The following is a 54,504-nucleotide window of genomic DNA, read 5'->3' on the forward strand; positions in this document are numbered from 1 at the left end:
AAGCCCAGTAATGGGTGAAGGGAACTGGCACTAACCGGCCGAAAACTTACAACAACCAACAAACACCAAATGTTTGATGGGTTTCAGTAAGACGCACAACAAGCCTCGCAACCACAATTCATAAACACCCACACACTTGTGTACGGAGTGCGATACCGCACCCCACCACCAAAACACAAAGGTTTACACCCAGAAACGGGTGAATAAAGTTACGGCGGTCCATAGCGGCAGGGAAACGCCCGGTCCCATCCCGAACCCGGAAGCTAAGCCTGCCAGCGCCGATGATACTACCCTCTCGGGTGGAAAAGTAGGACACCGCCGAACACAAATTAAGAATCGCCCCCCACGTTTCACGTGGGGGGCGATTCGCTTTTAATCACCAATTCTCGATATCGAATTCAGTCGATATTCGAGCGATTACTCGCTGCGTCGGCGCTCACATAATTATGTCGGCCGTGGCTGCTGCCAGTATCCTTTGCGGGAAGGGCGGGTAGAAAGGCACACGTGGTCGGAGACAGACAAGGCGACGCAGAGCGGCGCCCGCGGCGTGCATCCAACGACCGCACATCGAGCAACAATTCGGGTCCTCGGCGGCACTACGACCAGCGGGGGCGGGATCAGCGCTCCGGCGCGCCCCGGACTTCCGGACCGGGTCGGGCGCGGGCGGCGCAGCCGACGGCTGATGGTGAACCCAGGACCGACGGCCCACGACTGCCCGCCGATGTCGAGGCCAAAGAACTGGCACCCGATGTCCGTCGGGAACTGGTCACCCTGGACAAGACGACCGCGGATTTCGTCGCCCGCCACCTCGTGATGGCCGGCAAGCTACTCGACGAGGATCCCGATACGGCCTTGGCTCACGCCCGTGCCGCCCGTAACCGGGCCGGCCGGATCGCGGTGGTGCGTGAGGCGGTCGGCATCGCGGCATATCACAGCGGAGACTGGGCCCAGGCGCTCGCCGAGTTGCGTGCGGCCCGGCGGATGGGCAGCAAATCTGCCCTGCTGGCGATGATCGCGGATTGCGAGCGCGGTGTCGGACGGCCCGAGCGGGCACTGGAACTCGCTCGCAGTGACGAGGCCGCCGCACTCACCGGCGAGGATGCCGACGAACTGCGCATCGTCACGGCCGGCGCCCGGTCCGACCTCGGGCAGTTCGAGCAGGCTTTGGCAATCCTGTCTTCTCCGCCGCTGGATCCGACCAATGTGGGACCGACTGCGGCCCGACTGTTTTACGTATACGCCGACACCCTGCTGTCGCTCGGTCGCAACGACGAGGCACTTCAGTGGTTCGTCCATGCCGAGCAGGCCGACATCGAAGGAATCACCGACGCGGAAGACCGGATCACGGAGCTGTCCTGACGTGACCACGCTTGCACGGCAACATGATTGCCTGCTGCTCGACCTCGATGGCACAGTGTTTCGCGGCCATTCGCCCACTGAGGGTGCGCTGGAGAGTTTGGCCGGTCTGGATGCGCGGCTGCTGTATGTCACCAACAATGCGTCACGAGCGCCTGAACAGGTCGCCGCGCATCTGCGGGAACTCGGCTTCGCCGCTGACTCCGATGATGTGGTCACCAGTGCTGAAAGCGCGGCGCACCTGCTGGCTGCCCGTTTGCCGGCGGGCTCGACGGTTCTCGTCGTCGGTACCGATGCCCTTGTCGATCAGGTCAGCAAGGTCGGCCTGCGGCCGGTTCGGACGTTCGACGAGGGCCCGGTCGCTGTGGTGCAGGGGCACTCGCCTACTACCGCATGGCCGGATCTGGCCGAGGCGGCATTGGCTATTCGGGCCGGCGCGTTGTGGGTGGCGGCGAACGTGGACCTGACGTTGCCGTCCGAACGAGGGCTGTTGCCGGGCAACGGCTCGATGGTGGCGGCACTGCGCGTGGCGACCGGTCAGGATCCGTTGGTGGCCGGGAAGCCCCAACCGACCCTGATGAACGACGCCTTGAGTCGTGGGACGTTCGCGGCGCCGCTGGTGGTGGGTGATCGGCTCGACACTGATATCGCCGGTGCCGTCGCGGCCGGGTTGCCGAGTCTCATGGTGCTCACCGGCGTCAGCACTGCGCATGAGGCGGTCCATGCCGTGCCCGCGGAGCGCCCGGGCTACCTGGCCGCCGATCTGCGGGGCCTGCACGCCGCCGCCGACGCACTGCGCATCGGGCCTGACGCGGCCTGGCGGATCGACGTCGACACCGACACGGTCACGGTGCACGCCGCCGATCAGGAACCTGCCGACGACCTGTCGGTGGTGCGGGCCACGGCTCACGCAGTGTGGGGCTCGGATCTGGACCCGGCTGCCGTCACAGTGGTCGCCGGCGACGACACAGCGCGCCAGGCGCTGCAACGTTGGTCGTTGCTGTCGGTGCCGGTCGATCAGCGCGCCATCGACTAGCGTGAGTATCGCTATGAGTACCGATCCCGACGAACTGCGTGCCCAGGTCGCTGCGGTGCTGGCCGGCGTGCCGGATCCCGCGGTGGATCCGTCCGCACTCGAGGCCATGGACATCGATGTGGTGGCGGCCCGGCTCGAGGAGGCTCACGATCTGCTCGTGCAGGCCCTCGAATCCGTCGACAGGGGGCAACCGGGCGGACCGCAGGCGACCGGAAGGTGAGCGTCGGTGGCGCGGCGCGCTCGCGTTGATGCCGAGCTGGTGCGGCGCGGTCTGGCCCGGTCCCGCCAGCAGGCGGCCGAGATGATCGAGGCCGGACGCGTCCGGATCGACGGTATGCCTGCGGCCAAACCGGCCACTGCGGTCGCCCCGGACACCAACATCACCGTGATCGCCACTGCGGAACGGAGCTGGGTCTCGCGCGGCGCACACAAGCTGATCGGTGCGCTCGACGCGTTCGACGTCGCCGTCGACGGCCGGCGTTGCCTCGATGCCGGGGCCTCGACCGGGGGCTTTACCGAGGTCCTGCTCGACCGCGGTGCCGCCGAGGTGGTGGCCGCCGATGTGGGCTACGGACAATTGGCCTGGCCGCTGCGGTCCGATGAGCGGGTGCACGTGCTGGAGCGCACGAATGTGCGGGAGTTGACTCCCGAGGCGATCGGCGGGCCGGTTCAGCTGGTCGTCGCCGACTTGTCGTTCATCTCGCTGGCCACTGTCCTCCCGGCGCTGACGGCCTGCGCGGGCGCCGACGCCGATATCGTTCCGATGGTGAAACCGCAGTTCGAGGTCGGTAAGGATCGGGTGGGCGCCGGCGGTGTGGTATCCGATCCAGAGCTGCGCATCGATGCCGTGTGCACGGTCGCCCGCAGGGCGGCGGCGTTGCAGTGGCATGCTGTCGATGTGACGGCTAGCCCGCTCCCGGGGCCATCGGGCAATGTCGAGTATTTCCTGCACCTGCGTGCCCAGACCGAGCGTCCGCTGGCCGGTGAGGCGCTCGAACATGCAGTTCGGCAGGCGGTCGAGGAGGGACCGCAATGACGTCTGAACGCACGATCCTGCTGGTGGTGCACACCGGCCGCGACGAGGCGACCGAAGTCGCCCGCCGGGTGGAAAAGGTGCTCGGCGACAACGGCATTGGTTTGAAGGTGCTCTCGGCGGAGGCCGTGGACCGCGGACCACTGCACCTCGCGCCCGATGACATGCGCGCGCTCGGGGTCGACATCGAGGTGGTCGACGCCGAGGAACGCGCAGCCGAAGGTTGCGAGCTGGTGTTGGTCCTCGGCGGCGACGGTACGTTCCTGCGCGCAGCCGAGCTCGCGCGCAATGTCGAGATCCCGGTGCTGGGAGTCAATCTCGGCCGGATCGGGTTCCTGGCCGAAGCTGAAGCGGAGGCCATCGACCACGTGCTCGAGCGCGTGATCGAGCGCGATTACCGCATCGAGGAACGCATGACGCTCGATATCGCGGTGCGGGTGGGCACCGATGTGGTGAACCGCGGGTGGGCGCTGAACGAGGCCAGCCTGGAGAAGGGGCCCCGGCTCGGGGTGCTCGGAGTGGTGTTGGAGGTGGACGGTCGCCCGGTTTCGTCGTTCGGCTGCGACGGAGTGCTGGTGGCGACCCCGACAGGATCCACCGCTTACGCATTCTCGGCAGGCGGGCCGGTGCTGTGGCCGGACCTGGAGGCGATTCTGGTGGTACCCAACAATGCTCACGCACTGTTCGCCCGTCCGATGGTGACGAGTCCGTTGGCCAGCATCGCGATCGAGATCGAGGCGAGCGGCAACGATGCGCTGGTGTTCTGTGACGGTCGCCGCGAAATGATCGTGCCTGCCGGTGGCCGCTTGGAGGTGACGCGCTGCGGCACTCCGCTGAAGTGGGTGCGGCTGGACTCGGCGCCGTTCACCGATCGCCTGGTGCGCAAGTTCCGGTTGCCGGTCACTGGATGGCGGGGGCAGTAGATACCTGTGCTGTCGGAGATTCGTATCGAGTCGTTGGGCGCGATCAGCGCCGCCACCGCGGAGTTCGACCGCGGGTTGACCGTGCTGACCGGGGAGACCGGTACCGGCAAGACGATGGTGGTGACGAGCCTGCACCTGCTCGGTGGGGCACGGGCTGACGCGACCAGGGTGCGTTCGGGATCTGACCGCGCGGTGGTGGAAGGCCGTTTCAGCACAATCGAACTCGGCGAGGATGTCTCCGGTCGGGTCGAGGAGATCCTGGACTCCTCGGGCGCTGAGCGTGATGACGACGGCAGCGTGATCGCGGCCCGGTCGGTCAGCCGGGCCGGGCCATCCCGGGCGTATCTGGGTGGGCGCAGTGTGCCGGCGAAATCCTTGAGCAGCTTCACCGCTCAGGTGCTGACGTTGCACGGTCAGAACGACCAGTTGCGGTTGATGCGGCCCGATGAGCAACGGGCGGCACTCGACCGGTTCGCGGAGGTGGACAAGCCTCTGACCCGCTATCGACGTATCCGCGACGAGTGGCTGGCGGCGCGTCGTGACCTCACCGACCGTCGGCGGCGGGCCCGGGAACTGGCCCAGGAAGCCGACCGGCTCAGCTTCGGTATCCACGAGATCGACGCGGTCGCACCCCAACCCGGCGAGGACGAGGCGATCATCGCCGACATCCGGCGATTGTCGGAACTCGATGCGCTGCGAGAAGCCGCGCACTCCGCTCGCTTCGCGTTGGCCGGTGAGCTCGACGAGCCCACGCCGGAGTCGACCTCGGCCGCCGACGGGGTGGGCCGCGCGCAGGCGGCGCTGGAGTCCACCGATGACTCGGCGTTGCAGGCACTGGCCGTCCGCTTGGCGGAGGCGATGGCAGTGATCGGCGACGTCTCCGGCGAGCTCGGTGACTATCTGTCCGAATTGCCCAGTGATGCCAGCACTTTGGAGACCAAACTGGCGCGGCAGGCAGAGCTGCGCACGCTCACCCGTAAGTACGCTGCCGATGTCGACGGGGTCCTGGAGTGGTCACGCGACGCCGTCGAGCGGTTGGCGCAGCTCGATGTGTCCGAGGAGAGCCTGGCTGCGCTGGACAGCAAGGTTGCCGAGCTCGAGGGTCAACTGGTCGCGGCGGCAGGCGAACTCACCAAAGCCCGTTCCAAGGCGGCCAAGGGGCTGGCCAAGGCGGTGACCGCGGAACTGGCCGGGCTGGCCATGGCCAACGCAGTGTTCACCATCGGGGTGGCGCCGATGCCGGCCCGGGCCGACGACTCTGCGCCGTTGACCATGCCCGACGGCGAGATGCTGCATGCCGGCCACGACGGCGTGGACGCGGTCGAGTTCGGGTTCACCGCACACCGTGGCGCAGATGTGCTGCCGCTGGCCAAGAGTGCCTCCGGCGGTGAGCTGTCCCGCGTGATGCTGGCTCTCGAGGTCGTCCTTTCGGCGTCGACGGCGGGCACCACGATGGTGTTCGACGAGGTCGACGCCGGGGTCGGTGGCCGTGCCGCAGTGCAGATCGGCCGCCGGCTGGCCCGGCTGGCGCGTACCCACCAGGTCATCGTGGTGACCCACCTGCCTCAGGTCGCGGCTTTCGCCGATGCACACCTCCTGGTTGACAGTGGTAACGGTCGGGCCAAGTCCAGCGGTGTGCGCCGCATCGACGACGATGACCGGGTCGCCGAATTGGCCCGGATGCTGGCCGGACTGGGGGAGTCCGACAGCGGGCGGGCCCATGCCAGGGAACTGCTCGAGGCTGCGCAGCAGGAGCGCAGCGCACCCTAGTCCTGATCGACGATCGGGCCAGGATTGGCCGGCGACAGCTCAGCCGAGCTCCACCGCAGGGGACTGACGTGTGTCAGCTCCACCACCTCGTCGATCGTGAAGTCGACCGCGCACTGTGCGCCGGCATCGGGATCGGCTTCATCCCAGTTGATTTCGGCGGTTCCGGTGAGCTGGAGCGTGGATCCGGAGAACCAGTCGATCACCAATATCCCGCACAGCGGGTTCGCGTCGATGTTGCCCAGTGTCATGAACATCGAGTTCCCGCGGTAGTCCGGCCAACGTAGACGGTGGGGCGAGAGCACCTGTAGGAATCCGGGATTGCCGCCGCGGTGTGACGCGTCGGCATTGCCCGCGGCATCCGCCGACCCGATGAAGAAGGCGTCGGCGTGGGTGATGACCGCTTGCTGTGAGGAGGTCAGTGCCCGCCCACGGTGCACGTCGGGCAGTCTCGTCGAGGACCGCACCTCGACGACGTCCCGGCGCGAAATGTACTTCGGGCAGTTCGAATACACCTGATCGGCGTGGATCCGCAGTCCCGTGCCGGTGGGCTCGGCGGAGCCGTTGACTCGCATCCGCCGCCGGGTCTGCGGTTCGATGGCGATCATCCCGATCTGCCGTCCGCCGCGCAGCACATCGCGGATCGGATCGCCCGGCGCGGGCAGCGCTTCGACCAGGACCGTGCGCGGATCGTCGGAGTGGACGAAGCCGGGCGGACCAGCGATCAAGCTGGTCCACACCCGGCCACCGTCGTCGGCCGCGGCGATCACGATCATCGGCTGTTCGGCGAGGAACGCAGCGGCGGTCGCAGGAACTTCGGTGCGGATCATGCGGCCGACGCGGGTGGCGATCGCCTCCTGTCCCATCCGGCGTTGCACCGCCAACTCACCCGAGTGATACATGTTCACCGTCTCGGCTCAGAAGAATCCGCAGGTGGGCGCCGCACCACTGGGTGCGGGAGCGCTCTGCGCCCCGTTGGGTGCGTACACCTCAAGCCGGGTTCCGTCGGGGTCGGTGAAGAAGATGCCGCCGGAAGACGTTCCCTCGCCGTGCGCGACGACGCCGTCGTGCGCGAACTCGGTGCCCAGCGCCTTCAGTGCCGCCTCGACGGTCCGCACTTCGTCGATGCTGGCTGCCTCGAACGAAAGATGGTGCAGGCCTGGTGTTTCCGTGGAGAACCGACCGTTGCTTTGCTGCCAGAGGGTCAGCCGCAGTGTCCCGCCGGTGCCGAGGAAGGCGTACCGGTGCTCGCCCTCGCTGTTGACGGCGAGCGGCTCGAAACCCAACGCGTGTCGGTAGAACGCGACGGAGCGGTCCAAGTCGGTGACGTTGATGCCGACGTGTCCGGCGGCGAGCTGTGGCGGGGTGGTTCCGGGCATGCAGTCCTCCTGGGTAACTAGTGAAAAGACTTACGTAGGTTAGGACTGGAGAAGCCCCGCCGTCAACCATCTAATTTTATTTCGATGGTTAGTTCGGCGGGTGACTCCTGCTGTCGTGGGCGCGTGGTTACCCTCAGGTATGCGTGATCCGCGCCCGCATGTCGGCGAACCCCTTGCGCTGGATCTGCTGAACACCCGATGGATGTCAGCGGATGGGCCGCAGGACCTCCTCGCGGACGTCGACGGGCTCCGTACCTGGTTGCTGGCCAATGGGCTGGACGACCGTTGCGAGGCTGACGAGAAGTCGCGGGTCGCCTTGATTGCGGCCCGGGAGGCGATCCTGCGGGCAGTGCAGGCGGGTTCCGTCGACGAGATCAATGACGTGCTGGAACGGGGCCGGATCCGCCGCACGCTCACGGCGTCGGGCCCCGCCGAGACGGCCGAGGTGCTGCAACCGGAGTGGCTGGCCGGCTGGCTGGCCGCGGCGGACCTGCTGCGGTTGCTGGGTGAGGCCCCCGACCGGATCAAGCAGTGTGCACACCCGCACTGCATTCTCTGGTTCCACGACAGCTCCAAGAACGGCGCACGACGATGGCACTCGATGGCCACGTGCGGGAACCGCGCGAAGGCGGCGCGGCACTATGCGGCGAAGCGGGATTGAGACCGGAGTGCTGTTACTGATGTGACAAAAGCCAACTTGTGGGGCTGGTGTTACGGCGCGCCTCCGCCCCCTGGCCGGCGAAGCCCGACAGAATCGGCGCATGAAGATGTCCACGCTGCTCACTCGCAATGCCAGTACGCGTCCGGGAGTGACCGGCACTGCCCGTGTGGACCGCGACATCGATCGGCTGCTGCGCCGCGTCGGCCCTGGCGACATCGTCGTCCTCGACGCTCAGGATCTGGACCGGATCACCGCCGATGCGCTTGTCGAGGCCCAGATCGCCGGTGTCGTCAACGCCTCGCCGTCCATCTCGGGGCGTTACCCCAACCTCGGGCCGGAGGTGCTCGTCGCCAACGGTGTGGTGCTGATCGACGAGGCGGGGTCGGACGTCTTCAAGAAGATCAAGGACGGGGCGCGGATCCGCCTGAACAACGGCGGCGTCTACTCGGGTGACCGACGGATCGCGGTGGGCACCGAGCGCAACGATCAAGAGATCCACGAGCTCATGCACGACGCCAAGAGCGGTCTCGTGGCGCATCTGGAAGCCTTCGCGGGCAACACCATCGAGTTCATCCGCAGTGAGAGTCCGCTGCTCATCGACGGCATCGGGATCCCGAACATCGACGTCGATCTGCACCGCCGCCACGTGGTGATCGTCGCCGAGGAGCCCGACGCGGCCGAAGACCTCAAGGCGCTCAAGCCCTTCATCAAGGAGTACCAGCCGGTGCTGGTCGGTGTCGGGGCCGGAGCGGACGTGCTGCGCAAGGCCGGCTACCGCCCGGCGCTGATCGTCGGCGACCCGGACAAGATGAGTGTCGAGGTGCTGCGCTGCGGCGCCCAGGTGGTGCTGCCCGCCGACGCCGACGGCCACGCCGCCGGGCTGGAACGCATCCAGGACCTCGGCGTCGGCGCGATGACCTTCCCCGCCGCCGGATCGGCGGCCGACCTCGCGCTGCTGCTGTGCGACCACCACGGTGCGTCGCTCATCGTCACCGCCGGTCACACCGCATCGATCGAGGAGTTCTTCGACCGCTCGCGCCAGCGCAGCAACCCGTCGACGTTCCTGACCCGGCTGAAGGTCGGGGAGAAGCTCGTCGACGCCAAGGCGGTGGCGACCCTCTACCGCAGCCGGGTGTCCGGCGGGGCTATCGCGCTTCTGGTGCTGGCGATGCTGGTGGCCGTGGTGGTCGCTCTGTGGGTGTCGCGCGCCGACGGGGCCGTGCTCGACTGGGTCGTCGACTACTGGAACCGCTTCACCCTCTGGGTGCAGGGTCTGGTCAGCTAGCGGGGCGGTGAGTTGTGATCACGCTACGCGCACACGCCATTTCGCTGGCGGCAGTTTTCCTGGCGTTGGCAATCGGCGTGGCCCTGGGTTCGGGGCTGCTGTCCAACACGGTGCTGTCGGGCCTTCGTGACGACAAGAAGGACCTGCAGCACCAGATCGAGGCTCTCAATGACGGCAAGAATGCGCTGAACGAAAAGCTCAATGCCGCAGGAGAATTCGATGCGCAGATGGCACCCCGAATCGTGCGTGACGCGTTGAAGGACAAGTCGGTGGTGGTGTTCCGTACGCCGGACGCCGCCGACGGTGATGTCGACGCGGTGTCGCGGTTCGTCCGCGACGCCGGCGGCACGGTCACCGGGAAAATCTCACTCACGAGCGAGTTCGTCGAAGCGAACTCGGCCGACAAACTGCTATCGGTGGTCAATTCACCGATCGTGCCGGCCGGCAAGCAGTTGAGCACCGCGGCGGTGGACCAGGGGTCCCAGGCCGGCGACCTGTTGGGCATCACACTGCTGATCGACCGGAACCCGGCCGCGGCGCCCGTCGATGACATGCAGCGCCAGACCGTGCTCACTGCGCTGCGCGACACCGGGTTCCTGACCTATGACGATCCACACATCGGCGCGGCCAATACCGCGCTGATCGTGACCGGAGGAGGGTTGGGGGAGGACGGCGGCAACCGCGGCGCAACCATGGCACGCTTCGCCGCCGGGTTGGCCCCGCACGGCACCGGAACGGTGCTCGCCGGCCGCTCAGGATCGGCATCTGGAACCGGTCCGGTGGCTGTGACCAGGTCCGACGCCGGCCTGGCTGCCACCGTCAGCACCGTGGACGACGCTGATTCCAGTGCCGGTCAGATCACGGCCGTCCTCGCATTGAGCGACCTCGCGGGCGGGGGGAAGCCGGGCCGGTACGGCACCGGGCAGGGCGCGACGTCGGTGACCGTCCCGCAGTAGGCGCGCCCCGGGCGCCGATTTGCCGAGGCGCATCCGGCGCGTCAGCGACGGCTTGTCGGCGTCGGTGTTAAGGTGAGATTCCGTGGGTCGGCAGGCCACAGCAGTTTCTCGATTCCCTGCCAGTCGTCACGGAGGATGCTTTTGCCCGCCTTACGCAAGCACCCGCACACCGCCACCAAACACCTCTTCGTCACCGGTGGTGTGGCGTCATCGCTCGGTAAGGGGTTGACCGCATCGAGCCTCGGTCAGCTGCTGACCGCGCGAGGGTTGCAGGTCACCATGCAGAAGCTCGACCCCTATCTGAACGTCGATCCGGGCACCATGAACCCGTTCCAACACGGTGAGGTGTTCGTCACCGAGGACGGCGCCGAGACCGACCTCGACGTCGGCCATTACGAGCGGTTCCTGGATCGCAACCTTTCCCAGTCGGCCAACGTGACCACCGGTCAGGTGTACTCCACGGTGATCGCCAAGGAACGGCGCGGCGAGTACCTGGGCGACACCGTCCAGGTGATTCCCCACATCACCGACGAGATCAAGAGCCGGATCCTGGCCATGGCCGAGCCCGATTCGTCCGGACAGCGCCCCGACGTGGTGATCACCGAAATCGGCGGCACGGTGGGCGATATCGAGTCGTTGCCGTTCCTGGAGGCCGCCCGCCAGGTGCGCCATGAGGTCGGCAGGGACAACTGCTTCTTCCTCCACGTGTCGCTGGTGCCCTATCTCGCCCCGTCCGGCGAGCTCAAGACCAAGCCGACGCAGCACTCCGTGGCCGCGTTGCGCAGCATCGGTATCACCCCCGATGCCCTGATCCTGCGGTGTGACCGCGACGTCCCCGAACCGCTCAAGAACAAGATCGCGCTCATGTGCGACGTCGACATCGACGGGGTGATCTCCACTCCGGACGCGCCGTCCATCTACGACATCCCCAAGGTGCTGCACCGCGAGGAACTCGACGCGTACGTGGTGCGCCGGCTCAACCTGCCGTTCCGCGATGTGGACTGGTCGGAGTGGGACGACCTGCTGCGGCGGGTGCACGAGCCGCAGGAGACGGTTCGGATCGCCTTGGTGGGCAAGTACATCGACCTGTCCGATGCTTACCTGTCGGTGGCCGAGGCGCTGCGCGCCGGCGGCTTCAAACACCGCGCCAAGGTGGAGATCCGGTGGGTGGCCTCCGATGACTGCGAGACCGACCTCGGCGCGGCGTCCGCGCTGTCCGATGTCGACGGGGTGCTCATCCCGGGCGGTTTCGGCATCCGCGGCATCGAGGGCAAGCTCGGGGCCATCGGGTTCGCCCGCAAGCGCGGCCTGCCGGTGCTGGGACTGTGTCTGGGGCTGCAGTGCATCGTGATCGAGGCGGCGCGGTCGGTCGGTATCACCGGTGCCAACTCCGCCGAGTTCGATCCGAAGACGGCGGACCCGGTGATCTCTACGATGGCCGATCAGGAGGACGCCGTCGCCGGCGAGGCAGACCTGGGCGGCACCATGCGGCTCGGTGCCTATCCCGCCGTTTTGGAAGCGGGATCAATTGTGGCGCAGGCTTATCAGGCCACTGAGGTATCAGAACGGCATCGGCACCGCTACGAGGTCAACAACGCCTACCGGGACCGCATCGCCGAGAGCGGGCTGCGGTTCAGCGGCACCTCGCCCGACGGGCACCTGGTGGAGTTCGTGGAATACGACTCGAAGATCCATCCGTTCCTGGTCGGGACGCAGGCCCACCCCGAGCTCAAGAGCCGGCCGACCCGGCCACACCCGCTGTTCGCGGCATTCATCGGCGCGGCGCTGGATTACAAGGCGGCGGAGCGGTTGCCCGGCATGGACCTTCCCGAACATTTCGCCGAGGACGTCGAGGACGGCGCGAGTCCGGTGGACGAAGCCGCTTCTCTTGGCTGAACACGACTTCGAGACGCTGGCCAGCGAAACCGTCTACGTCGGAAACATTTTCGCGCTGCGCGCGGACGAGGTCAGCATGCCCGGCGGCGGGTCGGCCCGGCGTGAGGTCGTCGAGCACTACGGTGCGGTCGCGGTCGTGGCCCTGGACGAGGACGGCAACGTGGTACTGGTGTACCAGTACCGTCACCCGCTGGGACGTCGGCTCTGGGAACTACCCGCGGGCCTCCTCGACCTCGGTGGGGAGCCTCCCGAGGTGACCGCCGCGCGCGAACTCGAAGAAGAGGTCGGGCTGGCCGCCGCGCACTGGCGGGTGCTGGTGGATCTCGATTCGACGCCGGGGTTCTCCGACGAGAGTGTGCGGATCTATCTGGCCACCGGATTGACCGACGTCGCGCGTCCCGAGGCCGAACACGAGGAAGCCGACATGGTGGTGGAGCGGGTGCCTCTGGCAGAAGCCGTGCGGTGGGTGTTCTCCGGCGACATCGTGAACGGCATCGCGGTGGCAGGCATCCTGGCCGCACACGCGATGCCCGACGCGGAGGCGTTACGGCCGGTCGACGCGGTGTGGACCGACCGGCCGACAGCGTTCAGGCGGCGCAAAGGTCTGTTATGACCACACCGTCGCCCCTCCGATCGGCCCTCGACGACCAGCTGCAGGGCTACCTCGATCACCTGACGATCGAGCGGGGCGTGGCGGCCAACACCTTGAGCTCCTACCGGCGCGACCTGCGTCGCTATGCCGAACACCTGACCCAGCGGGGAATCGCGGATCTTGCGGACGTGGCCGAGGCCGACGTCAGCGACTTCCTGATCGCGCTGCGTCGGGGAGATCCGGAGTCGGGAGTGACCGCGCTGTCGGCGGTTTCGGCTGCGCGGGCAGTGGTCGCGGTTCGCGGACTGCACCGGTTCGCCACGGCCGAAGGCATCACCGCACTCGATGTCGCCCGCGGGGTCAAACCGCCCACGCCGAGTCGTCGGCTGCCCAAGAGCCTCGGCCTCGACGAGGTACTCGCGCTGCTCGAGGCTGCCGGCGGCGAGAGCGAGGCCGACGGACCGCTGACGCTGCGAAACCGGGCGCTGCTGGAACTGCTGTACTCCACCGGCGCCCGCATCTCCGAGGCCGTCGGACTCGACATCGACGACATCGACACGCACGCGCGTTCGGTGCTGTTGCGCGGCAAGGGTGGTAAGCAGCGGCTCGTGCCCATCGGACGCCCGGCTGTCACCGCGCTCGACGCGTACCTGGTGCGGGGGCGTCCGGACCTGGCCCGTCGGGGCCGGGGCACCCCCGGAATCTTCCTCAACGCACGAGGCGGCCGGCTGTCCCGTCAGAGTGCCTGGCAGGTCTTGCAGGATGCCGCGGCGCGCGCCGGCATCGCGTCGGCGGTCTCACCGCACACCCTGCGGCACTCGTTCGCGACGCACTTGCTCGACGGCGGCGCCGACGTACGCGTGGTCCAGGAACTGCTGGGCCACGCCTCGGTGACCACCACGCAGATCTACACGATGGTGACGGTGCATACGCTGCGCGAGGTCTGGGCGGGAGCGCACCCGCGGGCACGCTAGCGGTGAACCGTTCGCCGCCCTCCGATGGAATTGCCGATCAGGGTTACGCGGTGAGTCCGGTGAGCGCAAGGCCGATGTCCCAGAGTCGCGTGGCATTGTCAGGATCGAGAGCATACGGGGCGACACCACCGCTGAAATCGTTCGGGCGCTGCGTAACGATCGGTGATTCGTTGCAGTCCTCGAAGTAGCGACCTCCGATTCCGTCCAGCAGCGGTGACGCCGCCAGTAACACGGATGTCGCAGCTCCCTGCTCGATGGTCTTGCGGCGATCCACCGGCGTTTGCAAACCGCCGGTGTGTTTCTGAAGACCGGTGGCGATCGCGCCAGGATTGAGCGCATTGCCGACGATCAACTCGTGCTGCCAGCGCTGGGTCAACGCCACGGTGAGGAGCACGTCGGCTGTCTTGGACTGTCCGTACGCCGTCCACGGGTCATAGGGTCGGAAGCGGTAATCGAGATCGTCGAACACCACCGGCGACAACAGGTGTCCGCTGGAACTGACCGAGACCACCCGGGCACCACCGGCGGCTTTGAGTGCGGGGTAGAGCCCGATGGTGAGGGCGAAGTGGCCGAGGTAGTTGGTGGCGAACTGCATTTCCCGGCCCTCCTTGGTGCGCGCCAATTCGGGTAGCGCCATGATGCCGGCGTTGTTGACCAACATGTGCACCGGCTCGCCGCTGAATCGGGCCGCGAAGTCTCGCACGCACTCGAGGTCGGCGACATCGAGCAGTGCCGGTGTGACAGCGTCGTTTCCAGTGGAAGCGGTGATCTCGGCCGCTGCCCGGCGGCCGGCGTCGAGCCGGCGAACACCCAACACGACGGCCGCGCCTGCGGAGGCCAGTGCGCGTGCGGTCTCCAGCCCGATGCCGGAACCGGCACCGGTGACCACGGCGCGTCGCCCACGGAGGTCGACATCGGAGAGGATGTCGTCAGCGGTGGAGGTGAACCCGAATGGGGTTGACAGGAGTGTCACTGAATCACCTTGTCGTACAACGATTAAGACGCGGACTGCATTGCGGATACCACGTCTTCGGTCCAGACCACCCCGTGGGCGAGGAAGGCGTAGTTGACCAGAGCGGCCTGATACCCGTCACCCCACTCGGGGTGACGCGGACCTGCGATGGCATCGCGGACGACGTACACTTCGAAGCCCTGCTCGAGGAGATCACGCAGGTGCGATTCCACGCACATGTTCGCGAGCATCCCGCCGAGTAGGACTCTGTTGATCCGCCGTTTGCGCAATTGCAGAACAAGGTCGTTGGTTTGTGACCCGAATACCTTGTGCGGGCTGACCACCACTGTGTCCGGGTGGTTGATGTACGGCTTGAACTCCTCGAGCCAGTCCGCTCCCGAGCCCGAGAAGCCGTCCAGATTCAACGGACCCGGCCGGTCGAAGGTGCCGGTGCGAAGTTCGTCGGCCTCCAGTGCGCCGTTGAACTTCCAGTGGTGGTCAGTGGGATAGAAGTAATGCGGCGAGATGAACATCCCGAACGAGGCGGCCTGCGCGGCCTTGAAGATCGCGAGCATGTGCGCAACGGTGTCGTTCTCCGTGACGCTGGCGCCGGTCGCCGCCCAGTTGATCCCGGTGGGGCTCAGGACGTCGTTCTGCGGATCGATGAACACCACGGCGGTATCGCTCGGGTTCCAATGCATCAGAGGTGCCTCGCTTCTTGGCGACGTGCGGGTGGGGGACCTGGTCTGGTCGATGATTCTGTCATCGGCCGGCTACACGTTGGGCTGCACGACCACTTTTCCTGTGGCGGATCCCTTCTCGACGGCGGCGTGGGCATCGTTGACCTTGTCGAGGGTGAAAGTCGTCGAGTTCATCCGGGGGATCAGCCGGCCACTGTCGGCCAGTGCGGCGGCTTGGGACACGATGTGGCCGTGGTGTTCCCGGCCGCGACCGGTCAGCAGCGGCATCAAGGTGAATACGCCCGAGTAGGTGGCCCCGCGAAAGGACAGCGGTGCCAAGCTGTGTGTGCCCCATCCCAGGGCGCTGACGACGTGGCCGGTGTAGCGCTTGACTGCAGCGAACGAGGCGTCGAGGGTGTCTCCGCCGACGTTGTCGACGATGATGTCGAAGCCCTCGCCGCCGGTGTACTCATCGACGTAATCGTCGACGGTGCGCGTCGTGTAGTCGATGGGTGTCGCACCAACCTTGCGGATCGCCTCCTGGCTCGATGCACCTCCGGTGGCGAAGACCTGCGCGCCGCGGGACAGGGCGATTTGCACCGCGAGGAACCCGACCCCGCCCGCGCCACCATGGATGAGCACCTGCTGGCCGGCCGCAACGCCGGCGCGATCGACCAAACCTTCCCAGGAGGTGATGAAGCCCAACGGTAGGGCCGCGGCCTGGTTCATGGACAGCGCCTTGGGTTTGTGAGCGATCAGCCGGGTGTCGACCGCAGCCAGTTCGGCCAGCGAGCCGGCCACGCCACCGACCCCGCCGGTCATGCCGAAAACTTCGTCCCCGACACGGAATTGGTCGACCTGTGCCCCAACCGCCTCCACCACCCCGGCCATGTCGATGCCGAGAATTGCCGGCGGTGTCATCTTTGCGTGAGCGGCCTCGCCTCGGCGGATCTTGATGTCGAGCGGGTTCACACCGCTTGCCATGATGCGAACCAGAACTTCGCGGGGGCCGGGAATCGGAAGGGGGACCTCGCGGATCTGTAGCGGTGTGCCGTAAGCGGTCAGGACTGCAGCGCGCATGTGGTCTCCTCGGAATCAGCTGTCATCTTGGCCCCGGCGGTGGACGCGCCGCGGTTGATTCGGTCGATCAGCCGGTGCAGCCGCACCGCGTCACCGAATGACGGGGCACCGGTGGTGCCTTCGGCGAGATCGCGAGCGAAGGCGGTGTAGAGCGCCGCCACATTGCGGGCGGGGCCATGCAGTCCGGTGTCCGATACGTCGTCCGGCACGATCATCGTTTCGATGTGGGCGTCTGACCCGCGCCCGCCGGCGAGCACGAGCTCCGTCGCCTGCACGTTGCCATTGGGGGCAGGGCTGGTGACCAGCAGATCGCCGTCGGTTCCGTTGATCTCCCACCGGAGGTCGCCCGCCCGAGACAGACCGCCTCGATAAAAGAGGGAGGCCACAGCTCCGTTGTCCAGCGCGCCGGTCACCGCGACCTGGTCAGGCGTGGTGGATCGGATGGGCGGGCCGCCCAGCACGGTGATCTCCCGGTGGCCGATACCCAGAGTTGCGGTGACCGAGTCGACGTCGCCGAGAACGAAGGTCAGCGCGTCGAGGGCGTGACCGCCCGATACCGACAGTGGTGTGGCACCGTTGCGGCGGTCGTAGGCATAGACGTGCGCCGGATCGGTCGTCGGACCCCAGGCCTGGCCTGAGCCAACGAGGTTCGTCGCCAGCACCCTGCCGACGTAGCCCTGCCGAACCAGCTTGCGGAGATGCGCGATCACCGGGTCGAACCGAGCCTGCAGGCCGACCACGGTCGCAACGCCGGCGGCATCCGCCTTCGCCGAGAGGCCCTCGGCCTGTGCGAGATCGACGCCCAGCGGCCACTCGCTGAAGACCATCTTCCCGGCGGCGAGTGCCTGCGCCACGAGGTCGTGATGGTCGGGTACTTTCACGGCGACGACGACGAGATCGACACCGGGGTGGGCGATCAGCTGCCGCGGATCGTGAGAGGCATCGACATCCCATTCCGCAGCGGCGCTCCGAGCCGATTCGAGGCGGCTGGTCGCGACGGCGCGAAGCTCGTACTGCGGCAAGGCCCGCAACGCCGGAACATGTGTTGCCGCAGCCCATCCGTTGCCCGGGCTGGCGCCGATGATGCCGACTCCGATGGGTTTCATCTGGGGGTACTCCTAGTTCTCGTCGAAGGTGAGGACGAGGCGGCCACGGACGCCGCCCTGTTCGAGGGCCCGGTGGGCTTCGGCGGCATCGGCTGCGGGAAAGGTCTGTGCCACCCGCAGGGTCACCTTGCCCTGTTCGGCCAGCACTCGCAGGCTGTCGAGCTTGTCGGTCGCGTGGGTGTAGTCGGGCACCCACACGTCGCGGACCGTGATGCCTCGTTCGGGATGGAGCGCCGAGGTGCCGCGCTCACCGGGACGACGGACGATGGCGATCTGACCGCCGTCGCGCAGCGCCGGCAGTACCTCGTCGCCCTGCAATGCGGCGTCGACAACCGCGTCGACACCGTCAGGGTGCAGTCGCCGGATTCGTTCTCCCACATCATTTCCGCGGGGAACGACCTCGTCGGCGCCGAGATCGGACACGAGTTGCTCGTCGGAGGGCCCGGCGTCGGCCAGCACCCGGAGGCCGTCGTTCCTGGCCAGCTGAACGACGTAACCGCCGACGGCGCCGGCCGCCCCGGTGACGGCAAGTGTCTGACCAGGCGACAGGTTCAACACGTCGAGCGCCCGGCGGGCGGTGAGGCCGTTCATCGGCAGCGTGGCGGCCTCGGCGTGACTGCTGCCGGCCGGTGCAGCGGTGACCTGGTCCGCATCGACGACGACGTACTCGGCGTAAGCACCCCCGGAGTCGTCGATCGGCATCATGATCGCCATGACCCGATCGCCGACGGCGAGGTCGGTCGCGGTGTCGGGGCCGATCTCGTCGACCAGCCCGGCGACCTCCATTCCCGGGCGGTACGGCGGCGACAACGTGCTCGCGCGTAACGCATCGTCGATGTCGCCGACGCGCAGCAGCACGTCGGCGGGATTGACCGTGGCCGCGCGAACCCGGATGCGGAGCTGGCCGCGGCCGGGGTCGGGCTCGTCGACATCCACCTGCTGAAGAACTTCCGGGCCGCCGTACTCGGTGACCACCACTGCTTTCACGACGACTCCTAAGATGTGGGGATTGCTCCCCATTTAATCGGACGTAAGATCAAACGGGGAGTGATCCCCAGATATTCCGTCGGTCATATCAGGAGGCGGCCGTGCGCGCTGACGCCCAACGAAATCGTGCATCCGTGCTGGCCGCCGCGGAGGCGGCGTACGCCGAACACGGCGTGGACGTGTCACTGAACGAGATCGCCCGGCGCGCCGGCACCGGCAACGCGACGTTGTATCGGCACTTTCCGACTCGAGAGGCGTTGCTCGCCGAGGTCTATACCGGACACCTCGAGCGCTACTGTGCCCTTGCCGAGGATGCCGCCCGGGCGGACGATCCGGGGATCGCGTTGCGGGACTGCGTCATCGCCACCTGTGCGTTACAGGCGAGCAACCGAGGACTGGCGGATCTGCTGGCATCGCTGAGGCCGTTGTCGGTCCACGTCGAAGAACTGCGCGCCCGCCACTACCGCGCCGTCGCCGCGCTGTTCGAACGCGCGGTGCGCAGTGGCGGGGTCCGCCCCGACGCGTCCCCGGCCGACCTGGCGGTGCTGTTGATCGCCAACGCCGGCTTGGTCCACCGGACCGCCGAGGACGCTCCGCGGTCCAGTGCCCGTCTGGTCGCGCTGTGGCTGACCGGTCTTCTTTCCCCCGGGATCCTCGTCGAGGTGCCGCCCGCCCCGACCGATCCGCAGGTCCGCCGGGCCCTGCACGATTGAGCGCAGCGGGACCGCGTCGTGCCGGCGTCACGCCTGCGCGTGGTTGCGCCCCCGCTCCAATGTCGCGGTCCACCAGATCAATTCCTCCACCAGCGCATCGAGCTTTGGTTCGAGTGCGGTGAAGAGTGCGGCATCGTAGGTGGGCGCCGTCATCGCGGGCACCATCACGTCGGGCAGGATGTGCACCGCGGGGCGAATGGGCGCCATGCCGAATTCAATTGCGACGGAGCGCAGTTGCTCTACGGCGCGGGCTCCGCCGACATTGCCCCAGGCAACGAATGCGATCGGCTTGCGGTCCCATTCCGCGAACAGGTGGTCGACTGCGTTCTTGAACACGCCGGTATACCCGTGGTTGTACTCACTGGTGAGCACGATGTATGCGTCGGCTTGGTCGATCCGATGCCCGAATTGGGCGATCGCCGGTGTCGCGTACTGGCGAGGGGTGTACATCGGCGACTGTCCGCCGAAGCTGGGCAGGTCGTGGTCGCGCATGTCGATCACATCCACGTCCAGTCCCGCGCGCCGAAGACGCGCGGTGACCCACCTCGCCGGTCGATCGGCGAAACGTTCCTGTCGGGTGCTGGTGATGATCAGGGCGATCTTGGTCATGGTGTCTCCGAATTCTGCGCTGCGACGTGGTGTGACAGCGTGGTAAACGGGGATGCCTCCCCAGATATTCCGGAGACCGGTGTATCGGTCCGGCGTGGTCGGTGTCAGGGGGCCTGCGACCGCACGGGTCGACGTCGTCGACGGCGCGGGTACGTCAGCCGCCCAGGTACTCCGACTCCAGCACCAGATCGGGCAGCAGGGTCTGGTACTCCGCGTGCGTCTTGTGATGTTTCGTGTCCCAGCGGGAACCTTGCTGCTCCTGCATGTAGGCCAGGTACTTCGGGGCGCCGGGCAGCTTCACGTTGTCGGCCACCGCGATCGAACCCCGGTGCAGCCAACCACGCTCCAGCAGGCTCTGCAGATCGGTCAGGTAGGCGTTCTTGTCGTGATCGAGGAACACGAAATCCAGTCCGCCCGCGTCGAACCCGGCGGCCGCGAGGGCGTCCAGGGTGCGGCCACCGTCGCCGATGGTCCCGACCACACAGGTGATCCGGTCGGCCACCCCCGCATGTGCCCAGATCCGTCGCGCGATGTCCGCGTTGGTGGGGGAGAACTCCACCGAGAACACCCGGGCGGCCGGCGCGGCGCGCGCGATCCGCATCGCCCCGTAGCCGCAGTAGGTGCCCAGCTCGAGTGCCAGACGCGGGTCGGCCCGCACGACTGCGGCGTCGAGCAGCGCACCCTTCTCGTCGCCGACGTTGATCAGGAACGACTTCTCGTAGGCGAACTTGTCGATGGTGGCGATGACGTCGTCGAGGTCGCCGGCGCGGGCGTTGGCCACCACATAATCCGCGGCCGCGGCCTCGCGTCCGTCGCCCCACTGTCCGGTTTTCGAGAAGTGCCTGGCGCCGATTCCCATCCGGATGAACGACCACCGCAACAGCGGCAGTCGCTGTTTGAGACTCATGACGCACACCATATGCGCCTGTTTGCCCGCGGGTCTGCCCGTTCTGGCTGCGTGACGACGTTAAACTTGCCGGGATATGTGCGCCGAGACTGCGGGACACCTGACCAGTAGTGGTGGGGTATGACCGACGACAGCGCACACGAAGGGCTCTTCGAGCACAGCTCACCGGAGCTCGGTCTGACCGGGCGGCCACCGCGTGACATTCCCGAACCTCGGCCGCGTTCGACGCATGGTCCGGCCAAGGTGATCGCGATGTGCAATCAGAAGGGCGGGGTCGGCAAGACCACCTCGACCATCAACCTGGGTGCCAGCCTGGCCGAGTACGGCCGCCGGGTGCTGCTGGTGGACCTGGACCCGCAGGGCGCATTGTCGGCGGGCCTCGGGGTGCCGCACTACGAACTTGCGAACACGGTGCACAACCTGCTGGTCGAACCTCGGGTGTCGATCGACGACGTGGTGATCAAGACCCGGGTCAGCGGCATGGACCTGGTCCCAAGCAATATCGACTTGTCGGCCGCCGAGATCCAGCTGGTCAACGAGGTGGGCCGCGAGCAGTCGCTGGCCCGGGCCCTGTATCCGGTGCTGGACCGCTACGACTACGTGCTGATCGACTGCCAGCCGTCGCTGGGCCTGCTCACGGTCAACGGACTGGCGTGCGCCGACGGTGTGATCATCCCCACCGAATGTGAGTACTTCTCGCTGCGCGGGTTGGCGCTGCTGACCGACACCGTGGACAAGGTGCACGACCGGCTCAACCCGAAGCTGTCCATCAGCGGCATCCTGGTGACCCGGTACGACCCGCGCACGGTCAACGCCCGTGAGGTCATGGCCCGCGTGGTGGAGCGGTTCGGCGACCTGGTGTTCGACACCGTTATCACCCGGACCGTGCGCTTCCCGGAGACCAGCGTGGCGGGCGAGCCGATCACCACCTGGGCGCCCAAGTCGGGCGGTGCCGTCGCCTACCGCTCGCTGGCCCGCGAAGTCATCGACCGGTTCGGCGCGTGAACGATGTCCTGAACACCCCGGCCACTCCGACGCCCGATCGCGCCGAACCAGCTGCCGCCGTCGGGGATGAGTCGACGACCGGTGATCAGCAGAACCGTTTCCAGGTTCGGCTCACCAACTTCGAGGGACCGTTCGACCTCCTGTTGCAGCTGATCTTCGCGCACCGCCTCGATGTCACCGAGGTGGCATTGCACCAGGTCACCGACGATTTCATCGCCTACACCAAAGAGATCGGCGCCCGGCTCGAACTCGACGAGACCACGACGTTCCTGGTGATCGCGGCGACGCTGCTGGATTTGAAGGCGGCCCGGTTGCTGCCGTCGGGCGAGGTGCACGACGAGGAGGATCTCGCCCTGCTGGAGGTCCGCGACCTGTTGTTCGCGCGGCTGCTGCAGTACCGGGCGTTCAAGCACGTCGCGTTGATGTTCGCCGAACTGGAGGCCGCAGCGCTGCGCAGCTACCCGCGCGTGGTGTCGCTGGAGGATCGCTTCTCGGACCTGCTGCCCGAGGTGATGCTCGGCGTCGACGCCGGCAAATTCGCCGAGATCGCGGCCGCCGCCTTCACCCCGCGGCCGGTGCCCACCGTGGGCATCGACCACATCCACGCGCCCAAGGTGTCGGTGCCCGAGCAGGCACACCGGATCATCGCCCTGCTTGAGCAGCGCGGGATCGGCGAATGGGCAACTTTCTCCGAACTCGTGGCAGAGTGCACCGACGGACTCCAGATCGTCGGCCGCTTCCTGGCGCTGCTCGAACTGTTCCGAGCCAAGGCGGTAGCATTCGAGCAACCAGAACCGCTTGGAGTGCTCCAGGTTTCGTGGACCGGAGATCGGCCGACCAGCGAACATCTGGCAACCGCGGATGCGGAAGAATAGCGAGAACAATGACTGACGAGATCTCCGATTCCGGAGAGCGGTCCGACGATGCCCCGGGTGAAGCGATCCCGGTCGGAGATGACCTGGGCATCGACGTGGCGACGGTTCCCGAGCTCGAAGACGGTGAACTGGGTGCTGTCCTGGAAGCGTTGTTGCTGGTGGTGGACACGCCGGTGACGGTGGATGCGTTGGCCTCGGCGACCGAACAGCCCGCCTACCGGGTGATGGCCAAGCTGCGTCTGATGGCCGAGGAGCTTGCTGCCCGTGACAGCGGCATCGACCTGCGAGAGGCAGCCGGTGGCTGGCGGATGTACACCCGGGCGCGCTACGCCCCGTATGTCGAGCGGCTCCTGCTCGACGGCGCGCGGTCCAAGCTGACCCGTGCCGCCCTCGAGACCCTGGCCGTGGTGGCCTACCGGCAGCCGGTGACCCGCGCGCGGGTGAGCGCGGTGCGCGGCGTGAACGTGGACGCGGTGATGAGGACTCTGGTGGCGCGCGGTCTGATCACCGAGGCGGGCACCGATCCGGATTCGGGTGCGGCCGCGTTCGCCACCACCGAGTTGTTCCTGGAACGGCTCGGCCTGACATCCCTATCCGATCTGCCCGACATCGCGCCGCTGCTGCCCGATGTCGACGTGATCGACGATCTGAGCGAATCTCTCGGTGACGAGCCGCGTTTCGCCAAACTCAACGGCGGCGCGCCTGGCGGCAACCAGCCGATGGCCTTCGATGTGGACAAGGACTGACATGGCTGAAGAAGGCGTACGGCTGCAGAAAGTGTTGTCCCAGGCGGGAATTGCCTCCCGGCGGGTGGCCGAGCGGATGATCACCGACGGCCGCGTCGAGGTCGACGGACGGCTGGTGACCGAGCTCGGTACCCGGGTCGACCCGGATACGGCCGAGATCCGGGTGGACGGCTCCCGGGTGGTCATCGATGACACGCTGGTCTACCTCGCGATCAACAAGCCGATCGGCATGCTGTCCACGATGTCCGACGAGCGGGGCCGCCCGTGCGTGGGAGATCTGGTGGAGCACCGGGTTCGGGGCAACAAGAAGCTGTTCCACGTCGGCCGGCTCGACGCCGACACCGAGGGGCTGCTGCTGCTGACCAACGACGGGGAGCTCGCCCACCGGCTGATGCACCCGTCGTATGAGATTCCCAAGACCTATGTGGCGACGGTGATCGGCACGGTGCCGCGCGGCCTCGGCAAGAAGCTGCGCGCCGGTGTCGAACTGGATGACGGTCCGGCGCATGTAGATGACTTCGCGGTGGTGGACACGGTTCCGGGCAAGACCTTGGTGAGGGTCACCCTGCACGAGGGCCGTAACCGCATCGTGCGGCGCATGTTGGCCGCGGTGGATTTCCCGGTGCAGGAGTTGGTCCGCACCGACATCGGTTCGGTGGCGCTGGGGGACCAGCGGCCGGGCAGTATCAGGGCGCTCAGCCGCAAGGAAATCGGCGAGCTTTATCAGGCGGTGGGAATGTGAGCGGGTCTCTGGTGGTGGCGGTCGATGGGCCCGCCGGAACCGGGAAGTCTTCGGTTTCAAGAGGTTTGGCGCAAGCCCTTGGCGCGAGCTATCTGGACACCGGCGCGATGTACCGCATCGTCACGTTGGCGGTGTTGCGCGCCGGGGCCGATCTGGACGATGCCGAGGCCATCGACGCGGTGGCCTCGGGCGCGGTGATCGGGGTGGGTTCGGATCCCGGTGAGGATCGCGCGTTCCTGGCCGGTGAAGACGTCTCGGACGAGATCCGTGGGGACGAGGTGACCCGCGCGGTGTCGGCGGTGTCGGCGGTGCCCGGAGTGCGTGCCCGGCTCGTCGATCTGCAGCGCGAGCTGGCTGCTGCGGGTGGACGCGTGGTGGTCGAGGGGCGCGACATCGGCACGGTGGTGCTGCCCAAGGCCGACGTCAAGATCTTTCTCACCGCCTCCGCCGAGGAGCGCGCCCGGCGCCGCAACGCCCAGAACATCGCGAGCGGTCTGCCCGACGACTATGCGACAGTGCTCGCCGACGTGCAGCGGCGCGATCACCTGGATTCCACGCGGGCCGTGTCCCCGTTGCGGGCAGCCGAGGATGCACTGGTGGTCGACACCAGTGACATGGACCAAACACAGGTCGTGACACACCTTCTCGACCTGGTGACCCAGCATGCGGGGGTGCGCCGATGAGCGACTCTGATGGTGACGGCACCTGGTCGGACGAGAGCGACTGGGAATTCAGCGACGAGGTTGCCGAGGTTCTCGAGGAGGCCGCCGCGCCGCCTCCGGTGGTGGCCGTCGTCGGCCGGCCCAATGTCGGGAAATCGACTCTCGTGAACCGGATCTTGGGGCGGCGCGAAGCCGTCGTTCAGGACATTCCCGGGGTCACCCGCGACCGGGTGTCCTATGACGCGAACTGGCTCAACCGCCGTTTCATGGTGCAGGACACCGGGGGCTGGGAACCCGACGCCAAGGGTCTGCAGCAGCTGGTCGCCGATCAGGCACTGGTGGCGATGCGCACCGCTGACGCGATCATCCTCGTCGTCGATGCCGTCGTCGGGGCCACGTCGGCCGACGAGGCCGCGGCCCGGATGCTGCGCAAGTCGGGCAAGCCGGTTTTCCTGGCGGCCAACAAGGTTGACACGCAGCGCGGTGAGTCCGACGCCGCGGCGCTGTGGTCGCTGGGCATCGGTGAGCCGCACCCGATCAGCGCCATGCACGGACGCGGCGTGGCCGATCTGCTCGACACGGTGATGGAGAAGCTGCCCGAGGTCTCCGAGGTGGGCGGCAGCGGTGCGGGCGGCCCACGCCGCGTGGCGCTGGTGGGCAAGCCGAACGTCGGCAAGAGCTCACTGCTGAACCGCCTGGCCGGTGACGAGCGTTCGGTGGTTCACGACGTCGCAGGCACGACCGTCGACCCCGTCGACTCACTGATCGAATTGGGCGGCAAGACTTGGCGATTCGTCGACACCGCGGGTCTGCGCCGTAAGGTCGGACAGGCCAGCGGACACGAGTTCTACGCCTCGGTGCGCACCCACGGCGCGATCGATGCGGCCGAAGTCGCGATCATGCTGATCGATGCCTCTCAGCCGCTGACCGAGCAGGATCTGCGGGTGCTGTCGATGGTGATCGAGGCCGGGCGTGCCCTGGTCATCGCGTTCAACAAGTGGGACCTGGTCGACGAGGACCGGCGGTACCTGTTGGACAAAGAGATCGATCGGGAACTGGTGCAGGTCCAGTGGGCGCCGCGGGTCAACATCTCGGCCATGACCGGCCGGGCGGTGCAGAAGTTGGTGCCGGCCCTGGAGACGTCACTCGCGTCCTGGGACAAGCGGATCTCGACGGGGCAGCTCAACAATTTCCTCAAGGAGATCGTGGCCGCGACACCGCCGCCGGTGCGTGGCGGCAAGCAGCCCAAGATCCTGTTCGCCACTCAGGCGGCGACCCGGCCCCCGACGTTCGTGTTGTTCACGTCCGGGTTCCTGGAGGCCGGTTACCGCCGGTTCCTGGAGCGCCGCCTGCGTGAGCAGTTCGGTTTCGAGGGCAGCCCGGTGAAGATCAACGTCCGGGTCCGCGAGAAGCGTGGAGCGCCCAAGAAGAAGCGCTGAACCGGGCCGATAGGCTGGCCCGAGTGTCCGTCACCCACATGATCCTGATCGCGCTGGCCGGTGTCGGTGCGGGCGCGATCAACGCCGTCGTCGGGTCTGGCACCCTGATCACCTTCCCCACGCTCGTGGCGCTGGGGATTCCGCCGGTCACCTCGACGATGTCCAATGCCGTCGGTCTGGTCGCCGGCGGTGTCTCCGGCACCTGGGGTTATCGCCGGGAGCTGCGTGGCCAGTGGAAGCGGCTGCGCTGGCAGATCCCAGGATCGCTCATCGGAGCCGGCCTGGGTTCCTGGCTGCTGCTGCACCTGCCGGAAAAGGTGTTCGTCGCGGTCGTACCGGTGTTGCTGATCCTGGCGCTGATATTGGTCGTCGTCGGCCCTCGGATCCAGGCGTGGGTGAGGAACCGCGCCGAGGAGTCCGGGCAGTCCGCCGACCACGTCAGCCCGCGTCGCATGGCGGTGCTGGTGATCGGCACGTTCGCCGTCGGCGTCTACGGCGGCTACTTCACGGCAGCCCAGGGGATCCTGCTGATCGCCGTGATGGGCGCGCTGCTGCCGGAGTCGATCCAACGGATGAACGCCGCCAAGAACCTGCTGTCGCTCTTGGTCAACATCGTCGCGGCGCTGGCGTACACGATCGTCGCGTTCGACCGGATCAGCTGGGTGGCGGCCGGCCTGATCGCGGTCGGTTCGCTGATCGGTGGATTCCTCGGCGCTCACTACGGACGTCGGCTGTCGCCGAATGCGCTGCGTGCCGTGATCGTGGTGGTGGGACTGATCGGGCTCTACCGGTTGTTGAGCCTGTAGGGCAAAGACTTGCTTGTGCGAAGCCTCAGGTAAAGTCACGTCGACTGTCGAGCAGAAAGGGGTGACCGGTGGCTGAACGTGCCTACCGCACCGCACCGTCTGCTCTGGCTGCCCTCGAGCCCTTCTGGCCGTCGCGCCGGTTGATGGCTTTCGACGAGTGGTGTCGCGCGGGTCGGTAGACACGCGCCCAACCTTCCGTCGGGTCACCCGGGGCGGTGACCACAATCGAAAGCAGCCGAACCCATGCGTTCGCTTCTGATCTTCACGCTCGTCGGCCTCGGGGCCCAGTTGGTCGACGGTGCGCTCGGGATGGCCTTCGGTGTGACCGCCTCGACCCTGCTGGTGCTCAGCGGGGTGGCGTCGGCACAGGCCAGCGCCGCGGTGCACCTGGCTGAGGTCGGGACGACGCTGGCGTCGGCGGTGTCGCACTGGCGCTTCAAGAACATCGACTGGCCGATGGTCGCCAAGCTCGGCATCCCCGGGGCCGCGGGTGCATTCGCAGGTGCGACGGTGCTGTCGGCGCTGTCGACGGAATCGGCCGCGCCGCTCATGGCGGCGATCCTGCTCGGCATCGGGCTTTACGTGCTGTTGCGTTTCTCGCTGGGTACGCCGCTGAGTCTCGGCGAACACGGCACCAGTCACAGTGCCAAGTTCTTGGCACCGCTCGGCTTGTTCGGCGGGTTCATCGATGCGTCGGGTGGCGGCGGCTGGGGTCCGGTGACCACCAGCACCCTGCTGTCGCAGGGCAAGACGGCACCGCGGACCGTGATCGGTTCGGTCAGTGCCTCGGAGTTCTTGGTGTCGGTGTCGGCGTCGATCGGCTTTCTGGTCGGGCTGCGCCAGGAGTTCCTGGAGAACTGGCCTGTGGTGCTCGGGCTGATGGTCGGCGGGGTGATCGCTGCGCCGGTCGCCGCGTGGCTGGTCAGCCGCATCAACCCGGCCTTGCTCGGTACCGCTGTCGGCGGGGTCATCCTGCTGACCAACAGCCAGAAACTGGTGCACTACTTCGGCGTGCACTGGCCGTGGTCGACGCTGATCTACACGCTCATCGTGGCGGGGTGGGCAGCCATGGTGGTCCGCGCCTGGAAGACGTCGCGGGCGCCGCGCGATGTGGATGATTCGGTTGTCACCGCGGTCGAAGAGCGGGCGGCACGCGGTTAGCCGGACTCCTTCGAGGGGCGTGACAGGCCCACGTACATGGTCTGATGCAACGACAGCACGTGATTGCGGGCAATCTCGGAGGCCGCCCGGCAGTCGCGTCGACGCAGCGCTTCCACCAATTGGGCATGTTCTCGGTTGGACTCGTGCAGGTAGCTGATCGGGTAGGGAATGAAGTAGCGGTACAGCCCGTGCAGCACGTCGCAGTAGCTATGCATCGCCCAGTCGAGACCGCTTGCCGCCGCGACCGATTCGTGGAAACGCTGATCGGCGGTGTGGAAGCCCGTCCAGTCGGTGGTCCTGGCAGCCTCGTCGACGATCGCCGCGAGCGCGTCGAGCTGCGCATCGGTGGCGGCCTGCGCCGCAGCCGCACTGAGGGCATCCTCGGCCAACGCGCGTAGGTCGATGAGGCGGCGCACCTCGGCGGCATCGGCACGGAACGTGGCCGAGGGGTGATCTGATCCGGCGTCCACCCGGGCGCCGCTACGGGCGACAAAGGTGCCGCCGACCCGGCCACGGCGACGGACCACCACGCCCTCGTCGGCCATCGACTGCAAGGCCCGGCGGACCGTGGCGACGCTGACGTCGAGCGCGGCGGCGATGTCGGGTTCGGCGGGCAGCCGTTCCCCCCTGGTCATGAGGCCCAGTTCAATGGCCAGTCCGAGGCGGGCCCGCACCGTGTCGGCGGCGCTGAGCCGGGTGATGCCCGCGACGGCGGGGGCGTTGAGCGCCGGATGCGCCTCACCGACCTGCAACGTCATGCGCCTCAGCGTACGTCAGCTATTGCTCTATTTGTTCATGCTGAACTAATATCTGGACTAAATTCGCTCATTCTGGGTTATTAATGCTTCGGAGGTCCTGTGTCCGGATCGATCACGGTGGCTGGAGTCCAGGCGGCCCCGCTCGACATCGAGGGCCTGCCGGTGTTCGGTCGGCAGGACACCGTCACCCAGTTCACGGCCGACGTGCTGCGAGTGCGGTCAGCGGTGACCGGTCCGGCACTGATCGTCTATCCCGAGATCCACCTGTTCGGTACCGAAGACACCGGCATGCTGGCCACTGCGGCAGAACCACTGGACGGTCCATTGATCGCCGCCCTCGGCGAGGTGGCCCGCGCCGCCGATGCCTGGCTGGTTCCCGGCTCGGTGTGCGAGCTGGGGGAGAACGGTGAATTATTCAACACCGCACCGGTTTTCGCCCCCGACGGCCGGCTCGTGGCGTCCTACCGCAAGATCTTCCCCTGGCGACCGTTCGAGAAGTACACGCCGGGCGACCAGTTCGTCACCGTAGACATCCCTCAGGTCGGCCGACTCGGGCTGTCCATCTGCTATGACGCCTGGTTCCCGGAGGTGAGCCGCCATCTGGCCTGGATGGGCGCCGACGTGATCGTCAATGTCGTCAAGACCACCACCGAGGACCGGAGTCAGGAACTGGTGCTGGCTCGCGCCAATTCGATTGTGAACCAAGTCTTCACGGTGAGCGTCAACTGCGCTGGACCGGTGGGCAAGGGGCGCAGCCTCATCGTCGACCCCGAAGGCGCTGTGCTCCAGGAGACCCCGGGCGCAGCCCCGGATGTGCTCTGCCAGCACATCGACTTCGGGGCCGTCGCCGCGGTACGCGAGCGAGGAACCGCCGGTACCAACCGGATGTGGGACCAGTTCGGACCGTCGGACCGTCCGATCGGATTACCGCTGTACCAGGGTCGAATCGACCCGCAGCGTTGGTCACCGTCGAACCGCCACGCCGACTGAAAGGCACCACCATGACACCGCCATCTGCCGGGCAACCGACCCTGGTGCGCGCCCTCGGGTTGCGCTCGCTGGTGCTGTTCGGGCTGGCCTACATGACGCCGCTGATCGTGCTCGGCATCTTCGGCGTGATCGCGTCCACCACCGCCGGAGCGTCGGCGTCGGCCTACCTTATCGCGCTGGCGGCCATGCTGTTCACCGCGTCAAGTTACGGCAGGATGGCGGCCGCGTATCCGGTGTCGGGGTCGGCCTACACCTACGTGCGCCGCACCATCGACCCACGCGTCGGATTCCTCACCGGCTGGGCGGTATTGCTGGACTATCTGTTCCTGCCCATGGTCATCTGGCTGATCGGGGCCGCATATCTGGACGCTCAATTCCCGGGCATACCCGGCTGGGTGTGGGTGCTGGGATTCATCCTCATCACCACCGCGCTCAACGTGATCGGCATCAAGGTCGCCGATAAGGCCAACTATCTGCTGATGGCATTCCAGCTGTTGGTCATCGGGTTGTTCGTGGCGCTGTCGGTCGCCTCCGTCGTCCGCAGCAGCGGCGCCGGCGGGCTGCTCAGTGCGAGTCCGTTCACCGGGATCGGCGCCGGCATCGGGGGTGTCACGGCCGGCGCGGCCATCGCGGCCTACTCCTTCCTCGGATTCGACGCCGTCACCACCTTCACCGAGGAAGCCATCGAACCGCGCAAGAACATGCCCCGAGCCATCCTGCTGATCGCACTGATCGGCGGCGCCATCTTCCTGGTCATCGCGTACACCACCCAATTGGTGCACCCTGGTGGGGAATTCGCTGATTCCTCGTCGGCGGCCCTGGAAATCGCCAAGCAGATCGGCGGCAATTTGTTCGGGGCAGTGTTTCTCGCCGGTCTGATCCTCGCCCAGTTCGCGTCCGGCATCGCCGCACAGGCCTCCGCATCGCGACTGCTGTTCGCCATGGGCCGCGACGGCACCCTGCCCCGGTCGGTGTTCGGCACACTGAGCGCCAAATTCCGTACTCCGGCGGCCAACCTGGTGATGGTCGGCGCGGTGGGCCTGCTGGCGATGTTCCTCGACGTGGCGACCTCGACGTCATTCATCAACTTCGGGGCGTTCGTTGCGTTCACCCTCGTGAATGTGTCGGTCATCGTCTACTACTTCCGCCACCGGGCCTCCGGCGAGTCGCGCAGCCCGCTGCTCTACGTCGTGGCGCCGGCGATCGGTGCGATCATCACGTCGTATCTGCTGCTGCAGCTCGACTCCCGGGCGATCGTCCTTGGGCTCTGTTGGCTCGGCCTCGGCATCGTCGTGCTGGGCGTGACGAGTCGGGGTTTCAGGACGCTGCCACCTGAGATCGCCGTCGACGAAGCCGAGGCGACGACCGTCGAAACCACAGCCCAGTGAGGGGTGGCCTGTGACGGGTGGGGCGGATTACGAGAACGGCGGGCGGCTACGGTAAGCTTTCGACTCGCTGCCGGTGCAAGCCGGAAGCACGCGGGCTGTGGCGCAGCTTGGTAGCGCACTTGACTGGGGGTCAAGTGGTCGCAGGTTCAAATCCTGTCAGCCCGACAAAGAAAAGAAACTCGCCGGCGTAAGCCGAGCGAGTTTTTTCTTTGTCGAGGAATTGGGGCGGGTCCTGTCAGCTCGACGATGAAAACCCCTTCTGAACTCGGCCGGAAGGGGCAGGAGGCGATTCCCCGGTCTGCGCCATGTCGCGTAGCACCTCCGCGACGAGCTCCTTGATGCCGTCCAGCGCCTCATGCGGCGTCGGTGCCAGGAACGACAGCGACGGGAACTCCGCGGCGAGCCCGACGAACTCGCGGTCCTCTTCCGACCAGTCGGCCCGGTACCGGTAGTGCTGCGGCCGACGTCCCTCGGGGCCGTGCACGTCCGGGCAGTCTGCGAGGCAGCAGCCGCACACTGGTGTGTCGTCGCCGCCGACGAGGAGGTCGGTGACGCTGGTGCACTCGCAGTCCGGGCATCGGCACGGCCGCATCGGCTCGCCCTCGTCGAGCACCTTCATGGCGTCGAGGGTATGGCCAGCCACCGACACATCGCTGGTGCTCGACTGCGGCGATCCAGAATTGCGGGCTCATGACCGAGGGGCGGGCTCGGATTGGCGTCGCCGTCTGGTGTACTTCTGCGGTAGCGGTCGGGGGACCGCGGTGGAGGGGGAACCGTGGCGAAACGATCACCGATTCTTCAGGCATGGAACGATGCGCTGCGACCCGCGTGCAAGAGCCGCGGCATGCGGTTTGTCAGCGCGACGGGGTTCGTCCTCGACGACGTCTACGTGACCGAACTCTTCTACCCGCAGGTGTTCCACCCGGACCGGGACCCGGACCGGCTGCGGATCACCTGGACGGTGGAGATCAAGCCGCTTGCCGTCGACGAGATCCTTTGGGCCGCTTTCATGCCCGACGAGGTGATTGGGCGGCAGATGCGGATGAACCGCCGCGTCAACGGCGCCTTCAAGGTGCAGCCGTTGCGGATCGGCACCGGCCACCGGGACATTCCGGCGACCGGCGAGCCGGACTGGGATCCGGTGCTCGACGAGTTCGACCGCGTACGTGGTGAGTTCATCACCGCGCACCCCACTGCCGCCGACTACGCGGCCGTCGTGGAGCGGTCCCCCGACGGGATCGCCCCCAACCGGGCCTTGACCCGCACCGTCACCGCGCTGATCGCCGCCGGGCGCAACGCTGACGCCGCGGGGTTGGCGGATGAGGCGATCGCCCGCGGTGAGCGGGGCGGGATGTCCTCGACGGTCGACGTGCTCAAGTACCTGGCCGCCTACGCGAAAGGCCCTGCGGCGTATGCCGCGTTCACTGAGAGCCTCACCCCGACCCACGACTACCAGGTGCTGTGCGAGACCGACCGCACCATCTCCAGCGATCTGATCCGTGAGCACCACCGGGGCATCATCGGCCACCACCTGCGCAGCATGGACGGCGCCGACCCGTGGGCCATCGTGCTCAGCGCCCGCCCACCGCGCGGCGTACCGGCCGACTTCTCGACGTCGCTGTACCTGCAGGCCGCCGGCACCGCCGAGGCCATGGAGATCGAGTTCTGCCGGCCTGGCGGAGCCGACATCGGTGCCGTGTCGGTGCGGTCGGTAGTCGGCCACCCGCACAGCGGCCCCGTCGAGCTCGACGTCGACGTCGTGTTGCCACGCAGCGTTCAGACGATCAGCCGCCACGAGGTGTTCACCGCGGACGAGGCCGCGGACATGTTCGAGCGGTTCTACCGGACCGACACGATCGGGGACGGTTACACGCTCCGCCCGGTGGAGGGCTACACGGCCGAGGGAGGGTACATCGACATGCGAGGAGCCACCTGATGGACGAACTTCTGTCCCACAAGCTCTTTGGTGACTGGACCGACGGCCACCGGCACCGTGCTGTGTTGGTCGACACCGATTTCGCACCCGACAGCGAGGCGTGGGTGGAGGAGCTGCTCACGGGCGCTCTCGCCGCGATGGCGAACGCCGGCGTTGAGGTGACCCGCACGCCGCTGCGTAACGCCGACGGCAGGATCTACCTCACTCTCGACGGGCAGGAGATCATGGCGCTCGACGTCGACAACGGTTCGCTCCACGACGGAGTGCACGGCATCCTCGGCCGGTTCGACGCGATCGCCGCCGTCCGTGGTCGTCGCGAGCGCTGGAACGTCTGCGGAGACCCGGTCGGGGTCGGATACTTCGTCACTCCCGAGGAACTCGTGACCCCGGCGGGAGTCGACGTGCGTGAACTCGACATCGGCGAGCCCTGGTACCGAGCCCGTCCCGACTGACGTGCCGATAGCCGTAGGCACTGTCTTTTCCAGATTCATCAGGGGCGCTACATGACTCGCTGTTCGACGTTCGGTCGTGCGGCCTGAGTCCCATCTGGGTCAGACGTTCATCTACGACATCTCGGCCGAGGAGTCGAGTTGCACGTGTCAGTAGCTCAGCGGCCTGTTCGGGGTCCACGGTCAGGCCACCGTCGCCGGTGAGAAGCATCAGCGCGGCGACGAGTGCCGCCTGTCCGTGGTCGGCCTCGGCAGCCTTGAGATACCACTGCAGGGACATCTCGGCGTCGCGCGTCAGCCCGTTCGTGCCAGCGCCGTAGAAGGCACCGAGGTTGTACTGCGCGCGGGTACTGCCCAGATCGGCGGCCCAGAAGAACCATCCCAACCCGGCGCCTTCGTCGCGAGGTAGGCCGATGCCGGCCTGGCGCATCAGACCCAGCTCGAATGCAGCATCAGCGTTGCCGAGGTTCGCCGCGGCATGGAACTTGTGCACCGCCGCAACCGGGTCTGCGGGGACGCCGAAGCCGGCGTTCAGCAGGTAACCGATGAACACGAGGATGTCGGCTCGCTCGGGTACGGAGTTACCTAACATCTCCGCGCGCTGCCAGACCTCATCGGCGAGATCGGTGCGCCTGGCGAAGTACGCAGTCTGTGCGAGCTGCAGCGAAGCTTCGGGGTGTCCGAGCAGTTCGGCCAAGCGATACAGCTCGATCGCGCGGTTGTCATTCTTGGGGAGGAGAGGCGCGCGCCACGTCCCGCCGTTCCGGTACAGCGCAGCCAGCTCCATGTAGGACTCTGCCAGGCCCGCGTCGCCCGCACGCTCGAAGCCCAACACCATCACATCCGCGGCGTCGGGCGGCAACAACCCGGCGCGGTGTTCGTTGCGCACGAAGGCCGCCGACAACTCCCGGGCGTCCTCGAACAAACCCTGCGAGTCCGAACCCGGATCGGACAGCGTCTGCATCAACTTCGTGTACGCGACCGACACCACCGCGTCACGATAGCGGTTCCTGCGGCACGCTGGGCTACTGGTATTCGTCGTCGCCAACAGCCGGACGGGCTTTACTGGAACTTCTGGTGGAACTGAGGGTTTCGAGCGAAAGCGCGACCGCGATTTTGTGGCGGCCGCGTGCTCAGGTCCACCCTCGTCGTGAACCGAGTGATGCCCGTAGCGCGCAGCCCGCGCGGCAGGTACGAGACGGGAGTTGGGATCGGTAGCGATGCACCGCGTGGTCCGCTTGTCCGGTAAGGAAGTCGACGAGGAGGACGGACATCGTGTGGTGGATTATTCCGCTGGTGGTGATCGTGTTCGACGTAGCGATCTTGGCGATCTTCGTCATCGCCAAACGGAGGCATCGCGGGGATGGCTCGCGCCGCCGAAGCGGGCTGGGGTCTGTCGCCGGTGCCGGCGGTGCCGCAGCGTTCTGGGCGGCCGGCGCGGACTCCGGTTTCAGCGACGGAGGGCATGGGGGGCACGGGGGATGCGGTGGTGGAAGTAGTTGTGGTGGCGGCGGAGGTTGCGGGGGCGGCGGTTGCTGATGATCACGCTGCGAAAGGGTGGCGCCCGACGTGCCGCCGGGCAGGTGATCGCCGATCTGGAATTGCCGGAGGCCGTGTTCAGGACCTGCCCGTGGCAGCCGCGTGAGCGCATCGAAACCGGTCTGCGTCAGTGGTTTCGATGCTGCGCCGTAGCGCTGCGCGACGGTCAGGTCATTGGGATGCCCTCACGCGCGGTCGATGAAGCCTGGCACGGCCTGATCCTGTGCACCGCGCGCTATGCGGCATTCTGTGACGCCGCCTATGGGCAATTTCTGCACCACCACCCCGACGGCGGTGCGCCGCCCGGAGCTACGGCGACCGGCGAGTGCATGGATGGACAGCTGCGCCGCACCGTCATCGCTTGGTCCATGATCGCCGGGCCGGGTGAGCGGTGCGTCCTGTGGGATCTGGACTCTCGTCTCGGGCTTGATGAGCCGTGGGGTGTGAGTCCGCGACGGGTCGCGGAAATCGAAGCGGCACTGAGCAGTCGGCGCGGCGCCGAGTCGGGATGACGACCCCGAACTACCCCGACGCCGCCCGACGCACCTCGGCCTCGCCAGAGACCGATTCCAAGCTGTCACCGACATAGACCGTCACCACGGCCGTGGCCTGGAACAGCCCGTAGAAGTCGTCGGTCCGGGCGAATGTGTGTGCGCGGGAGAACAAGGGCTGCACGTCGAACACCTTCACCCGAAGCTTCTCGCGGGTGAGTCTGCCCAACTCCCGGCCGGATTCGGGATCGGTGATCACCTGATCCGACTCGGACTGCACGGCGAAGATCATGCCGGGCGTCACACCCGCCTCGGCCCCACGGTTGATCACCAACGTGTAGTCGTCCTCGATGAGGGCGACCTGACCGGAGAGGGTGTGCTCGGTCATGAGACGGCCAGGGAAGTGTTTTCCCGCAGGGTCTTTGCCGCCGAGCCGGCCCGGATGCGCGGCCGCGAGTCATGGTCGTCCACAGCCAGCAACGCGTCGACGTGGCTCGCTGTGTCCTGTTCCGTGCCGAGCGTGAGCTCGACGGCGGTCTTGGCCTGGAAGAGGGCGATCATTGCATGTTGTTGACGCTCGGCACCGAAGGCGTTGAGCGCGAGTGTCAGCTTCTTGTCGACGTATTCGATCGAACGCTGTAGGTCTGAGACCGGTGCGGCAACGGCGGGGACCGCCGCACTCGGCGCGGACTGAGTGCCGAGTCCGCTGTACCAGCGGTGTCCGAGCACGCCGAGGGTGACCGAGCACAACGGAACCACGACGACGATGCACACCAGGGCGACAGCGCCGTCCAGCGCGATCGCGCCGACGATGCCGAGAAGCGTGAAAATGCCCATCAGGGTCAGCACGCGAACGGCTGGAGGCACCGCATCGATCGCCAGTGCCAGCTGTCGAACGGTGCGGGCGACATACCGGGCAACGCCGGCAATGAACCCCATGATGGCGGTGACGGCGTTGCGCGCGATCCGGCCCACCTCATCGGCTTGCTCACGCGTGACGGGGGATTTGGGCATCGTCCAGACGCGCTGCTGCGGAGTCGGCGCACTGGCGACCGTTTCGGGTTCAGTGCGCACCTCGCCGGCCTCCGGGGTGGATGTCGGGGGCACCGGGACAGCGTTGGTCACATTCGCATCATCAACCACATCTGCATCATCGCGCCGTTTGCTCTCGATGCTGGTTCCGGCGCGCCGACGATCCGCAATTTCACCGTCGGCAAAGGTGAACCTGGTGGGGACGGCGAGTAACAAGTTCCGCTGGTGCGGGGCGAATCACTTTTCAGCCGGGCCGGCGCGGGATATGAATCAAGGGTGAGCAACCATCATGTGAACCTGACTCCGCAGGAAGATTCGTTGATCGCCGAGAGTCATCCAGACGCTCTGGCCCGCATGGATGAGAAGGCGCTGAAGGATCTGCAGAGTCGGCTGAGGCAAGCGCGTGAGAAGAACTTCAGCTTGTTGCGCCGCCAGGGGGCGGCCCGCGTCGAGGCCGAAGGTGCCCGTGGCGCTGCACAGCCGGCCAACGAGAAGCGCGGTGAAAAGGTCGATGTCTTCGACGAGGCGCTGGCCCGGGTCGGTCAGCGGTTGGAGGACGTCAGCGACACCGAATAGGAGTCGACCGACTTTCCTGCGAAAGTCCTGTTGGTAGTGCTTTGACGGGTCGAGCCTGCGGTAGCGTCGTTAGCGGTTCTAGGTAATCCGGCGATGTCCGATGGCAAGTAGGGAGCGGCGAGTGGATCTCGGAATCTGGGGCGACCTGACGATCCTTGCCGGCGTGATGGCCGTGACGTTCGGTGCTTGTGTGTTCGTGTACATCGGCCGGCTGGAGAAGAGAACCCCCGCGTCGTTGGGCGAGAAGGTCGGCGCCCACAAGGCGGTGCTCGCCAAGCTGCGCAAGCGTGAACCGATGTCGCGGGATGAGTTCGACTACGCGACCGAGCTGGTGAACGACGCTCGCTCGCCGCTTGCCTACGCGATGCCGGCCGTCCTGTTCACCATGGGCTTCTTCTATGTCGTCGGCTGCATGTACATGCTGCATCGCGATGGCGGCAATCCGTCATTCCGGACGTTCATCGGCGGCATCCCCATGTTGACCTCGATGAACATCGCCGCTCAGCTTCGCCGGGTCGCGGGGCTGAAGGGGAAGCTGCGGGATGTCGAGGTGACGGACGAGCCGTCTGACGAGCTCAGTTCTGCTGCGAGAGGCTGACTTCCGTCACTTCGGGGACGGAGCCGCCGCGTCGTCGTCCTCCCACAGTAGAAGCTGGCGAACCGAGGCGCGTGATCCGTACGGCTGCAGCATCTGGCTCGCCGGCCGCGGCCGGATCCGCAGTGGCCACCAGAACCACCGGCCGAGCAGTGTGGCAATGGACGGCGTCATGAACGACCGCACGATCAGCGTGTCGAACAGCAGACCGAGGGCGATCGTGGTGCCGATCTGACCGAGGACCCGAAGGTCGGCGAAGATGAACGACGCCATGGTCGCGGCGAAGACCAGACCGGCCGAGGTGACCACCGCGCCGGAGCCGGCCATCGATCGGATGATGCCGGTGTTCAACCCGGCATGTATCTCCTCCTTGAAGCGCGAGACCAGGAGGAGGTTGTAGTCCGAGCCGACCGCCAACAGCAGGATCACGGCCAGCGCCAGCACGATCCAGAACAGGTCGATGCCGAACAGGTCCTGCCAGATCAGTACCGAGAGCCCGAACGAGGCGCCCAGCGACAGTGCCACGGTCCCCACGATGACGAGTGCGGCGACGATGCTGCGGGTGATGAACATCATTACCAGCAGGATCAGGCTGAGCGCGGCGATGGCGGCGATCATGAGGTCGTATTTGGCGCCGTCCTGAATGTCCTTGTAGGTCGCCGCGGTGCCGGCGAGGTAGATCTTTGATCCGGCCAGGGGCGTGCCTTTGACGGCTCCCTGGGCGGCGTGCCGGATGGCATCGATGTGCGAAATGCCCTCCGGTGTAGCGGGATCGCCGTCGTGAGTGATGATCATGCGGGCGGCCTTGCCGTCCGGAGACATGAACAGCTTCATACCGCGCTGGAATTCGGGGTTGGTGAATGCCTCCGGCGGTAGGTAGAACGAGTCATCGGTTTTCGAGGCGTCGTAGGCCTGGCCCAGCGCGGTGGCATTCTCCAGCGCGGCCTCCGTCTGCGCGTTGATGCCCGAGTTCGTGGCGAAGTTGGTCATGGTCAGGTCGCGGTTGGTCTGCTGGCTGGCGATCTGAGGCGGGATGAGAGCGAGCAATTTCGGTTGCAGCGCATCCAATTTCGAAATGCTCCCCGAGACGTTGGCCAGCTGGTCGGTCAGTTCGTCGATACCGTCGAGCGCATCGAAGACCGACCGCAACGCGGCGCACATGGGAATGTCGAAACAGTGCGGCTCCCAGTAGAAGTAGTTGCGCAACGGGCGGAACTGATCGTCGAAGTCGGCGATTTTGTCGCGCAGGCTCTGCGCCGTGGCGCCGGTCTGCTGGATGGCCTTGGCCTGCTCGTCGGTGACGGCGGCCGACTGTTGCTGCAGGGCGTACTGCTGACGCAGGATGTCGATCGAATTGTTGATCACACCAACCTGTTTGAGCAGATCAGCGGTGCGGGCCTGCTGAAAGGGCAGGTTGTTGATCTGCTGTGCGCTGCCCGCGCTGATCTGGAACGGGATCGACGTATGGTCCAGTGGGGTACCGAGCGGGCGGGTGATGGACTGCACCTGGGCGATACCGTCGGTGTGGAAGACGGCCTTGGCGACGCGTTCCAGCAGGATCATGTCGGTCGAATTGCGCAGATCGTGATCCGCTTCGATCATCAGCAGTTCGGGATTGAGCTGGGCCTGTGAGAAGTGGCGTTCGGCGGCGGCGTAGCCGACGTTGGCCGGAGCGCTGGCGGGCATGTAGGGCCGCGCGTCGTAACTCGTCTGATAACGCGGCAGGGCGAGCAGGCCGATGAGGGCCACCGCGATCGTCACCGCCAGGATGGGCCCGGGCCAGCGGACGATCGCCGTCCCGATGCGTCGCCAACCCCGGGTGCGCATCGCGCGGGCAGGCTCGAACAGACCGAAATGGCGGCCGATGACCAGCAATGCCGGCGCCAGGGTCAACGCCGCAACCACTGCGACCAGCACGCCGGTGCCGGCGGGAATACCGAGGCTCTGGAAGTACGGGAGGCGAGTGAACGTCAGGCACAGCACCGCCCCGGCGATCGTCAGACCCGAACCCAGGATGATGTGTGCGGTTCCGTGGTACATCGTGTTGAACGCGGTGACGCGGTCCTGCCCGGCATGACGCGCTTCGTGGAACCGGCCGAGGATGAAGATCGCGTAGTCGGTGCCGGCGGCGATGACCAGCAGCGTCAGCAGATTGGTCGAATACGTTGACAGCTCGATGATCCCGGCGTTGGCGAGCACCGCGACGACACCACGGGATGCGGTCAGCTCGATCATCACCGTGAAGATCACAAAGAACACCGTGGTGAGCCGGCGGTAGAGCGAGAACAACATCACCGCGATGACCCCGATGGTGATCAGCGTGGTTTTCAGGGTTCCGTGGCGGCCCACCTCGAACTGGTCGGTGACCAGGGGAGCGGCGCCGGTGACATAGGCCTTGACGCCCGGTGGCGGCGTCGTCTGGTTGACGATGTTGCGCACCGAGTCGACGGACTCATTTGCAAGTGACTCACCCTGGTTGCCGGCGAGGTATACCTGCACCAGTGCGGCCTTGCCGTCAGTGCTCTGCGAGCCCGCCGCCGTCAGCGGATCTCCCCAGAAATCCTGGATGTGCTGGACGTGCTTGGTGTCCTCGCGGAGCTTCTGGACCAAGCCGTCGTAGTAGTGGTGTGCATCGGCACCGAGCGGTTGATCGCCCTCCAGGACGATCATCGCCGAACTGTCGGAATCGAATTCGTCGAACACCTTGCCGATCCGCTTGGCGGCTTGCAGCGATGGCGCGTCCTGGGGACTCAGCGACACGTTGTGCGACTCGGCGACGGTCTCGAGCTGTGGCACGAAGACGTTCGTCACCACCGCCAGGCCCAGCCAGAACAGTGCGATGACCACTGAGAACCGCCGGATGAGGTCCGGAACCCGGTGGGTGCTCATCCGGACTTGTCCAGGCACGAGGTGTAGGCGTTCAAGGTGTTCACTGTTCTCTCGTCCTTGATCACGTCGTCGATCTTGATCCGGCACCCGATCGAACTGCTGTCGCCTTGGGCTTGGACATTGACGAACACCGCGGGTTGGGTGGTGGTCGTGTCATAGGCCCACGGCAGGGTGACCGCGTCGGCGCGCTGAGGTTGGGCGTTGACGTCCAGGTAGGTGATGGTGGCTACCGTGCCTGGCGGACCGAAGACTTCGATGACCACATGTTTGGGGTTGAACGGGACGATGTCGTTCACCGAACCGCTGGGGGTGGAGGTGACGTCGTGCGACGCGAAGATGCCGTGCAGCCGATTCACCACGAATCCAGCCACCAGCAGCACGACTATCGCCACCAGCACCATCCAGCGTTGGCCGAGTCGACGAATGAACGAAACCCGTTGCATCCGTGACCCTTTCGCAGCGTCGACCAGGCGCGGACGGTAAGGGACAGCTCCTCTAGGACGGCTAATCAACTAGGTTGACGTTATGGCACGCAGCCGGACACCACAACCTTGCGGCGGCGGATTTTTCCTGTGTGAAAGCTGGGAATTCGGATGGCGGGCGAGCCGCGGGAGTTACGTCAGGTACGTTTCGTGCCCGGTGGGGAATCCACCGCCGTTGGTGGCGATGTGAACGTGGTCGAAGTGGTTGGCGGTGACGCCGCCGCGGTCCGACATCATTCTGGGAGCCCTGCCGCGGGAGTAGATCTGTTGCCGGAAGATCACGTGGTTCACACCGAACCGATCGGCGTTGTCGAGGACGTATCCGACGATCTTGTCTCCGAGCGCTTTACCTTCCGGGGTGGCGTAGTTCGGGATCATCACGTCGATCGCCTGCCCGTTCGGGTGCCACTTCATCGAATCGGCCCGGACCCCGCCAATGTCCAGAATCTGGGGGAACCTCGCGCTGACCGCGCGGGCGGCCAGGATGGTCTCGACCTGCAGGCCCTTTTCGGAGGCCCGGCCGGCGGGTAGCGGGAACCTCATGTTCCGGCGAACGGCCCGCTCGGCCGGTACTGCCGGGGCGGCACGGGTGACGACGGGCTGGACGGCCGCTGCCGGCACGACCTCGGTGTCGCCCTGGGTGGCCGGCGCGGTGTCTGCGCCGACGACGATGAGTGCGGCGGCAGGCACGACGACCGCAGCCATGGCTGCAGACCGGCGACGCCGATCCTTTTTCAACTGGTGTCTACCCACGAGGACCGGACCCTACCGGCGGGGTCGATGATCACCGGAATCGCGAAGTTCTCTGGTGCTGTCGATGGCAACCAGTTCGGCGGTCAGTCGTCAACCATTGCTTGACGAGCCCGGGAGTCGGGAGAGCCGGACGCAAAAGATGGGCCAACTCTGGTGAATTAGCAGGTCAAGCATCATTGCACAGCCGTCCGCCCGGTCAAATGTCAGGGCGTCGGTTCGATGTTCGCGGTGGCGGTGGCCCATCTCGATGGGAGTGACCTGTGCCCAGGTCGGCAAAATTTATGGCATTTACCACACCTGTCGGTCAACAGTGCCTCCGGAGCAGCTGACGACGGCGTAATTTGAGCGAATCTGGCCCGTCGAAAACGGGGAGGCGACCCATGACAGATGTCGACTGTTGCGTAGTGGGTGCGGGGTTCGCGGGCTTGACCGCGGCCCTGCGGCTGAAGCAGTCGGGCCGCTCCGTGGCGCTGCTTGAGGCACGTGACCGGGTCGGTGGCCGCACCTTCACCGAGGTGCTGCCGGACGGCACCTGGATCGACCGAGGAGGGGCCTGGATCGGACCGGGACAGGACCGCATCAAAGCCCTGATGGACGAGTTCGGCGTCGAGGAATACAAGGAGTACGTCGACGGCAACGCGATGATGGTCATGGACGGCAAGCAACACCGCTATTCCGGCACGATTCCGTGGGCGATGAGTCCGTGGGCGATCGCCAACCTCGGCGCCGGACTGCTCGAAGTGGAGCTGATGTGCAAGACGATTCCCTTCGATGCCCCGTGGGAGGCGAAGAAGGCGGTCGAGTGGGACCGGATCAGCCTGGGCGAGTGGATCAACCGTCATATGCGCTCCAAGCAGGCGCGCGAGATGCTCGACATGGCGCTGGCCGGTGTCTACACCTCGGCGGGATCCGAGGTGTCGTTGTTGTGGGCGCTGCACCAGATGGGGTCGGGCGGCGGGCCTGGATTTGTCATCTCCAATCGGGGCGGGGCCCAGGATGCACGGGTGCGTGGTGGCATGGGGGCCGTCTACGGGCCGATGGCCACCGAACTGGGTGAGGCGCTGCATCTTTCGCAACCGGTTCACCTCATCGCCCAGGAGGACGACGGCGTAACGGTCCATGCCGACGGCATGACAGTGCGGGCCCGGCAGGCGATCGTCGCTGTCCCGTTGGCCGTGGCGAGTCAGATCACCTATGAGCCAATGCTTCCCGTCGACCGGATGTTTCTCCATCAACGGATGCCCAGCGGTGCGGTCTTCAAGATCTCGGTCGTCTACGACACGGCGTTCTGGCGGGCCGACGGGCTGTGCGGGCAGTCGGCGGCACCCGGCAGTCCAGCGACACTGACCATCGACGCGTGCACCGACACCGGCACCCCGGGGATCATGTGCGTCATCACCGAAGGCCCTGCCGCCCGGCGGCTCGGTCTGCTCGATGCTGCGGAACGCAAATCCGTGGTCATCGGCGAGTTGATCGACCGCTTCGGTCCGAAGGCCGCCTCTCCGATCAGTTACCACGAGCAGAACTGGACAGTGGAGCGTTACTCGGGCGGCGGGATGATCAGCCACGCACCGCCGGGTGTACTGACCGAATTCGGCCATGCCCTCCGGGAGCCGTGCGGGCGCATTCACTGGGCCGGCACGGAGAGTTCGGCCGTCATGTGTGGGTGGATCGACGGCGCGGTTCGCTCGGGCGAGCGCGCGGCCGCGGAGGTGTTGGCCGCCGAGAGCGTGGCGGCCGCGTAATAAGCCCGCGTAGCGCGTTGACGGGGGTTACCGTGCAATTCGGACCAGCCTGCGGCGAGGTGATGTCGAGTGCACAGCGGTGAGTCGGAGAGTCGGCAGACGCTCACACTCGACGAGTCCGTGCTTGCCGACGCCGAGGAACAAGATCGGCCGATCGTCGATTTCCTGCGGGCCACACCCGGCCGGATAGCGGTGCTGGCCGTCGTACTGGTGGCGGCAAGTCTGGTTGTGGGCGTGGCGGCGTCGGCGATGGAGTCGAGCCGGCAACGCCAACTGGAGTCTCTGCGGTCGCACACCGAGCCGCTGGCCGACGCGGCGCAACGGATCTACAGTGCGCTGTCATCGGCCAACACCACCGCGGCCACCGCGTTCCTGGCCGGTGGCGTCGAACCGCGCGAGATCCGTGAGCGTTACGACGCGTCCGTAGGGGAGGCGTCGGCCGGTCTGGTCACCGCATCGAATGGGGTGTCGCCCAACGACATCCGATCGCTGACGCTGCTCACCGACCTGTCCAACCAACTGGCGGTGTACACCGGCATGATGGCGACTGCCCGGGCGACGAACCGCGGGGGCCGCCCGATCGGCGTGGGGTACCTCAGCGAATCGTCCACGCTGCTTCAGGAGTCCATCCTGCCCGATGCCGAGCAGCTGTACCGGACGCAGGCCGAGGCTGTCACGGCGTCGGGACGGTCGGCTGCCACACCCTGGGTGTTGATCGCGGCAGCTGCGCTCGTGGTGGGGTTGTTGGTGGTGGCGCAGGTGTTCCTCGCCAGGCGCAGTCATCGGCGCCTCAATCCGGGTCTGGTGGTGGCATCGGTGTTGATGATGGTGCTCGCGGTGTGGTTGGCAGTGGCCGGGCTGGTGGTGACGAAGGCGGTCGACAGCGCCCGCACCGAAGGCGGCGAGCCATTGGAATCAGCGGTGGCTGCTCGGATTCTGGTCCAGCAGGCCCGCGCCGATGAGATCCTCGGGCTGCTCAAACGCGGGTCCGACCCACTCTCCGAAGTCCGATTCGAACAGCGCACCACCGATGTCAGCCGGCTACTCGACAAGCACCCCGTGGACGGGGCACAAGAAGCACTACGGCGCTGGAAGGCATCGCACGCCGAGGCCCGAAGACTGTTGAGCCGAGGCGATTACACCGGAGCGGTGGTGATCGCGAGGGACGGCGGGCCGCAGCACTCCACGGCCCAGTTCGGCAGGCTCGACACGGCTTTGGGAACCGACATCGGCCGCCTGCGCGATCGGCAGCTCGACGGGATCACCCGCGCCTACGCGGCGCTGAGTGCGCTTCCCGCCGGTGCCGCAGCCATCAGTGTGCTGGCCGCACTTGCGGTTGCCGCCGGTGTCGCGCCGAGACTGAGCGAGTACCACTGATGCGCGCCGTCGCCGGAATTGTCCTGCTCGCCGCGACCGTGGTGGCCGGATGCGCCACGGCGCAGCCACTTGTCCAGGTGTCCGCCTCGCTCACCACGGTACCGCTGCCCAGCGGCGCCGCCGTTGCGTCACGGGTGTCAGGCGTGCCGGTCGAGAGTTGCGATGCTACAGCGAGTTTGCGTCCGTCGACGGTGTCCGGCCCCGCCGTTCAGGCGATCCGGCAGCGGGGCCGACTGGTGGTCGGCATCGACCAGAGCACCAACCTGATGAGTTTTCGCGATCCGGTTTCGGGTGAGCTGCAGGGCTTCGACGTCGACATCGCACGTGAGGTGGCCCGCGATCTGCTCGGTGATCCAGGCAAGGTGGAGTTCCGCCTGCTGACCTCACCCGAGCGCATCAGTGCGGTGCAAGACGGGGCCGTCGACATCGTCGTGAAGGCGATGACGATCACGTGTGCTCGCGCGGAGCAGATCGCCTTCTCGACGGTGTATCTCGATGCGCAGCAGCGGTTGCTGGTGCCGAAGGATTCGCCGGTCGAGGGGCCGGGAGATCTGGCCGGGAAACGCGTTTGTTCACAGGTGGACACCACCTCGCTGGCCACGGTCGCCCGGGTGGCGCCCGAAGCGACCCTGCTCGCGGTTCAGAATTGGGACGACTGCTTGGTGGCGCTGCAGCAGGGGCAGACCGACGCGGTCAGTACCGACGACTCGATACTGGCCGGCATGGCGGTCCAGGATCCCAACCTGCACCTGGTCGGCCCAAGCCTCGAGGGCGAGCCCTACGGCATCGGGATGAACAAGTCCCGCGATGATCTGGTCCGCGCGGTCAACGGGACCCTGGAACGGATAAGGCGGGACGGGACCTGGCTGTCGCTGTATCGCAGGTGGCTCAACGTTCTGGGCGCTGCGCCGCGTCCGCCGGAGCCGAGGTACCGGGACTGACATGGCAGGGGAAGAGGGCACACGAGCCGTCCTGGTGACCGAATCGACACCGGTCAAGGCCGAGGGGACGACAACCCGTCCGCGGCTGCGTACCGGCCGGCGGCGGGTCGGCGACGGCCTGGTCGAGGTCCCGATTCGGGAGGATATCGAACCCGCCAGTGCCATCCTCACCAATCCGGTTGTTGCCGAGGCGAAACGGGAGTGCCCGGACTGTGGGCGTCCGGTGGGACGGGGGAGTGCCGGACACCCCGGCCCCTGCGACGGGGTGTGTCCGGATTGCGGCGCGGTGTTCTCGTTCTCACCGCAGCTGGAGGCCGGGGAGTTGGTGGCAGGTCAGTACGACGTCCAGGGCTGCATCGCGCACGGCGGTGTCGGCTGGATCTATCTGGCGATCGACCGCAATGTCAGCGACCGGTGGGTGGTGCTGAAGGGATTGCTCCAACCCAGCGGGCAGCAGGCGCAGGAGATCGCTGTCGCCGAACGGCAATTCCTCGCGATGGTCAATCACCCCGGCATCGTCAAGATCTACAACTTCGTCGAGCACCCGGGATTCGATGGTCGTCCCGTCGGTTACATCGTGATGGAGTACATCGGCGGAACGACTTTGGAAGCCATCCTTGCGAAGAAGCAGCCCGCGTCGGGCGGAGAAGCCAGACAGATGATGCCGGTGGAGGAGGCGCTCGCCTATCTGCTCGACGTCATGCCGTCACTGGCGTACCTGCACTCCCTCGGCCTGGTCTACAACGACCTCAAGCCGGACAACATCATGCTCACCGAGGACAATGTCGAGCTGATCGACATGGGTGCCGTGTCGGGCATCGAGGAATTCGGATACATATACGGCACCAAAGGATTCCAGGCACCTGAGATCGTCCGGACCGGACCCACTGTCGCCACCGACGTCTACACGGTCGGCCGAACGCTGGCCAAGCTGACCGTCGACCTGTCCAACGACCGCTACGCCGAGACATTGCCCAGCCGTGACGAGGTGCCGCTGTTCGAAAGGTACGAGTCGTTCTACCGACTACTCGTCCGTGCCACCAACCCCCGTCCAATGCAAAGGTTCTCGTCAGTGGACGAGATGGCCGACCAGTGCCGGGGAGTGCTGCACGAAATCCTCGCCGAGCAGACAGGGGCGCCGTGTCCCCGGACGTCGACGCTGTTCAGCCCGCCACGTTCCACCTTCGGCGCCGATCTGGCGTTGCAGGGCACCGACGTGTTCGTCGACGGCCGGCAGCGCACCGCTGCGCTGGACGCTCGTGCCGTCGCAGCCGCCCTGCCGGAACCCATGCCGGTCGAGGAGCCCGACGAGGACTGGCGAGTCGAATGGGACGACGGGATCGACGGCCTGCAGACCGGTGATCTGGAGGCAGCCCTGGCATGTTTCGAGCGGGTCGTCGCACTGCTTCCCGGCGAAGCAGCACCCAAGTTGGCAGCCGCCGCGACGGCCGAACTGCTGCTCGACACAGACGACGTACGGGATGCGAAACGCTTGTGGCAGTTGGCCGAACGGGCCTACCGAACCTTGTGGCGTACCGACCATGCGATGGTGAGTGCGGCGTTCGGCCTGGCCCGGGTGCTCGCCGGCCACGGTGACCGCGCCGGCGCAATCGAAGTGCTCGACCAGGTGCCGGTGACCTCACGGCATTACGGTGAAGCCCAACTGACGTCGGTGATCCTGCGGCTCGACGGGCGCCCAGGCGCGGAGATCACCGAGGCGGACCTGCGCGATGCTGCGCGGCGGGTGGGCGGACTGCCCGAGACCGAGGCACGCGTGCTGCAGATCCGCGCGTTCGTCCTCGGTATCGCCCTCGACTGGCTCCGCTCCGGCGGTGTGAAAGCCTCCGACGAACCGCTTCTCGACCACCCCTTCGACAACCACGGTCTACGCGTCGGTGTCGAGGAGGTGCTGAGAGAACTCGCACGGCACTCACCGCGGCGCCGTCACCGCTACCGCCTTGTGGACGTGGCGAATTCGATCCGGCCGCCGAGCTGGATGTGAGAGCACGGCACTGTTGGCGGCGCGCGTCCCCTGAATCCCGAACCGGATCTGCCACAGTGACGGGCATGAAGACGCTGATGATCGCCGTGGTGGCAGTTGCTGTCGCCCTCGTCTCGGCTCCGGTAGCAGTCGCCGATGATCAGAGCTTTCTCGCCGAGGTCTCCGCCGTCGGGCTGCCGGTCTCCGATGCCAACCGTGACGTCCTGCTCCAGCTCGGACAGCAGGCATGTCTGACGGCACACGAAGATCCGTCGACGCGTCCCGATGATCTGGCGATGCAGATCGCCGAGGCGCGGTCGGCCTATCCGTTCGACAAGGCCCGGCTCGTGGTATCCGCGGCACTGCACAACTTCTGCCCGGATGTCGCGGTGCCGCCGGGCGCCTGAGTCAGTCGTCCGACCGCGTGACCCCGTGCACCACGGCAACGCAGAGGTCGGCACATTCGGCCGCGAGTTTCTCCGGCGTTTCGGTGGGATTCTCCAGCCAGGCTTCGATGATCTGGTTCACGCCGCCGACCATGAACTGTGCCCCGCGGCGTAGCGCGGCCGGATCCGGAGCGGCCGTGGTCAGTACATCCGGGGCGAGTTGGACGATCAGGCCGGTGATCATCTCCAGGATGTGCGTGCGATGCTCGGTCAGCCCGGCGACGCTGCTGACATCGCCGGTGGCGATGCGGTGGATGTGCGGATCGGCCGCGATGATGTTCAGGAACGCGGTGAGGGCCGAGCGCAGTTTGTCGGTCAGTGTGCCCGGATCGCCGACACCGGCGTTCACCAGCGCAGTCAGCAGCTGATCCCGCACATCGTCGGAAATGGCGTACAGCAACGCGTCTCGGGTTTCGAACTGCTCGTAGAAGTAGCGTGATGTCAGCCCGGCAGCACTGCAGACCGCCCGTACGGTCACCTCGGTGATCCCCGATTCGCCCCAGATCTGCCGTCCGGCGGCGAGCAGCTTGCCCCGTCGTTCCGTGCGGCGGTCGGCCGCACTGACGCCGCCGTAGCCGCGCACCACCTGTACGCGCTTCATTGACATCACCCTACCTGGGGCCTAGATTCTGACTACGTACGTAGTCACTCGCGTGGGGTCTGTACCAGGAGGTCGCCGATGAACGTCCCGGCTCGTCATCCCGACCGGCCCCGTGCCGTTCCCGGCGCCATGCGATCGTTCGCGATGATGCTGGGCATCCGTAACCCCGACGCGCAGCAGTGGCGCAGGCTCGGCGAGCGGCTGACCGTCGGCGACGAGCCGATGGACCGTCTCGTCGAATGGATGTCGTCGGCGGGAATGGCGCAGATGCGTCCCCTGTTCGAAAAGGCGCTCGCCGAAGGCGTCGGCAATGTTCCGGACGCTCCGGAACCGTTGCGCGAGTTCTTCCTCCGCGTGGAGACCGTCCCGGAATGGGTGGACCCGGACAAGCTGCGCAAGGGCCGGCGCGCCCTGCTGCGCGGTGGCTCGGACGGCATGTCGATCGCGCGGGATGTCTCACTGCTCGGCGGTTACCAGTTCTCCGGATTCAACAAGACGCTGCTCCGTACGGGCGCCCTGGAAAAGGGTTCGAACAAGCGGTTCGCCGAAACGATGCAGTGGGCGATGGACGTCATCTCCGACGGAGGTCTCGAGCCGTTGGGCGTCGGTTACCGGTCGACCTTGCACGTCCGGTTGATCCACGCTTTCGTGCGGCGACACGTGGCGGCGATGCCGGACTGGCGCGCCGAAGAGTGGGGCTTACCGGTCAACCAGACCGATATGGCCGCGACGTTGGTCGGCGCACTCGTCGCGCCTCCGGTGGCTTCACTCGCGATGGGAATCGTCCCTGCACCAGGCGAACTCGACGCCATCGCCCACCTGACCCGCTACGTCGGCTGGTTGATCGGCGTCGAGGACGAATGGCTGCCCCGCAGCTTCCGGGACAGCATCCGCGTGCTCTATCACACCTCGACCGCACTGGCAGTTCCTGACGAGACCACGCAGCAGCTGTCGGTTCCGATGGCGCAGGACCCCCTGTCATGGCACTACAGCGGGGTCCGGAGCCTGCGCCGCCGCCTGGCGTGGGCCCAGCATCTGTCGATCACCAGCGCGTTCCTCGGCCCGAGCGCCATGCGCATGTTGGGCCTTCCGACTTACATGCCGCCGTGGTATCCGTTGTTGAGGCTTCCGGTCAACCTGATCCGCAGCGCCTCGGCGATGGCGTCGCCGGGCGGCATGGAACGCGCGGTCTCCAGGGGACAACGCGAGCAACAAGCCCTGCTACGCACGATCATCGGCGACGGCGCAGCCAACATCGGTGAGTCGGCAGTTCACGTGAGCAGCGCAGCCTAGCGGCTCATCGAGCCTATGAAGTAAGACTCGTGCCCGGTGGGATATCCACCGCCGTCGGTGGCGATGTGGACGTGGTCGAAGTGGTTGAGGGTCTCGTTGCCGTAGTCGGCGGTCCAATGGGGCGCGCCGATCCCCGGATAGAGGCCCTGGCGCCAGATCACGTGAAGCACACCCCAGCGCTTGGCGTTGGCCAATGCGAAACCGGCGATCTGATTGCCGAGGGCGATGCCCTCTTTGGAGTGATAGTTCGGGATCATCACGTCGATCGCGAGACCGTTGGGGTGCCACTTCAGCGCATCTTGGCGATACCCGCCGATCGTGGTGATCTCGGGGAACATCACGGCGATGGCGCGGGCCACCCAGATCGTCTTGACCTGGAGCCCACCCTCCGGGGCCGGGCCCTTCGGTAGGGAGAACTGGAAATCGCGGGCCACGACGGGCGCACTGGCCGCCACCAACTCGGCTTGCGCGGCGACCGGAGCCGGTTGCTGGCTGGTGGGCGGTGCTGCGGCCGGGACCTCTGCGCAACACTTCGGCGCGGTGTTCTGCGCGTACACCATGCCCGCAGCGAGGGTGACGGAGGCGGCAAGCGCCAGCAAGCGTCCCCGGCCGCCGGCCAACAGTCGTTTCCCCACGGCAGCAATCTACTGCTGTCAGCGCCGCGGCGGGCGTTCTTCGCGATCCGTGCGCCTATTGTTCGTTAGCTGTCAGCCCACGCCCTCGGTCGGGTAGGGGTACCGGGCGGGTCGGGAAATGTGTTGTCGACGTAGCTGCGCAGAGCCGCATCGGCGGCCGCGAGGGGCTGCATCATCCGCCGACGATGATCCGGCCTCCTACACTGCCAAGATGCTCACACGGGCGCGGATGGCGGCCGCGACGCTAGTGGTGGTGCTCGGACTGGTCTCCCTGGTTCATGTGCTCTACATCGGGTTCGGACCCCTGCCTGACCGGGCAGAACGTCAACTCGGATTCCTTGACTCAGCCCTGGGATCAGGTCGTGACACCGAAATGCAGGCCCTGTTCCCGGAGGGCGAGTACTTCACCAGAGTGCTGACCGGTCTGGCCGAGGCTCAGGTCGCCGCGCAGCTCGGCGCAGACCCGCGATCCGCCGGTTATCTGGCCCGGGCCAGGACTCGGCTCGCCGCCGTCGAAACCCCGGAATCTGTGGCGGTTTTCGGCCGTGGAATGGCCCCGGAGCACGGGATTTTCGCAGCGGGCTGGTCACTGGCGCTGGCTGTCGCCATCGCACGGGCATCGGACTCTGACTCCGACCGTGCAGCAGTGCGGGATCGGGCCGACGTCGTGCATTCGGCTTTGGCGCAGCCGGATTCGCCGTTCCCGGCCAGTTATCCAGGGCAATTCTGGCCGTGTGATTCGGTCGTGGCAGCGGGAGCCCTCGCCCAGGCGATCTCGCTACTCGATCTGCCATGGCGCCAGGATCTGGCCGACTGGCGCGAGCGGGCGTTGGCCGCGGCCGATCCGGACACGGGCCTGCTGCCGCACCAGGTCGATGCCCGCGCTCACGCGCTCACCGGACCACGGGGGTCTTCACAAGCCATCGTCCAGACCTTCTGGCCTTCGGTCGATGACGTGGTCGGAATCAAAGACGATCAGTGGCAGCGCTTTTCAGACAGGTTCGTCACGAGCAAGGCTGGTCTGGCCGGAATTCTGGAGTACCCGTCCGGCACCGGCGGCGACGCGGACGTCGACAGTGGCCCATTGATCTTCGGGGTGAGCCTGAGTGCCTCGGCGGTCGGGTTGGCGGCGGCGCGAGCCAACGGCGATCGCGACCTGGCCGGCCGGCTGACTCGGCAGGTCGAGCTGCTCGGGGCACCAGTGGGTATTCGCACCACGCGGTATCTGTTCGGAGGTCTCCCCGTGGCTGATGCGTTCATCGCGTGGGCGCGCACGGTACCCGCGAATGAGGTGGCGCTGAATGCGGGCTCGGGGCGGCCGGCGTGGTTTGCGGCGTGGGCGGTGCCCCCGGCGTTGTTGCTCGCGGCGGGCCTGATGCTGTGGCCACGAAGGCGGCGGCCGGGAAAACAAGGTAGGACTACGCATCCCTCACCGGCCCCGTGCCCGGCAGACTGAACCCATGGCAAGTCCTGATGTGGTGCCGTCGGTAGACGCCGCGAGCCACGACACCAAACCAGAACGCGACCGTGCCGTCGATGTGGCACGCCTGGGCGCCCTGCTCGTGGTGATGTTCGGGCACTGCGCACTGCTACTGGCGACCATCGACTCAAGCGGTGTGCGCGTCGGCAACATCCTCGGCGCCTTGCCCGCGCTGGCCCCGGTCACCTGGGTGCTGCAGGTGATGCCGTTGTTCTTCATGGCTGGTGGGGCCGCAGGTGCTTACAGCTGGCGCGACGGACGGCCCTGGGGTGAATGGCTGCTCGCCCGCGCCCAGCGGCTGTGCCGCCCGGTGTTCTGGTACCTGGCGATGTGGACGGTGGTCCTGCTGGTGGTGCGCGCGACCATGGGTGCCGCATCCGCATCAGCCCTCGGGCGCGAATGTGTGGCGCTGCTGTGGTTTCTGGGCGTCTATCTGGTGGCGCTTGCGTTCGTTCCAGCGCTGATGCGCTTGACTACCGGCCGGGCGCTGGCGTGGGTGGTCACCGGACTGCTCGCCGCGTCCGGGGTGGTGGATGCCATCCGGTTCGCAGTCGGTACGCCAGAGGCCGGCACCGCCAACCTGATCATCGTCTGGCTGATTCCAGTCGTGATCGGGGTGGCCTACGCGCGGCACCTGATCTGTGCGCTGCGGGCGCTGGTAATCGCGGTCGTTGCCTTCGTTGTGCAGGTAATCGTCGCTCTCACCGGCATTTACGACGTTTCCCTGGTGGTCACCGGAACCGAGCGGGTGTCCAACGTGTCACCCCCGACTCTGCTGCTGGCGCTGCACTGCATCTGGATGCCGTGCCTGTTCATTGCCGCCGCAGCCCCGATCCGGCGCTGGGCGGCCAGGCCCCGGGTCTGGCGCGTAGTGGCGACGGGCAACGGGGGAGCGATGACGCTGTACCTGTGGCACATCCCGGTGATCGCGATCGCCGCGTTCACCCTGCACGCCGTCGGTCTCGACGCTTTCAACCCGCATGCTCCGGGCTTCTGGGCCCACCTCGCCCTGCGCGCAGTGGTTTTCGCCGTTCTCATGGCGGTCGCTTTCCGGCTGCTGTCACCGCTGGAGCATCGACCGTTGCCGTGGTGGGACAGCCCTGTTCAGATTCGGGGCGCGCGGTCGGTGCTGACCGGTGTGCTGCTGTGCGTGGCCGGCGCCGCGTTGACGCTGATGGCCAAGAACGGGCTCGACGGTGCGCTGGGCTGGTCGGCGCTCGGCGGATTCGCCTTCGCATGCGTCGCTGCGCGGGCCACCGCGGGGCGGGCGGCTTCGTAACGTCGTGCAACAAAATATGTCGTGCAACGAAATTGACTCACCCTGTGGATGAATCGTGCGCTGTGGATAACCCCTCGGCGAGTCAGTGGATCGACGTAAGATAGAACACATGTTCGAGGCTGATTCCGATGTTGCTTTGATCGACAAGATCAGTGCTGCGGCGCGGGCGGAGTCGGCGGCGATCGCGGGGCGGCTGGCTGCGATTGGGGCGTTGGACAGTCTGCGGGAGCAGGAGTTGGCCGAGTCGATCTTTTGGACCACCGACCCGTTCGAGGAAGTCTCTGCTGAAGTGTCGGCGGCGTTGCGGATCAGTCGGGGCCGGGCCGGCACCCAGATTCATCACGCCCGGGTGTTACGCGACAAACTGCCGTTGGTGGCGGCCCGGTTCGCCGTCGGGGATATCGATTATCGGGTGGTGCGGATGCTCATCGCCCGCACCGGCATCGTCGACCCCGCAGTGTGGGCCGGACTGGATGAGGAACTCGCGGCCCGGGCGCATCGGTGGATGCGGTTGTCTGAG

56 protein-coding genes, 1 tRNA gene and 1 rRNA gene are annotated in these 54,504 nt (G+C 66.7%); 39 read left to right on the plus strand and 19 right to left on the minus strand.

Annotation, left to right across the window (positions count from 1 at the left end; genetic code table 11):
• The first annotated feature begins 210 nt into the window (after positions 1–210).
• The 7 genes from rrf (at position 211) to recN (ending at position 6,118) form a co-directional block, all read left to right on the plus strand.
• A 5S ribosomal RNA gene (rrf, locus tag AC4ELH_RS27800) occupies positions 211–324 on the plus strand.
• 180 nt (positions 325–504) lie between these two features.
• Positions 505–1,359: a tetratricopeptide repeat protein gene (locus AC4ELH_RS27805; protein ID WP_448446981.1), complete on the plus strand. Its 855-nt coding sequence runs from the start codon at positions 505–507 to the stop codon at positions 1,357–1,359.
• 1 nt (position 1,360) lies between these two features.
• Entirely contained in the window at positions 1,361–2,392 is a 1,032-nt protein-coding gene (locus AC4ELH_RS27810; RefSeq protein ID WP_498887942.1) for an HAD-IIA family hydrolase, read from the plus strand.
• A gap of 13 nt (positions 2,393–2,405) precedes the next feature.
• Positions 2,406–2,612 (plus strand): hypothetical protein, encoded by a 207-nt coding sequence (locus tag AC4ELH_RS27815; protein WP_055114689.1) that lies wholly within the window; start codon positions 2,406–2,408, stop codon positions 2,610–2,612.
• Positions 2,613–2,618: 6 nt separating this feature from the next.
• Entirely contained in the window at positions 2,619–3,428 is an 810-nt protein-coding gene (locus AC4ELH_RS27820) for a TlyA family RNA methyltransferase (RefSeq protein WP_498887944.1), read from the plus strand.
• Entirely contained in the window at positions 3,425–4,348 is a 924-nt protein-coding gene (locus tag AC4ELH_RS27825; RefSeq protein WP_064885091.1) for an NAD kinase, read from the plus strand. The genes AC4ELH_RS27820 and AC4ELH_RS27825 overlap by 4 nt, the downstream gene beginning before the upstream one ends.
• 6 nt (positions 4,349–4,354) lie before the next feature.
• Positions 4,355–6,118, plus strand: a complete 1,764-nt coding sequence (gene recN / locus AC4ELH_RS27830; RefSeq protein ID WP_448446986.1) for a DNA repair protein RecN — start codon at positions 4,355–4,357, stop codon at positions 6,116–6,118.
• Here the strand turns inward: recN and AC4ELH_RS27835 are convergent.
• Positions 6,115–7,017 (minus strand): pyridoxamine 5'-phosphate oxidase family protein, encoded by a 903-nt coding sequence (locus AC4ELH_RS27835; protein ID WP_448447246.1) that lies wholly within the window; start codon positions 7,015–7,017, stop codon positions 6,115–6,117. The genes recN and AC4ELH_RS27835 overlap by 4 nt on opposite strands.
• Before the next feature lie 15 nt (positions 7,018–7,032).
• A complete protein-coding gene (locus tag AC4ELH_RS27840; RefSeq protein ID WP_448446988.1) occupies positions 7,033–7,494 on the minus strand; it encodes a VOC family protein in 462 nt (153 codons plus the stop codon).
• A gap of 139 nt (positions 7,495–7,633) precedes the next feature.
• Here AC4ELH_RS27840 and AC4ELH_RS27845 point away from each other — a divergent pair, with 139 nt between their 5' ends.
• The 6 genes from AC4ELH_RS27845 to xerD all read left to right on the plus strand — a co-directional run bounded on the left by AC4ELH_RS27845 (position 7,634) and on the right by xerD (position 13,858).
• Positions 7,634–8,155, plus strand: a complete 522-nt coding sequence (locus AC4ELH_RS27845; RefSeq protein WP_064957692.1) for a CGNR zinc finger domain-containing protein — start codon at positions 7,634–7,636, stop codon at positions 8,153–8,155.
• 100 nt (positions 8,156–8,255) lie between these two features.
• Positions 8,256–9,440, plus strand: a complete 1,185-nt coding sequence (steA, locus tag AC4ELH_RS27850; protein ID WP_064957693.1) for a putative cytokinetic ring protein SteA — start codon at positions 8,256–8,258, stop codon at positions 9,438–9,440.
• Between the two features lie 14 nt (positions 9,441–9,454).
• Complete coding sequence (locus tag AC4ELH_RS27855) at positions 9,455–10,396, plus strand: copper transporter (protein ID WP_064885082.1); 942 nt, start codon at positions 9,455–9,457, stop codon at positions 10,394–10,396.
• Between the two features lie 135 nt (positions 10,397–10,531).
• Positions 10,532–12,292: a CTP synthase gene (pyrG, locus tag AC4ELH_RS27860; RefSeq protein ID WP_498887948.1), complete on the plus strand. Its 1,761-nt coding sequence runs from the start codon at positions 10,532–10,534 to the stop codon at positions 12,290–12,292.
• On the plus strand, positions 12,285–12,905 hold the full coding sequence (locus AC4ELH_RS27865; RefSeq protein WP_448446992.1) for an NUDIX domain-containing protein: 621 nt from the start codon (positions 12,285–12,287) through the stop codon (positions 12,903–12,905). The genes pyrG and AC4ELH_RS27865 overlap by 8 nt, the downstream gene beginning before the upstream one ends.
• Entirely contained in the window at positions 12,902–13,858 is a 957-nt protein-coding gene (xerD, locus tag AC4ELH_RS27870; RefSeq protein WP_064885078.1) for a site-specific tyrosine recombinase XerD, read from the plus strand. The genes AC4ELH_RS27865 and xerD overlap by 4 nt, the downstream gene beginning before the upstream one ends.
• A gap of 43 nt (positions 13,859–13,901) precedes the next feature.
• Here the strand turns inward: xerD and AC4ELH_RS27875 are convergent, their stop codons facing one another.
• From AC4ELH_RS27875 to AC4ELH_RS27895, 5 genes are all read right to left on the minus strand, one after another.
• Positions 13,902–14,831, minus strand: a complete 930-nt coding sequence (locus tag AC4ELH_RS27875; protein WP_064885076.1) for an SDR family NAD(P)-dependent oxidoreductase — start codon at positions 14,829–14,831, stop codon at positions 13,902–13,904.
• A gap of 23 nt (positions 14,832–14,854) precedes the next feature.
• Positions 14,855–15,511 (minus strand): cysteine hydrolase family protein, encoded by a 657-nt coding sequence (locus AC4ELH_RS27880; RefSeq protein WP_061265764.1) that lies wholly within the window; start codon positions 15,509–15,511, stop codon positions 14,855–14,857.
• A gap of 72 nt (positions 15,512–15,583) precedes the next feature.
• Complete coding sequence (locus tag AC4ELH_RS27885) at positions 15,584–16,570, minus strand: zinc-dependent alcohol dehydrogenase family protein (protein ID WP_498887952.1); 987 nt, start codon at positions 16,568–16,570, stop codon at positions 15,584–15,586.
• Positions 16,552–17,676, minus strand: a complete 1,125-nt coding sequence (locus AC4ELH_RS27890; RefSeq protein ID WP_498887954.1) for a Gfo/Idh/MocA family protein — start codon at positions 17,674–17,676, stop codon at positions 16,552–16,554. The genes AC4ELH_RS27885 and AC4ELH_RS27890 overlap by 19 nt, the downstream gene beginning before the upstream one ends.
• 12 nt (positions 17,677–17,688) lie before the next feature.
• Positions 17,689–18,663, minus strand: coding sequence for an NADP-dependent oxidoreductase (locus AC4ELH_RS27895; protein WP_064885072.1), 975 nt, complete (start codon positions 18,661–18,663; stop codon positions 17,689–17,691).
• Between the two features lie 101 nt (positions 18,664–18,764).
• Between AC4ELH_RS27895 and AC4ELH_RS27900 the strand changes: the two genes are divergently transcribed.
• Positions 18,765–19,376: a TetR/AcrR family transcriptional regulator gene (locus AC4ELH_RS27900; protein WP_141142392.1), complete on the plus strand. Its 612-nt coding sequence runs from the start codon at positions 18,765–18,767 to the stop codon at positions 19,374–19,376.
• A 27-nt stretch (positions 19,377–19,403) separates the two neighbouring features.
• On the opposite strand, the gene AC4ELH_RS27905 is transcribed toward AC4ELH_RS27900, so the two are convergent.
• Together AC4ELH_RS27905 and AC4ELH_RS27910 are read right to left on the minus strand one after the other, a co-directional pair.
• Positions 19,404–19,985 (minus strand): NADPH-dependent FMN reductase, encoded by a 582-nt coding sequence (locus tag AC4ELH_RS27905; RefSeq protein WP_064885069.1) that lies wholly within the window; start codon positions 19,983–19,985, stop codon positions 19,404–19,406.
• Positions 19,986–20,139: 154 nt separating this feature from the next.
• Positions 20,140–20,892 (minus strand): O-methyltransferase, encoded by a 753-nt coding sequence (locus tag AC4ELH_RS27910; protein ID WP_498887957.1) that lies wholly within the window; start codon positions 20,890–20,892, stop codon positions 20,140–20,142.
• 120 nt (positions 20,893–21,012) lie between these two features.
• Between AC4ELH_RS27910 and AC4ELH_RS27915 the strand changes: the two genes are divergently transcribed.
• The 8 genes from AC4ELH_RS27915 (at position 21,013) to AC4ELH_RS27950 (ending at position 28,328) form a co-directional block, all read left to right on the plus strand.
• Positions 21,013–21,897, plus strand: a complete 885-nt coding sequence (locus AC4ELH_RS27915; RefSeq protein ID WP_055114654.1) for a ParA family protein — start codon at positions 21,013–21,015, stop codon at positions 21,895–21,897.
• Positions 21,894–22,772 carry a segregation/condensation protein A gene (locus tag AC4ELH_RS27920; protein WP_110777542.1) on the plus strand — a complete coding sequence of 293 codons (879 nt, stop codon included), beginning with the start codon at positions 21,894–21,896 and terminating at the stop codon, positions 22,770–22,772. Before AC4ELH_RS27915 ends, AC4ELH_RS27920 begins: the two co-directional genes overlap by 4 nt.
• 8 nt (positions 22,773–22,780) lie before the next feature.
• Positions 22,781–23,518: an SMC-Scp complex subunit ScpB gene (gene scpB, locus AC4ELH_RS27925; RefSeq protein ID WP_254358656.1), complete on the plus strand. Its 738-nt coding sequence runs from the start codon at positions 22,781–22,783 to the stop codon at positions 23,516–23,518.
• Positions 23,502–24,260 carry a pseudouridine synthase gene (locus AC4ELH_RS27930; RefSeq protein WP_498887960.1) on the plus strand — a complete coding sequence of 253 codons (759 nt, stop codon included), beginning with the start codon at positions 23,502–23,504 and terminating at the stop codon, positions 24,258–24,260. Before scpB ends, AC4ELH_RS27930 begins: the two co-directional genes overlap by 17 nt.
• Positions 24,257–24,943, plus strand: a complete 687-nt coding sequence (cmk, locus tag AC4ELH_RS27935; RefSeq protein WP_064957706.1) for a (d)CMP kinase — start codon at positions 24,257–24,259, stop codon at positions 24,941–24,943. Before AC4ELH_RS27930 ends, cmk begins: the two co-directional genes overlap by 4 nt.
• Positions 24,940–26,361 (plus strand): ribosome biogenesis GTPase Der, encoded by a 1,422-nt coding sequence (der, locus tag AC4ELH_RS27940; RefSeq protein ID WP_064957707.1) that lies wholly within the window; start codon positions 24,940–24,942, stop codon positions 26,359–26,361. Before cmk ends, der begins: the two co-directional genes overlap by 4 nt.
• A gap of 38 nt (positions 26,362–26,399) precedes the next feature.
• Complete coding sequence (locus AC4ELH_RS27945; RefSeq protein ID WP_082940082.1) at positions 26,400–27,167, plus strand: sulfite exporter TauE/SafE family protein; 768 nt, start codon at positions 26,400–26,402, stop codon at positions 27,165–27,167.
• 243 nt (positions 27,168–27,410) lie between these two features.
• Positions 27,411–28,328 carry a sulfite exporter TauE/SafE family protein gene (locus AC4ELH_RS27950; RefSeq protein ID WP_064885052.1) on the plus strand — a complete coding sequence of 306 codons (918 nt, stop codon included), beginning with the start codon at positions 27,411–27,413 and terminating at the stop codon, positions 28,326–28,328.
• Here the strand turns inward: AC4ELH_RS27950 and AC4ELH_RS27955 are convergent.
• Positions 28,325–29,086: a FadR/GntR family transcriptional regulator gene (locus AC4ELH_RS27955; RefSeq protein ID WP_498887963.1), complete on the minus strand. Its 762-nt coding sequence runs from the start codon at positions 29,084–29,086 to the stop codon at positions 28,325–28,327. The two genes, AC4ELH_RS27950 and AC4ELH_RS27955, sit on opposite strands and share 4 nt — an antisense overlap.
• A gap of 99 nt (positions 29,087–29,185) precedes the next feature.
• Here AC4ELH_RS27955 and AC4ELH_RS27960 point away from each other — a divergent pair, with 99 nt between their 5' ends.
• The 3 genes from AC4ELH_RS27960 to AC4ELH_RS27970 all read left to right on the plus strand — a co-directional run bounded on the left by AC4ELH_RS27960 (position 29,186) and on the right by AC4ELH_RS27970 (position 31,629).
• Complete coding sequence (locus AC4ELH_RS27960) at positions 29,186–30,076, plus strand: carbon-nitrogen hydrolase family protein (RefSeq protein ID WP_498887965.1); 891 nt, start codon at positions 29,186–29,188, stop codon at positions 30,074–30,076.
• A gap of 11 nt (positions 30,077–30,087) precedes the next feature.
• Positions 30,088–31,464 carry an APC family permease gene (locus AC4ELH_RS27965; protein ID WP_498887967.1) on the plus strand — a complete coding sequence of 459 codons (1,377 nt, stop codon included), beginning with the start codon at positions 30,088–30,090 and terminating at the stop codon, positions 31,462–31,464.
• Positions 31,465–31,555: 91 nt separating this feature from the next.
• Positions 31,556–31,629, plus strand: a tRNA-Pro gene (locus AC4ELH_RS27970).
• 70 nt (positions 31,630–31,699) lie between these two features.
• On the opposite strand, the gene AC4ELH_RS27975 is transcribed toward AC4ELH_RS27970, so the two are convergent.
• Positions 31,700–32,107 carry a hypothetical protein gene (locus AC4ELH_RS27975; RefSeq protein ID WP_498887968.1) on the minus strand — a complete coding sequence of 136 codons (408 nt, stop codon included), beginning with the start codon at positions 32,105–32,107 and terminating at the stop codon, positions 31,700–31,702.
• A 201-nt stretch (positions 32,108–32,308) separates the two neighbouring features.
• Here AC4ELH_RS27975 and AC4ELH_RS27980 point away from each other — a divergent pair, with 201 nt between their 5' ends.
• Together AC4ELH_RS27980 and AC4ELH_RS27985 are read left to right on the plus strand one after the other, a co-directional pair.
• Entirely contained in the window at positions 32,309–33,400 is a 1,092-nt protein-coding gene (locus tag AC4ELH_RS27980; protein ID WP_498887970.1) for a hypothetical protein, read from the plus strand.
• Positions 33,400–33,852, plus strand: a complete 453-nt coding sequence (locus tag AC4ELH_RS27985; protein WP_498887972.1) for a hypothetical protein — start codon at positions 33,400–33,402, stop codon at positions 33,850–33,852. Before AC4ELH_RS27980 ends, AC4ELH_RS27985 begins: the two co-directional genes overlap by 1 nt.
• On the opposite strand, the gene AC4ELH_RS27990 is transcribed toward AC4ELH_RS27985, so the two are convergent.
• Positions 33,764–34,840: a tetratricopeptide repeat protein gene (locus AC4ELH_RS27990; protein WP_498887974.1), complete on the minus strand. Its 1,077-nt coding sequence runs from the start codon at positions 34,838–34,840 to the stop codon at positions 33,764–33,766. The genes AC4ELH_RS27985 and AC4ELH_RS27990 overlap by 89 nt on opposite strands.
• Before the next feature lie 547 nt (positions 34,841–35,387).
• On the opposite strand from AC4ELH_RS27990, the gene AC4ELH_RS27995 reads away from it, so the two are divergent.
• Positions 35,388–35,900 (plus strand): UCP032817 domain-containing protein, encoded by a 513-nt coding sequence (locus AC4ELH_RS27995; protein ID WP_498887976.1) that lies wholly within the window; start codon positions 35,388–35,390, stop codon positions 35,898–35,900.
• 10 nt (positions 35,901–35,910) lie between these two features.
• Here AC4ELH_RS27995 and AC4ELH_RS28000 read toward each other — a convergent pair whose 3' ends face one another.
• Together AC4ELH_RS28000 and AC4ELH_RS28005 are read right to left on the minus strand one after the other, a co-directional pair.
• Positions 35,911–36,267: a hypothetical protein gene (locus tag AC4ELH_RS28000; RefSeq protein WP_498887978.1), complete on the minus strand. Its 357-nt coding sequence runs from the start codon at positions 36,265–36,267 to the stop codon at positions 35,911–35,913.
• Positions 36,264–37,004 (minus strand): hypothetical protein, encoded by a 741-nt coding sequence (locus AC4ELH_RS28005; RefSeq protein WP_498887980.1) that lies wholly within the window; start codon positions 37,002–37,004, stop codon positions 36,264–36,266. The genes AC4ELH_RS28000 and AC4ELH_RS28005 overlap by 4 nt, the downstream gene beginning before the upstream one ends.
• A gap of 183 nt (positions 37,005–37,187) precedes the next feature.
• On the opposite strand from AC4ELH_RS28005, the gene AC4ELH_RS28010 reads away from it, so the two are divergent.
• A complete protein-coding gene (locus AC4ELH_RS28010) occupies positions 37,188–37,487 on the plus strand; it encodes a hypothetical protein (protein WP_448447019.1) in 300 nt (99 codons plus the stop codon).
• A gap of 121 nt (positions 37,488–37,608) precedes the next feature.
• Positions 37,609–38,085, plus strand: coding sequence for a hypothetical protein (locus AC4ELH_RS28015; protein ID WP_448447021.1), 477 nt, complete (start codon positions 37,609–37,611; stop codon positions 38,083–38,085).
• Positions 38,086–38,091: 6 nt separating this feature from the next.
• On the opposite strand, the gene AC4ELH_RS28020 is transcribed toward AC4ELH_RS28015, so the two are convergent.
• From AC4ELH_RS28020 to AC4ELH_RS28030, 3 genes are all read right to left on the minus strand, one after another.
• Complete coding sequence (locus tag AC4ELH_RS28020) at positions 38,092–40,971, minus strand: MMPL/RND family transporter (RefSeq protein WP_498887983.1); 2,880 nt, start codon at positions 40,969–40,971, stop codon at positions 38,092–38,094.
• Entirely contained in the window at positions 40,968–41,414 is a 447-nt protein-coding gene (locus tag AC4ELH_RS28025; protein WP_110777536.1) for an MmpS family transport accessory protein, read from the minus strand. The genes AC4ELH_RS28020 and AC4ELH_RS28025 overlap by 4 nt, the downstream gene beginning before the upstream one ends.
• A 171-nt stretch (positions 41,415–41,585) precedes the next feature.
• Positions 41,586–42,158: a VldE C-terminal domain-containing protein gene (locus tag AC4ELH_RS28030; RefSeq protein WP_448447026.1), complete on the minus strand. Its 573-nt coding sequence runs from the start codon at positions 42,156–42,158 to the stop codon at positions 41,586–41,588.
• Positions 42,159–42,586: 428 nt separating this feature from the next.
• On the opposite strand from AC4ELH_RS28030, the gene AC4ELH_RS28035 reads away from it, so the two are divergent.
• From AC4ELH_RS28035 to AC4ELH_RS28055, 5 genes are all read left to right on the plus strand, one after another.
• Positions 42,587–43,951, plus strand: a complete 1,365-nt coding sequence (locus AC4ELH_RS28035; protein ID WP_064957724.1) for a flavin monoamine oxidase family protein — start codon at positions 42,587–42,589, stop codon at positions 43,949–43,951.
• A gap of 69 nt (positions 43,952–44,020) precedes the next feature.
• Entirely contained in the window at positions 44,021–45,328 is a 1,308-nt protein-coding gene (locus AC4ELH_RS28040) for a GlnX family signal transduction membrane protein (protein WP_448447028.1), read from the plus strand.
• On the plus strand, positions 45,328–46,269 hold the full coding sequence (locus AC4ELH_RS28045; RefSeq protein ID WP_448447030.1) for a glutamate ABC transporter substrate-binding protein: 942 nt from the start codon (positions 45,328–45,330) through the stop codon (positions 46,267–46,269). The genes AC4ELH_RS28040 and AC4ELH_RS28045 overlap by 1 nt, the downstream gene beginning before the upstream one ends.
• A gap of 1 nt (position 46,270) precedes the next feature.
• Positions 46,271–48,271: a serine/threonine-protein kinase gene (locus AC4ELH_RS28050; protein WP_498887986.1), complete on the plus strand. Its 2,001-nt coding sequence runs from the start codon at positions 46,271–46,273 to the stop codon at positions 48,269–48,271.
• Between the two features lie 65 nt (positions 48,272–48,336).
• On the plus strand, positions 48,337–48,657 hold the full coding sequence (locus AC4ELH_RS28055) for a DUF732 domain-containing protein (RefSeq protein ID WP_448447034.1): 321 nt from the start codon (positions 48,337–48,339) through the stop codon (positions 48,655–48,657).
• Between the two features lies 1 nt (position 48,658).
• Here the strand turns inward: AC4ELH_RS28055 and AC4ELH_RS28060 are convergent, their stop codons facing one another.
• Positions 48,659–49,297 (minus strand): TetR/AcrR family transcriptional regulator, encoded by a 639-nt coding sequence (locus tag AC4ELH_RS28060; RefSeq protein ID WP_055120257.1) that lies wholly within the window; start codon positions 49,295–49,297, stop codon positions 48,659–48,661.
• Positions 49,298–49,375: 78 nt separating this feature from the next.
• On the opposite strand from AC4ELH_RS28060, the gene AC4ELH_RS28065 reads away from it, so the two are divergent.
• The gene (locus tag AC4ELH_RS28065) at positions 49,376–50,590 is read left to right on the plus strand and encodes an oxygenase MpaB family protein (protein ID WP_498887989.1); all 1,215 of its coding nucleotides are present in this window, start codon (positions 49,376–49,378) and stop codon (positions 50,588–50,590) included.
• Here AC4ELH_RS28065 and AC4ELH_RS28070 read toward each other — a convergent pair.
• Positions 50,587–51,234: a VldE C-terminal domain-containing protein gene (locus tag AC4ELH_RS28070; RefSeq protein WP_498887996.1), complete on the minus strand. Its 648-nt coding sequence runs from the start codon at positions 51,232–51,234 to the stop codon at positions 50,587–50,589. The two genes, AC4ELH_RS28065 and AC4ELH_RS28070, sit on opposite strands and share 4 nt — an antisense overlap.
• A gap of 202 nt (positions 51,235–51,436) precedes the next feature.
• On the opposite strand from AC4ELH_RS28070, the gene AC4ELH_RS28075 reads away from it, so the two are divergent.
• From AC4ELH_RS28075 to AC4ELH_RS28085, 3 genes are all read left to right on the plus strand, one after another.
• A complete protein-coding gene (locus AC4ELH_RS28075; protein ID WP_498887991.1) occupies positions 51,437–52,681 on the plus strand; it encodes a hypothetical protein in 1,245 nt (414 codons plus the stop codon).
• A gap of 4 nt (positions 52,682–52,685) precedes the next feature.
• A complete protein-coding gene (locus tag AC4ELH_RS28080) occupies positions 52,686–53,984 on the plus strand; it encodes an acyltransferase family protein (RefSeq protein ID WP_448447040.1) in 1,299 nt (432 codons plus the stop codon).
• A 109-nt stretch (positions 53,985–54,093) separates the two neighbouring features.
• Positions 54,094–54,504 (plus strand): DUF222 domain-containing protein (locus AC4ELH_RS28085; protein ID WP_498887993.1); only part of this gene is annotated, 411 nt, incomplete at its 3' end.

It is taken from the genome of Mycobacterium shunyiense (assembly GCF_058270075.1).

Excerpts from the sequence above, each read along its gene's own strand:
- AC4ELH_RS28050 (WP_498887986.1), top strand. The coding sequence starts at position 46,271 with ATGGCAGGGGAAGAGGGCACACGAGCCGTCCTGGTGACCGAATCGACA.
- AC4ELH_RS27995 (WP_498887976.1), top strand. The coding sequence starts at position 35,388 with ATGATCACGCTGCGAAAGGGTGGCGCCCGACGTGCCGCCGGGCAGGTG.
- AC4ELH_RS27880 (WP_061265764.1), bottom strand. The coding sequence starts at position 15,511 with ATGCATTGGAACCCGAGCGATACCGCCGTGGTGTTCATCGATCCGCAG.
- der (WP_064957707.1), top strand. The coding sequence starts at position 24,940 with ATGAGCGACTCTGATGGTGACGGCACCTGGTCGGACGAGAGCGACTGG.
- AC4ELH_RS27835 (WP_448447246.1), bottom strand. The coding sequence starts at position 7,017 with ATGTATCACTCGGGTGAGTTGGCGGTGCAACGCCGGATGGGACAGGAG.
- AC4ELH_RS27905 (WP_064885069.1), bottom strand. The coding sequence starts at position 19,985 with ATGACCAAGATCGCCCTGATCATCACCAGCACCCGACAGGAACGTTTC.
- xerD (WP_064885078.1), top strand. The coding sequence starts at position 12,902 with ATGACCACACCGTCGCCCCTCCGATCGGCCCTCGACGACCAGCTGCAG.
- AC4ELH_RS28030 (WP_448447026.1), bottom strand. The coding sequence starts at position 42,158 with ATGGCTGCGGTCGTCGTGCCTGCCGCCGCACTCATCGTCGTCGGCGCA.
- steA (WP_064957693.1), top strand. The coding sequence starts at position 8,256 with ATGAAGATGTCCACGCTGCTCACTCGCAATGCCAGTACGCGTCCGGGA.
- AC4ELH_RS27910 (WP_498887957.1), bottom strand. The coding sequence starts at position 20,892 with ATGAGTCTCAAACAGCGACTGCCGCTGTTGCGGTGGTCGTTCATCCGG.
- AC4ELH_RS27980 (WP_498887970.1), top strand. The coding sequence starts at position 32,309 with ATGCGGTTTGTCAGCGCGACGGGGTTCGTCCTCGACGACGTCTACGTG.
- scpB (WP_254358656.1), top strand. The coding sequence starts at position 22,781 with ATGACTGACGAGATCTCCGATTCCGGAGAGCGGTCCGACGATGCCCCG.
- AC4ELH_RS27930 (WP_498887960.1), top strand. The coding sequence starts at position 23,502 with ATGTGGACAAGGACTGACATGGCTGAAGAAGGCGTACGGCTGCAGAAA.
- AC4ELH_RS28055 (WP_448447034.1), top strand. The coding sequence starts at position 48,337 with ATGAAGACGCTGATGATCGCCGTGGTGGCAGTTGCTGTCGCCCTCGTC.
- AC4ELH_RS27915 (WP_055114654.1), top strand. The coding sequence starts at position 21,013 with ATGACCGACGACAGCGCACACGAAGGGCTCTTCGAGCACAGCTCACCG.
- AC4ELH_RS27845 (WP_064957692.1), top strand. The coding sequence starts at position 7,634 with ATGCGTGATCCGCGCCCGCATGTCGGCGAACCCCTTGCGCTGGATCTG.
- AC4ELH_RS27825 (WP_064885091.1), top strand. The coding sequence starts at position 3,425 with ATGACGTCTGAACGCACGATCCTGCTGGTGGTGCACACCGGCCGCGAC.
- AC4ELH_RS28080 (WP_448447040.1), top strand. The coding sequence starts at position 52,686 with ATGGCAAGTCCTGATGTGGTGCCGTCGGTAGACGCCGCGAGCCACGAC.
- AC4ELH_RS27985 (WP_498887972.1), top strand. The coding sequence starts at position 33,400 with ATGGACGAACTTCTGTCCCACAAGCTCTTTGGTGACTGGACCGACGGC.
- AC4ELH_RS28000 (WP_498887978.1), bottom strand. The coding sequence starts at position 36,267 with ATGACCGAGCACACCCTCTCCGGTCAGGTCGCCCTCATCGAGGACGAC.
- AC4ELH_RS27890 (WP_498887954.1), bottom strand. The coding sequence starts at position 17,676 with ATGAAACCCATCGGAGTCGGCATCATCGGCGCCAGCCCGGGCAACGGA.
- AC4ELH_RS27815 (WP_055114689.1), top strand. The coding sequence starts at position 2,406 with ATGAGTACCGATCCCGACGAACTGCGTGCCCAGGTCGCTGCGGTGCTG.
- AC4ELH_RS28060 (WP_055120257.1), bottom strand. The coding sequence starts at position 49,297 with ATGAAGCGCGTACAGGTGGTGCGCGGCTACGGCGGCGTCAGTGCGGCC.
- AC4ELH_RS28020 (WP_498887983.1), bottom strand. The coding sequence starts at position 40,971 with ATGAGCACCCACCGGGTTCCGGACCTCATCCGGCGGTTCTCAGTGGTC.
- AC4ELH_RS28065 (WP_498887989.1), top strand. The coding sequence starts at position 49,376 with ATGAACGTCCCGGCTCGTCATCCCGACCGGCCCCGTGCCGTTCCCGGC.
- AC4ELH_RS28025 (WP_110777536.1), bottom strand. The coding sequence starts at position 41,414 with ATGCAACGGGTTTCGTTCATTCGTCGACTCGGCCAACGCTGGATGGTG.
- AC4ELH_RS28075 (WP_498887991.1), top strand. The coding sequence starts at position 51,437 with ATGCTCACACGGGCGCGGATGGCGGCCGCGACGCTAGTGGTGGTGCTC.
- AC4ELH_RS28035 (WP_064957724.1), top strand. The coding sequence starts at position 42,587 with ATGACAGATGTCGACTGTTGCGTAGTGGGTGCGGGGTTCGCGGGCTTG.
- AC4ELH_RS27965 (WP_498887967.1), top strand. The coding sequence starts at position 30,088 with ATGACACCGCCATCTGCCGGGCAACCGACCCTGGTGCGCGCCCTCGGG.
- AC4ELH_RS28045 (WP_448447030.1), top strand. The coding sequence starts at position 45,328 with ATGCGCGCCGTCGCCGGAATTGTCCTGCTCGCCGCGACCGTGGTGGCC.
- AC4ELH_RS27955 (WP_498887963.1), bottom strand. The coding sequence starts at position 29,086 with ATGACGTTGCAGGTCGGTGAGGCGCATCCGGCGCTCAACGCCCCCGCC.
- pyrG (WP_498887948.1), top strand. The coding sequence starts at position 10,532 with ATGCTTTTGCCCGCCTTACGCAAGCACCCGCACACCGCCACCAAACAC.
- AC4ELH_RS27840 (WP_448446988.1), bottom strand. The coding sequence starts at position 7,494 with ATGCCCGGAACCACCCCGCCACAGCTCGCCGCCGGACACGTCGGCATC.
- AC4ELH_RS27885 (WP_498887952.1), bottom strand. The coding sequence starts at position 16,570 with ATGCGCGCTGCAGTCCTGACCGCTTACGGCACACCGCTACAGATCCGC.
- AC4ELH_RS27945 (WP_082940082.1), top strand. The coding sequence starts at position 26,400 with ATGATCCTGATCGCGCTGGCCGGTGTCGGTGCGGGCGCGATCAACGCC.
- AC4ELH_RS27950 (WP_064885052.1), top strand. The coding sequence starts at position 27,411 with ATGCGTTCGCTTCTGATCTTCACGCTCGTCGGCCTCGGGGCCCAGTTG.